We start from the raw sequence: 55,879 nt of genomic DNA on the forward strand, positions 1-55,879 counted from the left end.
ATTCCTGCGGGGGTTCATCACGGAACCGACGGGCATCATCCAGTACCGGTATCGCCGCCCGTTCCTCCGGTGTTAACAAAAACCCATTCCGCGCCAGGGCTTCACCGCTTTGCAACCGGCTAAGCCACACCGTCGTTGGTGCCGCAAGCATCAGCGGTATCGAAACCGGTAATGACCAGAAGAAAAACATAGGGTCCAGGGTCCAGGCAAAGGCCGACCAGGCGCCACCAATTAACAGCCCCGGCAGATGGCGCACACTGGCCTCGCGCCAACCGGTCTCCTCGGTGCGGTTCTGCCCTGCCCAGCTCAACCTGACGTTAAACAGGGCGGAGATCACGGCGTGGCTGTGCGCCAGCATTCGGATGGGAGCCAGCAGTACCGACACAACAATTTCCAGCAGCACGCTGACCAACAGCCTGGCAAAACCACCAAATCCGAGCATCGCCCGATGCACAGCGACATCGGCGATGGCCAGAAACTTGGGCATAAAAAGGAGCGACATGGTGCTCGCCACCAGCGTAATCGCCCATGCAGGGCGCCACTCCGGCCATAGAGGAAAGGGGCTCTCACGGCCATCCGGAAAATAATCAATCGGTGCGATGGTAAGCTGAACCGCGGCAATGGTGGTTAACACCAGAAATAGCAGCCACAACGGCGATGCGGCGTAGGCCATAATGCCATTGAGGAAGGCAAATCGATGGGCAAGGCGCAACCTCGGCGCAAACAGCATGAGCGCCGCATGTTGCAGGTTCCCCTTGGACCAGCGCTGGTCGCGGGCAAGTTCATCATCCAGGGTGGGCGGAGATTCCTCATAGCTGGCGGCCAGTGTAGGCTCCAGCCACACTTCGTACCCTGCCCGCCCCAGAAACGCAGCTTCCACAAAATCGTGGCTCATAATCGGGCCACGCCAGATTCCCACTCCCTTGAGTTTTGGCAGGCCGCAATGGGCCATGAAAGGGGCAATTCGGATAATGGCGTTATGCCCCCAGAAGGCCGCATCCCCCATCTGTATGGCCGCCAACCCGGTGGCAAACAGAGGCGAATAAAGCCGGCTGGCAAACTGCTGAATACGGGCGAACGCGGAACGGCCATTGATAATCGTGGGTGCTGTTTGCAGGATGCCAACCTGGGGCTCCCGGTTCATCACCTGGACCATGGTGCGGATGGTTTCCCCGGCAAGCAGACTGTCGGCATCAAGCACCACCATATACTGATACTGGCTGCCCCAACGCCGCAGAAAATCAGCGACATTACCGCTCTTGAAATTCAGATTAACCCGGCGCCTGCGGTAAAACAGTCGGCCGTGGGCGCCAAGCTCCTCTACCAACCGCCGCCAGATTTGCTGTTCTTCCAGCCAGACGTTCGGGTTCTGGCTATCGGAGAGAATAAAGAAATCAAAATCATCCAGGCGGCCGGATCGCTCCAGGTCGAGATAGATGGCTTTGAGTCCCTTCAGGGTCCAGGCCACTGGTTCGTGGTAGAGGGGCATGACAATCGCGGTTCTCGACAACTCCGTTGCTTCCAGCTCCGCCGGCGAATGGCGTTTAAGCAGAGACTTCCGATCACCGCCCGTAAGCCGAAGCAAAAACCCGTACACCGCAATCCAGAACCCGAATGCAATCCACAGATAAAGCAGGGCAAAAACACCCACAATCAGCCACTCGACGAGATTGCCGCCGTGATACGGCAACACCTGGAGCAGAAACCAGGACGCCAATACCGTCTGGCCTGCCACCAGCAGCGTCAGTACCAGGCGCCGGATCGACGCCCGGAGACGCCAGGGAGAGGAAGGAGCTGGCGAATCAGTCATCGGAGAAGTACCCGATACTGCCCCGCTGTACCGGCGGTGCCACAGGCGGAATGTCTACGGTTGGCACCGGATAGTAATCAGGGATTCGCGATATGAGCATTTCAAACGCAACCCGTTGATCGTCACCCGCGTGCTCATTGGACAGTAACGCCAATGCGTTATCAAAGGCACCGCTATCCGCCCCGGCACCACTCATTTCAAGGTACGCCAGAAGCCGGCCAAGCATTTGGTAAGAAGTCAATGCGTCCATACACACCTCCCTTGATCAGGGTTCTGCCCGTAAACCGGTACCCGGCGGCAAGGCATAGCTCCAGGTTTCCGTGGCCACCTCATCATCTGCCATCAGAAAGCCACGTAGCTGCAGAGTGCGATCCGGGGCTGGCCGGGCCAGTATGGACAAGCGCCAGAGATTCTCTGGCTCCACCCATTCGACGAAGTGTTCCAGAACCTCTACGCCCTCACCGCCAGTCACCTTGCTGACCACCGGAGCATCGGGCCCAAGCTCGGCCAACGATCCACCGGCAAAATCGACCAGAATTCGATAGGCGCCCGCCTGATCACCGCCGCCAATACGATCGCCAGCGCCAACAAAGGTGTTTACTACCCTGGCTCCAGGATGTGGTGCCACGTCGGGCCCACCAAAACGGATGGAGTATTCCAGTTCCCGCGTGGTGCCAGCCGCCACCTGGCCGTCCGGGCTCCAGAAGGCAACGATGTTGTCATTGGTTTCATCATTGGTGGGGATTTCAACCAGTACCACATTGCCTTTTCCCCAGTCTTCCTCTGTACTTGCCCAGGCACTGGGGCGCCGCTCATAGCGAGCTTCAAGGTCTTCGTAATGGCGAAATTCCCGGTCACGCTGGACCAGGCCAAAGCCACCAACACGTTTGACCTGATGAAAACTCGTAGCCAACCGCTCCGGGTTCATCAAAGGTCGCCACAGCCATTCTCCGGTGGCATCGTCGTGAATAAGCAGGCCATCGGAGTCGTGAACCTGGGGCCGCCACTCCCCCAGCGGTCTGGGCGTGTGTTCACCGTAGTAGAACATGGACGTCAGCGGCGCAAGGCCCAGCAATTCAATGGCATCCCGAAAGAACAGCCGGGCTTTCACGTCTACCCTTGTCGGTTCGCCCGGGTAGACCGTGAACTGATAAGCACCGGTGAGACTGGGCCCATCGAGCAGCGCATAGACACGGATGTGGTCGCTGTTTTTGGCCGGGCGCTCCAACCAGAATTCCGTGAAGTCGGGGAACTCCTCCCCGGACGGCAAGCCCGTATCCACGGCAATACCCCGTGCCGAGAGACCAAATGCCGTATCTTTGCTCACCCCCCGGAAATAGCTCGCGCCAGCAAAGACAAGAAACTGGTTGGCAACATCCTTCCCGTCAAAGGGAAACGTCAGCTTGAGTCCAGCATATCCGAGATCCGCCGGAACACGTTTCCGCAACTCCGGGTCTTCCACATTGAAAAGGCCTTTATCAAACGCCTGGGAATGGACGCCTTCACTGTCCACAACATTGATACTGACCGGCCGGGTATAGAACTTTCCTGCCGGAATCAGCATCACCTGGAACCGGGACGATGCTTCTCGCCAAAGGCTTTTGCTCGGGTCAAACCGGATGGACTGATAATCGTCGTAGCTCAGATCCGCCATGAAGTCGGGAATGCGGGCAGGCGCCTCGTATCCCGAGCCTGCTTTCGACTTTGCTTTATCAACAACGTCCTGAAACTGGAATGCCTGAGCATGAAGGGGAAACAACGAGAACAACCCCAGAACCACCAGCCATACTTTCCCTGCGTGCATTGTTCCATCCTCGGTTCGCGGTTTGTCCTTTCAATGTAGCACCGCGCCCGAGGGCTGCGACAAGTGACAAGTTGGTAAGCGAATCGAAAGGCTAGATCTGCATGCTCATGGTAAAGCGAACGTCTGGACGGTCGGGGATCGCAATGGCTTCCGTGGTGGTTGTCAGCACCCGGCCAAGGCTGACATCGGCGCTGAATTGCTGAGCGGTTACCCCCCAGGAAACCTCGCCCGAGGTGACATGGCCGGCCTGATGTTGCTGGAATGATTCATCTGGAACCCAGCCCCGGAGTACGGAAAGGCGAACACTGGACGAAACCCGGGGAAAGAACGGAAGGCCAAACTCCGGGCTGCTGCTGCCCAGGCGCAACCAGCCACCCTCTGCCACACTCAGTGACTGACCGTTGAAACCTGCCGTAAGACCGGCTCCGGCTACCCGAAGATGCTGCGAACCGGGTATATCCTCAGACGCCAGCTGGTACTGCCCGTCCACGTCCCAGTGCCAGGCAAGCAGCTCGCGATCCAGCGATGCCGTGAACACCATGCGCCCGAATTGTTCCTCGCGCTGGTTGCCTTCTGAGCCCGACGAGTTAGCCACTTCGGCTTCAATGCCTGTGACTGCCCGCAAACCGGTGTTCAGACTAAAGCCCCCGTACAGACTGTGGTGTCCATTGGCCTCCAGCCCCAGGCTGGAAATCTGATAGCTGGAGCGGTGCACCTCGTCGCTGTGACGCGTCCAGTATTGGTCCACAGAGGCGTAGTTGGCACGGCCAAGAAACTGATATCCATAGGAGGAGAACAGCGCACGGCGCCCTGTCACGATCAGGTTTCGGGTGCGGCCTTCCTTCTGAAAGCGAGCGCCATCTGCCCGGGACACCGCCTCATAGGCCGTGTTCCTGAGTTCCACATCCAGATGATTGCCCGCCAGCGGCAGACCATAACTGAACCCCAGCACCCGGCGCTCATTACCTACCCGGTAGGTTTTGGCGTCGCTGTATCGAACATCTGCCCGATGATTCGCCCAGAACAGGCCCTTCAACCCCAGGTTCAGGGCACCATCCCGGTGTTCGGCATCACGGTTGGTCCGCCCGGAGAACTGCATTCTGGAGCGCAGCCAGTGCTCCCGGGTCGCCTGCAAGGCATTCTGGGGCAGAAGGGCTTCCCGGGTGGTTTGGCTGGCATTGCCGGCGAGCGTCGACTCAGAGGCTGCCGCCGGCGGACAGTACGCGCCCGCCACGCACAAAAACAGTGCGGACAAGAGCTTCCAGCGGCCAGACGGTTTGGAGATCAGTTGCGGCACCTTGCGAAATCCGGGCAAATGTCAAAATCATGTAAATCCGTTAATGCGGTGCCACTTTAAAAGAATCCGGGTTATTGAACCACCCTGATCATCATAACTTTACAAATTTAATGTTTCGCTAAATCATGTAGTTAAATGCGTTATTGAAACGATTTTCTAGAGATATCAAGCGCTCTTCTTACATCGGAAACAGTCCACAGAATTACCGGAAATCAACACTCGGAAACGAAACCCTCCAACTCGCCATACAACTTGGTTACACTTGGCACGCTTTGTGGGTTACTAAAGCAAATCACCAGATTCCAGATTAAGGACGAACATCATGATCAAAAAGTGCCTCTTCCCGGTTGCCGGATACGGCACCCGCTTTCTTCCGGCCACCAAGGCCATGCCCAAGGAAATTCTGCCGATCGTTAACAAGCCTCTGGTGCAGTACGGGGTGGAGGAAGCCGCCGATGCTGGCATTCATGAGTTCGGCTTTGTCACTGGCCGCGGCAAACGCGCCATCGAGGATCATTTTGATATCAGTTACGAGCTGGAGCACCAGATTGCCGGTACCGGCAAGGAAGGCCTGCTTACCTCCATCCGGGATCTGATCAACAACAACTCTTTTGCCTTTACCCGTCAGAATGAAATGAAGGGGCTGGGCCACGCCATCCTGACTGGCCGCAACCTGGTGGGCGACAACCCGTTTGCGGTCGTGCTGGCAGATGACTTCTGCGTGGGCCCGGAAGATGGTGACGGCGTTCTGACCCAGATGGTCAAGCTGTATAACCAGTTCCGCTGCTCCATTGTGGCCATTGAAGAAGTACCGGAAGACGAAACCCATAAATACGGTGTGATTGCGGGCGAATCCATGAAGGATGGTCTCTACCGCATTACCGACATGGTGGAGAAACCGGCACCGGAAGACGCGCCCAGCAACCTGGCTATTATCGGCCGCTACATTCTTACCCCGGACATTTTCGACATTATCGAGCGCACACCGCCGGGCAAGAATGGTGAGGTTCAGATTACCGATGCCCTGCTGGAGCAGGCGAAGAATGGCTGTGTGCTGGCGTACCAGTTCAAGGGTCAGCGTTTTGACTGCGGCAGCATTGATGGCTTTGTAGAGGCCACCAACTACGTTTACGAGAACATCTACAAGAAAGAGAACTAAAAAAGCGGAATCCGGGGCGCCTAGCGCCCCAGCAACTGCAGAACCATGCGCCGGTTATCGTCTGTTGTCTTGCGGAACCGGCGCAGCAGTTCCGCCTCGCCGTCTGTCAGCTGAACCCGGCTGATTTCCTGCTCCAGCTCCTGCAGCGCTACCGAAAGATCATCACTGTTACTGAAGGCCAGGCCTGGCAGCTCCAGCTGGTCACCGTCTCCGGCCTCTTCCATATCGAGCAGCTGTTCAAGGGGCGTCTCGGTCCTGAGACACAGATCCAGCAATTCAGTAACCCCGGGAAAGCCCCGCTGGCGGCCATCTTCCGCCTCCCAGCTGCGCACCCGCGCCTCGTCTACACCGCAGATTTCAGCAATATCGGCCAAAGACAGCTGCCCCTGCTCCCTTACATGCCGCAGGCGCCTGTTGAACGATTGCAGGTAGCGCATGTCTCAATGCCCCTGAAAATTTGAGAAAAAGTGAATCAATTTGAAAATGTAGCGTACCTACAGCTTTGTACACAATGTTCCTATACTGAAATCACAACAAACATACACGCAGGTAGCCCATGGTCAGGAACGCACTGGACACCGACATCGCATGGCAACTGATTCTCGACGCCGCCAACCGCAGCAACATCACCTTGCCGGCGCCGGGCTCTGATCAACCCGCCCTGAAAATTAACGGTAAAAGCTGGGAGCTGGTACAACCCGCCAGCGAACAGGTGCACAGTCTGTTTTCCTTATTCATGCCCCTGTGCCGGCCACTGGAAGACGCCAGCAGCATCCGGGTGATTGGCCAGTTAGGCCAGAGCCTGGATGGCCGCATCGCCACCGTGACCGGCTGTTCCCGGTTTATCAATGGCGACGACGGCATTACCCACCTGCACCGGATCCGTGCCCTGTGTGACGCGGTTGTAGTGGGCGCAGGTACCGCAAGCACAGACAACCCCCGGCTGACCGTTCGCCGTGCACCCGGCCGGAACCCGGTACGGGTGGTGATCGACCGCCACGAACGGGTACCGGCAAGCCATCACCTGTTTACCGACAAAGCGGCCCCCACCCTGCACCTGGTTGCCGGGCACTATCAGCCGGGCCAGCAGCGCATAGAGCCCGGTGCCGTCACCCGGGTGCCCTGCCTGGGCAGCAGCAGCGACACGCAACCGGTCGACCCCAAGTATATTCTCGAGGTGTTACAGGACCTTGGCTTGCGCAAGATTTTTATCGAAGGCGGCGGCGTGACTGTGTCGTCGTTTCTGCGGGCCGGCCTGCTGGACCGGTTGCATGTGATGGTGGCGCCGATGATTATTGGCAGTGGCCGCCCGGCCTTTTCCCTGCCAGAGATTGACCAGCTTGATGAGGCCCTGCGGCCGGAAGCGCAGCTGGTAAACCTGGGGAGCGATATGTTGTTTGACTTGTCTTTCTACCCGGACCGCAGCTGATCAACGCCCGGAAACCAGTACCAGGGCGCCGGGCAGACTGGCCAGAAACACCATAGCGCCATAACCCACACTCAGAGCCACCCCCTGCTCCGCAGGCAGGCCGGCCAGCGGCCAGAGCAAAGCGGCTGCGCCCTCGCGAACGCCCCAACCGGAAATGGTGACAGGCACCGCCATCGCCAGCAAAAGCAGCACACAGAGCCCGGCCAGCATCCAGGGGGACACGCCCTGCCCCAAGACATCCATATCCGCCGCCAGAAGCAGGAAGACCGCCAGGTAAGTACCCAGCACCAGCAGGGAGGTCAGGCACTGCAAGCAGGCGTTGCGCCAGCCATAGAAAGCCTTCCGGAGATCTGCACCCAGGTTTCGCAAATAACTCCGGAGCCTGCCTCCATTTTTCCGGCGAAGCATGAAGGAGGCACCCACACCCGCCAGCACCAGAGCCACCATGCCTGCACCAGCGCTAAGTGAGGTTCCAGCGTAAGCAGCCTGAAGTTCAAACCGGCCACTCAGCCACAGCGCCGCCATCGCCAGCACTGCCACCGGTAACAGCACCAACTGGCCAGACAAGCGCTCCAGCATCACAGCATGGACAATGGCCCTGGTGGCCCTGGTGGCGTTGCCAGATAGCGGCTCGCCCACCGGGGCCCGGGCATGCCGCCAGGCACGGTTCACATCCCCCATCACGCCGCCCGGAAGTACCTGGTTCAGGAAGCCTGCGAGATAGTATTCACGGATTGCAACCGGATAGCTCAGGGAAACCCCGAGCCGGCGGGCGGTATACCACCAACGCCAGGCCGACAGCGCCACCTGTACCACCGATACCGCCAGCATCAGCACGATAAACGGTACAGAAAGTCTGGCCAGGGACGCTTGCAACGCTCCGGTATCCAACAGCGACAACACCAGCCCAAGCAAGGCCACTGTAACCAGCCATCGAAGGATCAGGCGGGTGGCCATGCCAGCAGGTCCTCGTGTTCGACGGAAATTCGCAGCTCGCCGGCAGCCAGTTGCTGTTTGCGGGTGTGGAGCCAGCGGTTGATTTCTGCCCCTGCCGAAAGCTGTTGTTCGGTCGCTGCCCGGGCCCAGCCCGTCATTAACAAAAGCGCCAGGTCCTGCTCGCCCGAATCCAGCTGCCAGGGGCTGGGCGCTACAGACACCTGGTAGCCAGTGGCCACCAGCAAGGCCCGCAGCCGGCGGGTGGCATCTGGCCCCAGTGCGGCACCGGTGCCCTTCTCGCCATGTTGATGCTGGTTGACCAGCGCCCGGAGCCTGTCGTCTGACGGGTGTTCAGGTGAAAGCTCAAAGCGCCCACTGTAGCTGAGCACAACATGAACAGCCGCATTGCGGGCAACCACGGCACGTACCAAAGCCTGCAACCATTCGTCACTGACCAGGTCAATCAATGCCGAAGCACAGACCAGGTCAGCATCTGCCGGCAGCTCATCCTGCATATTGCCTGCCGACAGGCTTTCTGTCCTTAAGCTTACCGATACGCCGGTACCCTGAACCCGCTCCGCCGCGGTGCCGGCCAGGCTGCCGTCGGGCTCGATAAGGGCCCAGTGCTGCGGCCCGGGCAGGCGGGGCGCAAGGTACACTGGGTTCGACCCCCGGCCAGTACCAACATCCACCAGTTGAAGGGGCCTGACGGTGTCCCGGGTGCGCTGATAACGATACTGGCGAACCTGTAGCCAGGCCGCCAGCTGGCCTGTGAGTTTCGGGTTTCTTGCCCGGTGATCCGCCGGCTCCCTCGCCCGCAGCCAGTGATCATCAAAGCGAGCAGGATCTGCATTTTGTTCGCTCTCAAGGCCAGCCAGGAAGTCCCCGGCGGTGTCTCGCCAGCGCCGTATCCTGGCCCGGCTTTCACGGGCTCCGGCTCTCAGGCGCGCCAGTTCGTCGGGATTCTCAAGCAACCCCGCCAGAGCCTGCCCAAGTGCTGCAACGTCACCCGCCGGATACAGCTGCACACCCGAACGGGCACCGGTTTCCCTCAGTGCGCCACCATCGGAGCTGAGCACTGGCAGGCCGCAGGTCAGGGCCTCATCCACCACCATGCCATAACCTTCATACTCCGAGGGCAGCACAAACAGGTCTGCCTGCTGATAGGCATTCCACAGCCCGGTTTCCGAGACCTCACCGGTCAGGCGAATACAACCGGCCAACCCTGATGCATGTACCTGCGCCTTCACATCCGCCGAATACATCGAATCTCTCTGATCGCTGCCAAGCAGGGTACAAAACCAGGCATCCGTTGCCTGCTCAGCCAGCGCCTGCACCAACTGGTGCTGGGCCTTGCGCCGGGACAAATGCCCCACACACAGGATCTGCACAGGATTTGATGGATCTCGGGCTGGCTCTGAGCATGTCGACAGAGCAAAGAATTCGTCATCCACGGCCGGCAAAGCTGCAGTGACCGAGGCGGCTGGAGCCCCATAATGAGCCAGCCTGCGGGCCGTATAATAGCTGGTGGTGAACACCTTGCAAACGCAGGCGAGAGCGCGCGTCTCGGCATCTTTCAGCCAGGCTTGTTCGGCGGCTGACAGCCCGCTTTCGTCTGCCAGTGGGTGATGTACCAGCGCCATCAGCTTCAAACGCTTCCGGTGGCGCTCCAGCACCTCGGGCATTCCACCCATCGCCAAGCCGTCCAGAACAACGGATGCGCCCTCTGGCAACGCTTTCAAATAGCGGTCCATGGCATTGATGGCTGTGCCATCCGGCCGGGGGAACTCGCCCTCCAGCCCATCAAGGTGAACCTTCAACCCTGTGTCTGCCAGGGCCTCAGCAAGTTTGCGTACATACCGGTAGCCCCCGGTGTTCTGTTGAGGGTCTCCGGGCACCACAAACCAGAGTTCAGATACCGGCATGGTAGCTGGCCCAGGCAATATGGGATTCGCCCAGGGTTACTTTCAGGCTGACCACACCCTTACCGTCTTCGCCCAACCGGCCGGCATGGATGGCTGCGGCCATGCGATCAAACACCACCTTGGCCATGAACTCGGTGGTAGTGTTGCGTCCGGCAAATTCGGGCAAGTCGTCCAGGTTCTTCATGTTAAATTCAGAAAGCACTTCTTTGAGCAGTTCTGAAGCCTGGCCGATGTCGACAATCAGGTCATTGCTGTCGAGCACATGGCGCTCGAAGGTGACGTCTATCACATAGGTGGCACCGTGCAGCCCCTGGGCCGGGCCGAAAATATCTCCGTTAAAGCTGTGGGCGATCATCATGTGATCGCGAACGGTCAAACTGAACATCTGGATTTCCTTTTAGTAAACAATACGATGGCAAAGTGCATCGGCACCGGGCCTGAGTATATCGGCCGCCACCTTTGGAAGCGCTTCAAAACGCGACTCACCGCTGATCAGAACATCCAGCTCCGGGGCAGCCAATAACTCGAGGACCAGCGCCAGCCGCCTGCGATGATCCCAGCGCGGGCGCCGTTCCACGGGCAGCTGGCCAACCTGGCTGGATTTCAGCGTCAGGCGCCCGGGATGGAAGGCCTGCCCCAAGGGTACCTGAACGGGCTGGTCTCCATACCAGCTGAGTTCAATTACCCGTGCTTCTGCCCCCGCCAGGGCCAATGCCGTCGCCAACCCCGCAGGTTGGCCGGACGCGTGAATCACAAGGTCACAGTCGGCAATATCCGGTTCAGTGGAGAAAGCAAAGCCCAGCCGTTCGGCCACTGCCTGCCGTTGCCCGTTCGGGTCGATGGCCAGCAGTTCCACACCGGGAATCCGGCTAACCAACCATGCTACCAGCAGCCCCACCACACCCAAGCCAACCACCGCAATGCGATCCCCGACCGCCGGCTGGGCATCCCAAACGCCGTTGACTGCTGTTTCCATGTTGGCGGCCAGTATCGCCCTGGCCGGTGGCACAGCGGCAGGCAGCGGAATAACAGCCTCGGCCGGCACAGAATAACGCCGCTGATGCGGGTAGAGGCAGAACACCCGTTGGCCTTGCAAATCGGCTGGCCCGTTCAGCACCTCGCCAACACTGGCGTAGCCATACTTCACCGGCCCGGGAAAATCCCCTTCCTGAAACGGCGCCCGCATACGCTGGTGCTCGGTGACCGGCACCCGCTGGTTGTACACCAGAGATTCAGTCCCCCGGCTGATCGCCGAATAAAGGGCCTGAACCACCACCTGCCCGGAGCCTGGTTGAGAGCGCTCCGGCTCCGGAGCCGGCCGGAGTTCCGATGCCTGAAACCCGGTTATCCAGAAGGCTTCGTTCTTATTTAGTTGCATGAAGAGTCCATTTTCTGATTGGCTGCGTACGCAAAAACAGTATCCCCAAACTATAGTTACAAAACGGGGCCTTGCTCACGCCACTTACAGGCTATACGGACGCAACGGTGTATGGATTCCATCAGCACCACAACCACGCCCACATCCACCACAGCGAAAGACCTCGTTGTTGGGGGCTTCACACTTTTTGTGTTGGCATTAGCCCTGCAACTGGCATTCAGCCTGCCCGCCGGCTTTCTTGCTCTCAGTGCTGTGCTGTATGCAGTCCAGGGCGCACTGATTCTTCGTTACTGGCCGGGGCGAAAGCCTTTTGGGTGGGCCAATCGGGCTACCCTCGCCCGTTCGGTTATTGTACTGGCACTGATCGCCTGGGCACCCTATCTCGGCGGGCAGCCGGCTCCGGCGTTGTGGACCTACGCACTGCTCAGCCTGGGAGCCCTGATTCTGGATGGCGTGGATGGCAAAGTCGCCCGCGCCACTGGCAGCCACAGCGAATTCGGTGCCCGTTTTGATATGGAACTCGACGCGCTGTTTATCCTCGGGCTGTGCCTTGCCGTACTGGCACTCGATAAAGCCGGCACCTGGGGGTTGGCCCTCGGCCTTATGCGCTATGCCTTTATCGCCGCCAGCCTTGGCTTTGCCTGGCTCAACGCCAACCTGCCAGACAGTTTTCGCCGCAAAACGGTTTGTGTCTGGCAGGTAGTTACCCTGATGGTCGCTGTTATTCCCATCATTCCACCGGTTTTTGCCAGCCTCACCCTCGGGCTTGCGCTTGTGCTGCTTGCCTGGTCGTTTTTTGTGGACGTTCGCTGGCTCTATCAACGGAGACACAACCATGACTCTGCCAAACCTTAAAGCAATCACCGCCTCTGCCCTTCTGCTCCTGCCGCTGGCCCTGCAAGCGGCGCCCGCTAAATTTGTGGTGGATGAAGAGCATTTCTCCATGAGTTTCGAAATCATGCACGTGGGCTATGCCCCGGTTATGGGCATGTTCCGGGACATTGAAGGAGAGTTTGAATACGACGAGGAAACCGGAGAGCTCAGCTCAGGCAAACTGATGTTCAAAGCCGCCAGCGTGTTCACCAACCACGAAAAACGTGATGACCACGTGCGTAACAAGGATTTCCTGAACGCCGGAGCTCATCCCGAGATCACCTTTGTGGTCACCGGTTTTGAAAAAACCGGAGACAACACCGGCACCGTAACCGGCGACCTGACCCTCCTGGGCCAGACCCGCCCCGTGGATGTAGACGTAACCCTGAACAAATCGGCGGAGTACCCCTTCGGCCATGAGGAGTACACGCTGGGCATCAGCGCCGAAACCGTCATCAAGCGCAGCGACTGGGGTATGACCTACGGCGTCGACAACGGCATGGTGGGCGATGAAGTAACGCTCCGGTTCGGTTTTGAAGCTATTAAAGACGGTGGCTGGTTTTGATCATTGTGCGAATTGCTACCCCTCGGTTTTCGCTGCTTTATTTTTTAGTACCCTAACGATAGATTGATCAACCTTTCCCATACAGCTGGCCTGGTTCGATCATGTCTGACGCCCACAAATCCGATCTGCTGCTTGTTGTCGTTACTCTGTTCGCAGCATTCGGCTGGATGTTCTCCAAAGAAGCGGTGCTGATGATGCCACCGTTAATGTTTATGGCAGCCCGGTTTCTGATAGCAGGCAGTGTGCTGGCCCTTATCGCCCTGCCGTCACTCCTGCGACTGAGCGCAGACCAGCTTGGCCGCGCCGTTGGCGTGGGCGCCGTGTTCGGCATCGCGATGACTTGCTGGATTATGGGCCTGTTCCACGCCGAGAGCATGGGCGAAGGTGCCTTTCTGACCAGCCTGGGTGTGGTGATTGTGCCGGTACTGGCGCGACTGGTATTTGGCGAACCACAACCCATCAGCACCTGGCTGGCCATCCCCATCGCCGTCTCCGGCCTGGCATTGCTTTCCCTGGAAAACGGCTTCCGGCCAGACCCCGGGCAACTCTATTTCGTGGCCGCAGCGTTCATCTTCGCGTTGTATTTCACCCTGAATACCCGGGCCGCCAACCAGCGCACCGTGGTTAACAAGCGCGGCGAAACCATCCAGAAACAAAAGGTACCGGCATTACCGCTAACGGCCATGGCGTTGCTGACCGTGGGATTGGTTACCCTGGCTGAATCCGCCATCAGCGAGCCCTGGGCGCCCACCCTGACCAACCCGCCCCCCATGCTTTATGTATGGGTACTGGCCAGCGCAGTCGTCGCCACTGCGGGGCGCTTTCTGCTGCAAACCTATGCCCAGAGCCTTTCGATACACAGCCACGGAGTGGTGATACTGGTACTGGAACCGGTGTGGGTAGCACTGTTCGCCACCGCCTGGTTTGGCGAAAGCATGACCGCCCTGCAAATGGCCGGTTGCGGCCTGATCTTCGCAGCACTGCTGGTGAACCGCTGGAGCGCCCTGAGCCGCGCCATCAAAGGCCTGCTGAAAGCCAAAAATCAGCCTCAAAGAGGTTGACCAACCCCCGCGAAATCCGTATATTTCGTCTCCGTTGCGAGACAGGACCATAGCTCAGTTGGTTAGAGCGCTACCTTGACATGGTAGAGGTCCGCGGTTCGAATCCGCGTGGTCCTACCAGTCTTGCCTGAAAAGTCAGTCACTTACGATTCCCGTAAGCACTGGCTTTTTTTGTTTCTGCAGCAACTCCCCGGCTTGGTCACCAAAAAGTAAACATCACCCCTTCCTGTGTTCATAGGTGGCATTCAACCTTCCCGCAAGATAGTCCGAACAGGTGATCGGCTCATATTTGGGCGCTTCGTTCGGCTTTACATCCCGGGGGTCCACCACCGCATCCGGGTCCACTTCCAGAAAGAAGGCCACTGAATAGCGTTCCCGCTCTGGCGCCTTCACCCTGTGTGGTGTCGAAAGATAGGTATCGTTGGTCCAGCGCATCAGGCAATCACCAATGTTACAGACAAACGCGCCTGGAACATGGGGAGCATCCAGCCACTGCCCTTGCCGGCTGCGCACCTGAAGACCCGCTACACCGTCCGTCGCCAGAATGGTGATGTTGCCATAATCGGTGTGGGTGCCTGCCCCCGCATCTTCCCGCGCGTTCGCATCCGTACAGGGCGGATAGCGCAGCATTCTCAGGGTTGCAATTGGCTGCTTCAGGTGGGGTTGGAAAAAGTCTTCGGGCAGGCCGAGATCCAGGCTGAAACCGCGATGGATTAATCGGCCAAGCTCCAGACATTCCGCAAAGTAATCCAGTGCCCCGGCCCTCCAGCCCTCAATCGGTGGCCAGAAATTAACACCCCGGAACGGCTTTCCTACCAGTACATCCGGGTGATCTTCAGGGAAATCAGTGCCTATATTAAAGGCCTCTTTCCGGTCTGCGCCGGCTTGCGGGTTCAATCTTTCATCCGCCAGCGCCACATAGCCGCGATTGTGTGGCGACCGCTTGATCGACATCTGCTGCTTCTGCTCGGCTGGCAACTGGAATAACTGCCTGGCCAGATCAAATACGCCCTCACAGACCTCCGCCGGGATGCCGTGGTCACTGACGTAAAAAAAGCCGATATCCCTGCAGGCCCGCCCCAATTCCGCCGCCGTTGCCTGGCGCTCATCCAGATCAGGGCTGCGCAAACCTTGTAGTGAAATCACAGGTAACTCATTCATGAACCTTCCTCAGGCAAAACCGGTTGTATGGGGGTGTTCAGCAGCACTTCGTCGCAGTTAACGCCCGGGCCGGCGCGATCCACCACCAGGTAATCGGAGTCAGCCGCCAGCGGCAGTAGCGGCGCGTGCCAGGTGCCCGGCCGGTAGTTCACGCCTTGCCCGCCCCTGGCCCAAAAAGCCCGAACCTCCGTTTCATTAAAGTCGCCGGGGGGCGCCACCACCGCCAGGAAATCTCCACCGTTCATTGGCACAAATGCCTGGCTCCCGAGGGGGTGTCGTTCCATCATGTGGATTTCCAGCGGTAAAAGCGGCTGGCCCCGGAAAATGGAGAGAATGGCCCGGGCGCCATGGCCCAGGCACTCTATACCCGCCAGCCGATGGAAACGCTCGGTGCGCCCCTGATTGATCAACAAAGGTGCCGGGCCGTGAGTGTCAATGACATCACCGAAGGGCTCAAAAGCTTCGCGGGTGAGCCGCTCAACCGCTATTCGTCGTAACACGCTCACAAAACCGGCTTCCCGAATAACCTCACCCGACTCACCCCGCCATCAGGAATCATGTTGAAGCGGATGTGGGTAATGGCTCCAAGTTCCTTGAGGTCCGTGAATTTAAGTATGGCGTCGGCCTCAAGGGGTTGGGGCTCCAGCAAGGTCGGCCAGAACATGCTCTGGGTGATCAGCGACGCCGCCGTGCCCTCCCCGGCTTCCACACAGGCTGCCTGTACCGAGCAGGCGGCCGGAAAGTTGCCTTTGAAGTGAGCTGTATCTACCTCGAGGCTTTCCGCAATGCCTTTGTGGCCGAGGGCCAGAATGCACCAGTCGTTGCCTGGCTCTCTCCTACGCCGTGTTTCCCAGCCGTCGCCCATATTGATGCCCCGCCCGGGGCGCAGCAGCTTTCGGGGTTCACCATAGTGGGCGTCGCTCCAGGCCACCTGGTCAGCACCGCATTCCAGCGCCAGCAAGTTGATGGATTGGTTGGGGGCTGCCCGGCGCCAGTCCATCCAGGGCCTGCCATAAACCCGCAGGCGCGCAAGCCCACCATCCGGGTAGATGTGCAAACGCACGTGGGTCCAGGGCTGGTCAGAAGTGATGGCGCAGAACCGATGATCGTTGCCGGCAAGCTCGGTAGCCGGCACCAGGGGAATCCACTCGCTGTTGCCATCAGGCACAGCTGCAGGGCTGTAACAGGCTTCCAGTGATGCCGCCGGTGGGAAGTTGCCGGTAAAGAAACTGGTATCAAAGTCCACGCCGGTCAGTACCCCCGGCATGGCCAGCCGCACAATGCACCAGTCATGGCCGGTGGTCCGGCGCCGGCGGGTTTCCCAGCCGTCCATCCACTTGCCGTGGTCATCGTAGCGATCGGGGTAGAAAGCGGCCGGCCCAGGTGCCAGCATTCGCGCCCGGGGTGCAAAAAACTCGTCGGTGACTTCCAGAACTTCGGCCCCCAGAGAACTGTCCGCCAGGTTCAGGCCCTGCCGGGCAAACTCCGGGCCTTCCGGTACCGGGGCAATCACTATATCAGTCATGGCAGATACTCTTGGTGGGTTGAAACTCAAAGGGATGGTGCGCGCGCCAGTGCCGGGCGATGTCGACCCGGCGGCACACCCACACCCGGTCGTGTTGTTCGAGGTAATCCAGAAATCGCTGCAAGGCGCGGAATTTTCCCGGCCGCCCGATTAACCGGCAATGCAGCCCCACCGACAGCATTTTCGGTGTTTCCAGCCCTTCGGCGTACAGCACATCGAAACTGTCTTTTAAATACTGGAAGAACTGCTCGCCGGTATTGAAGCCCTGGGGCGAGGCAAAGCGCATATCATTGGCTTCAAGGGTGTAGGGAACCACCAGGTGAGGCTGCTGTGTGCCGGCAGAGTCGATCACCTGTGTCCAGAAAGGCAGGTCATCGCCGTAATAATCGCTGTCGTACAGGAAACCGCCCGCCTCGACCACCAGCCGCCGGGTATTGGGGCTGTCACGGCCGGTATACCAGCCTGACGGGCGCTCGCCGGTGAGTGCCTGATGCTGCTCTATGGCCAGTTGCATATAGCACCGCTCTTCGGACTCACTCATCTCCTGATAGTGAATCCAGCGCATGCCATGGCAGGCGATTTCGTGGCCGTCTTCAATAAACGCTCTGACCACTTCCGGATTTCGGGCCATGGCCATGGTCACACCGAATACGGTCAGCGGCAGCCCGCGGCGCCGAAACTCCCGCAATACCCGCCAGACACCGGCCCGGGAGCCGTACTCATAGAGCGATTCCATGCTCAGGTGCCGGTCACGATAGGGAGCGGCGCCGATGATATCGGACAGAAAGGTTTCCGAGTGCTCGTCGCCGTGCAGCACGCAGTTCTCACCGCCTTCTTCGTAATTCAACACAAACTGCACCGCGATACGGGCGTTACCGGGCCACTGCGCGTGGGGCGGATGTTCACCGTAACCGCGCATATCCCTTGGGTAGGTTTTACCTTCATTCATCCAGGTCGCTCCAGGCCACAGCCTCTGAGAATAACGTCAACAAGAAAATCCGCGGCATGCTCGAAGTCCCTTGGCTCGTACTCTGCCTTGTTTTCCACCATCAGGATTTGCACCTGAAAATCGGCATAATGCTGGGTCGACGACCAGATCAGGAAAATCAGCTGTACCGGATCCACCGGCGCCATCCTGCCCTCATCAATCCAGTGCTGGATTACCGACGCCCTGCCCCGCACCCACTCGCGCATGTTGGTGCGCAGGTGGTCGAGCAAGAAGGGCGCGCCCTGAATGATTTCCATGGCAAACAATCGTGACGCTAGCGGGTATTGCTGCGACATGTTCACCTTGGTGCGAATAAAGGTTTCCAGTGCAGTAGCCGGATCGTCGTCCGGTTTTATTTCCGAGAATACTTTGTTCCAGCGCAGCAGAATGTCGTCGAACATGGCGCTGTACATGCGTTTTTTGTTGCTGAAGTAATAAAGCACGTTGGACTTCGGCAAGCCGGCCCGTTCAGCAATATTCTGGATGGTGGTGCCCTTGTAGCCGTGCAGGGCAAACTCCTGCTCGGCCGCCTGCAGAATGGCTTCCCGGTTCCGCTCCCGGATCCGGCCAGGCCGGTAGCTCCGGCCCGCTTCAGATGTGTTCTGCTGCACTGACAGTGATCTGGTCATGGTTCACTCACTTGTTGTCCGGTGATTCAGGAGTCCACCCTTTCCATTCCGATGGACTCCTGAAATGGATCAAAAGTGGAATTTCACCAGTGCGCTGACTGAACTCTGGGTGTCTACCAGCGTCTCGTTCAGGCCAAACTTGTTGTTCCAGTACTGGTACTCAATACCGGCGTAGAGCACGCCCGGGTTGCCCATGAAGTTACCCACGTCCAGCTTGATCTGGGGCGTGAACTGGAACTCGGACTCGTGATCACTGGCCGAGGTGGACCAGTCGATGTAACCATCCACCAGGAATTTCGCCGCACCCACATCAAACGGCAGGCCCCAGGTGACCGTCATCTGCCAGTCATCACTGATCTCGCTGTTATCAACGTAGTAGAAAGATGTAGTGAAGTAACGGAACGCAGGCACGTCCCACGCCAGGCCGAAACCGTACATGTAGTTGTTTGCCTCGGTACCGCCGCCAAATTCATACTGCCCGGCCAGGGTGATGTCTTTCACCGGCCCGAACGACAAGTCCTGGCCTGTCAGCCAGCTGCCGCTGATATTGGGCGCGAATTCGCCGTAAACGTTGTCGGTACCTTCAAGGTCTCCCTGAGGCTGGTCCCGGTCGATAAAGAAGAAGGTGCCGCCCCAGTTGTGAGCGGTCACGTTCTCGAACGTAAAGTAGGTCGCCTCGTATTCCATTCCCCCGTTACCACCGGCGTCGAACTGAACGCCCTGGTAATCGGCACTGTGCAGGATGGAGATACTGGAGCCACCGAAGAACTTCTCGGCGTGGGCAGCAGGCGCAAAACAGGCTGCAGCAACGCAGCTTGCGATCAGGGTTTTCCGAAGTGCTTTCATGGCATAGCCTCTCTGGTTACTTTTTTGGGTCATCGGTTGTTAGCAGTACATCGTTTTAGTTAATGTCCCGGCCGGTAGGGCTGGCCAAGAGACAGCGGGGTGTTCAACCGGGTGCGTACCGGGTCGAACGACAAAAGAATCAGCATCAGGATGGTAACCACGTAGGGCAGCATCGCCAGCAACTCAGTGGGGCTGCGCCAGCCCAGCCCCTGGAGCACCAGGTGAAGAATGGAGGCCGCCCCGAACAGGTAAGCACCCAACAGCAAGCGCCCGGGGCGCCAGCTGGCAAACACCACCAGCGCCAGCGCTATCCAGCCCCGGCCTGAGGTCATGTTCTCGGTCCACATTGGGGTGTAGGCCAGCGACAGATAGGCACCGGCAAGGCCGGCCATGGCCCCGCCAAAGGCCACCGCAAGGTAACGCACGGTGAGTACCCGCAAGCCATTGGCGTTGGCCGCACCTGGCGACTCCCCAACGGCCCTCAGAACCAGGCCGCCGCGGCTGAAGCGCAGGAACAGAGCAACACCTGCAAACACCAGCCAGGAAAAATACACCAGCAAATCCTGGGTGAAGAGCGCCCGACCCAGCACTGGAAGATCACTCAACAGGGGGATCGCAATTTTTTCAAAACCCTCGATGGACTGGCCGACAAAGCCGGCACCCACGAAGGCGCTCAGGCCCGTGCCGAAGATGGTTAACGCCAGCCCGGCGGCGTACTGGTTGGCGGAGAGGGTCACTGCCATAACGGCGAACAACATCGACATCGCCAGCCCGGTCAGCATGGCGACAACAACCCCGGCGGCCAGGCTGCCGGTAGACAAGGTCGCGATGAACCCGGCCACCGCGCCCATCAGCATCATGCCCTCCTGCCCCAGGTTGAGAACGCCGGAGCGCTCACAGATCAGTTCGCCCAGGGCCACCAGCAGCAGCGGGGTGCCGGCCACCACCGTGGCGGCAAGAATGTTGGTCAACAGGTCCATATCAGAGCTCCTGGCCGGCCGGGGCGGCGGGTTGGGACAGGCCTGCCGGTAAAGGCCGGCGAAAACGAATCCGGTAGTGAATAAAGGCATCGCAGGTGAGCAGGTAGAACAGCAGCATTCCCTGGAACATGGCGGTCACCGCCTTGGGCATGTTCATGGCAATCTGCAACATCTCGCCGCCAATAAAGGTCAGAGCCAGCAAGGCACTGGCGGCAATAATGCCCAGGGCATGCATCCGGCCCAGAAACACCACGATGATCGCGGTGTAGCCATAGCCCGGCGACACCTGGGGCACCAGCTGCCCGATCGGCCCGGTCACTTCCGCGGCGCCAGCCAGCCCCGCAGTTGCACCACCAACCAGCAGCGCGAACCAGGTCAGCCGTCTGGCGCTAAATCCGGCAAACGCAGCCGCCCGATGATCCTCACCCACCACGTTCAACTGGTAGCCGATGAAGCTGCGGGCAAACAGCACCCATACTGCGACAGCCGCCAGCAACCCGAAGGCCAGGCCGATGTGCAGCCGCGTGCCGTTAATCAACGCTGGCAACAAAGCCGCATCGGCAAACATCACCGACTGGGGAAAACCAAACCCGTAGGGATCTTTCAGGGGCCCGTGCACCGCATAGAGCAGCAGGTTCAGGGCGATGTAATTGAGCATGATGGTGGTGAGGATTTCGTTGCAATTCAGGTGGGTCTTGAGAAACGCGGCAATCGACGCCCATGCCATACCACCGGCGATGCCCGCCAGCAGAACCGCCGGCAAAACCAGGAATCCACCGGCATCCCCCACCGAAACCGCAACAGCACTGGCAGCCACCGCGCCAATCAGGAAATGGCCCTCGGCACCGATATTCCAGATTCTGGCCCGGAAGCAGACCGTCAGCCCGGCGGCACACAGCAACAAAGGCGCGGTTTTCAGGCCCAGCTCGGCAAGTCCGGTGAGGTCACTGATCGGCGTGATAAAGAAGAAGGTCAGGGCCTGGATCGGGTCTTTGCCCATGCCGAGGAATAACAGGAAGCCGGTTGCGACCGTCAGGGCCAGGGCCAGCAGAGGCGATAACCAGCGCAGGGTGGTAGAGGCTTCAGGGCGGCGCTCAAGCTGCAGCATCAGCAAGCTCCTCCACCTCGAAGTTTCCTGCCATCCACTGCCCCAACTGATTGATGCTCAACTCAGAGGCCGGGGCCAGTGGTGACAGACGGCCATTACAGATCGCGCCCATCCGGTGGCAGAGCTGGTAGAGCTCATCCAGGTCTTCTGAAATCAGCAGGATGGCGGCGCCCTCATCGCGCAGTTTTACCAGCGCCTGATGAATAGCCACCGCCGAGCCCACATCCACACCCCAGGTTGGGTGGGAGGCCACCAGAAGCCTTGGTGACTGACAGGCTTCGCGGCCGAGGATGTATTTCTGCAGGTTGCCGCCGGATAAGCTCGAGGCGCTGCTTTGCTCGCCAGAGCAGCGCACGCCAAAGCGTGAAATGACGTCTCTGGCAAACTCCCGAACCCGTTGCCGCCGAATCACACCACGCCGCACCAGGCCCTGCCCTGCAGCGGTCAGCAACGCATTGTCGGCCAGCGACATCACCGGCACTGCACCCCGGCCCAGCCGCTCCTCGGGCACCACAGCCAGCCCCCGGGCTCGCCGTGCCCCGGGAGGCAGGCGGTCAATCGCCTCGCCGGTGAAACGAATGGCCTCGCCCTTGAGGGTGATCTCTCCGGACAAAACCTTGAGCAGTTCCTCCTGGCCGTTTCCGGCCACCCCGGCAATGCCGACGATCTCGCCAGCGCGCAAGGAAAAACCGATGTTCTTCAGGCTGGTGCCGAAAGGGTCACCCGTTTGCCAGCTCAGCTCCTGCACCTGCAGCAGGGTGTCACCGGGTTGGGCAGCGCTGACCTGGGTTGCAATCGGGGTATCGTCGCCCACCATCAGGCGGGCGATGTCTGAGGCAGATAAGTCTTTCGGCTGGCAATGTCCGCTCACCCGGCCCTGGCGCAACACCGTGGCCTGATCGCACAGGCTCCTGACTTCCTCCAGCTTGTGACTGATAAACAGAATGCTGCAGCCGTCCCTTGCCAGTTTGCGCAACGTTTTGAACAGTGTGGCCACTTCCTGGGGGGTGAGTACCGAGGTGGGTTCGTCCAGAATCAGCAGGGTACTTTCCTGAACCAGGCAGCGGACAATCTCCACCCGTTGCCGCTCCCCCATAGACAAGGTGCTGACAAAGCGCCGGGGGTCCAGGGCCATCCCATAGTGTTCGGACACCTCCCGGATACGCTGCTCCAGTGCGCCCCGGTCGCGAACCTCGTCTGCCGGCAGGCCCAGCGCAATGTTTTCCGCCACAGTCAGGGTTTCAAACAGAGAGAAGTGCTGAAAGACCATGCCTATGCCCAGTTGCCGGGCTCGGGCCGGGTTCTCCACTGTCACCGGGTGGCCATTCCAGACAATACGACCGGCATCCGGCTGAACCACGCCATAGATGATTTTCATCAGCGTGCTTTTGCCCGCGCCATTCTCCCCCAGCAGGGCGTGGATCTCGCCGGCGCCCACAGTAAGGTCTACGCCGTCGTTAGCCCGACACCCCGGGTAATCTTTCACGATCCCCTGCAGCTTTAACCTCTGAGCAGAAACTGCCATTCCCGGTCTCCTCGTAGTCTGGGTCAGGTCCGGCCATAAAGAATCTGACCAACCAATCAACATTTGGTAGCTGAGCAATAACCTTGCCAAAAATGAATTGGTGCTCGATTTGAGCAGAGCTAACCAGTTGGTCAGCTTTTTGCAGAAGCTCTGGAAAAGAACCTGATCCGGGCGCCCGCCTTATAAGTGCAAGGCCCCGGAATCCCCTTTCCAGACAGCAGAAGCGGAGACCAAGGTGATCGAATTTGTTCTCAACGGCCGTGCCGAAAAAATTGACCAGGCCGACCCAAACCAGAGCATTCTGGAGTGGCTACGCACCAAAAAGCGGCTTACCGGCACCAAGGAAGGTTGCGGCTCCGGAGATTGCGGCGCCTGCACCGTGATTACCGGGGCGCCAGACAATAACGGTCAAATTCGCTATGAAGCCATTAACAGTTGCATCACCCTGATTGGCAGCCTGCAGGGCAAACACCTGCTGACCATTGAAGCCTTTCGGGAACAGCCGGCACACCCGGTTCAGCAGAGCCTGATGGACTGCCACGGTGCACAGTGCGGTTTTTGCACCCCCGGCATTGTCATGTCATTGATTGCCCTGCACAGCGAATCTGCACCGGGCGACGCCGACGACCACAAACTGATGGAGGCCCTGGCCGGAAACCTGTGTCGCTGTACCGGCTACCGGCCGATCATGGAAGCCGGCCGGCAGGCGCTGGTGCAAAGCTGGCAACCAGGGTCCGATAACCACCCTGCCCGGTATCTGGCCAGGGCCGATCAAGCGGATGGGCTCGCTACGGCTGACGACACCTCGATGACCAGTCTGGAAGCCCGGAACGGCAATCAATACTACGCCCCGGCAACCCTGCCTCAGCTCAAACGCCTGTTGCGCGCTCACCCGGATGCCCGGCTGATTGCCGGAGGTACGGACCTTGTGCTGGAGATCACCCAACAGCTGAAAACCCTGCCCAAGCTGATCAGCCTGGAGCGGGTGCGGGAACTGAATGGCTGCCAGCTGGAAGAAAACCACCTGGTGGTCGGTGCAGCCACCCCCTACCGGCAGTTCCACAGCCAGCTGTCCGGGCTCTGGCCGGCCTTTGACCATCTGCTGGAACGGCTGGGCTCATTGCAGGTGCGCAACCGGGGCACCCTCGGCGGCAACATTGCCAACGCCTCCCCCATTGGCGATATGCCGCCCGCCTTGATAGCGCTCGATGCCACCCTGGAACTGGAAGGCCCGGAGGGGGCCAGGGAACTCCCGGCAGAACAGTTCTTCAAGGGCTACCGGCAAACCGACCTGCAGCCCGGCGAGTTTATCCATTCCATCCACATCCCCGTTCCCGAGCCCAACCAGCGCCTGTTCATCTATAAGGTTTCAAAACGGCTCGATGACGATATCTCCGCGGTGCTCGGAGCTTTCCGGCTGACCCTTCGGAACGGTGTGGTTCAGGATTGCCGGCTCGCCTACGGCGGTATGGCCGCAACCCCTGCCCGCGCACGCCTTACAGAAGCCGCGCTGCTGGGCAAACCCTGGAATCAGCGTTCGGTTGAGCAGGCTATAACAGCGCTGAGCGACGACTTCTCGCCGTTGACCGACGTGCGGGCTTCTTCCGCTTACCGGTTACAGGTCGCGGGCAATCTGCTTTACAGGGCACTACTCGAAAACTCCGACCTGCATCACCTGGATACCCCGCTCATGGTGACCGACTATGCGTAAACTTCCGCTCAATACCCCCACCCCAGCCCACAGCGCTCTGGGCGTAGTGGGCACCGGCGTCGAACACGACAGTGCCTGGCTGCATACCAGTGGCCAGGCCCGGTATATCGATGACCTGCCAGCACCGGAAGGCCTGTTGCACGCGGCCGTGGGCCATAGCGAACAGGCCCATGCCTGGATTCTGGAGCTGGACCTGTCCCGGGTTCATGCGTCCCCTGGCGTTGTCGCCGTGATTACCGCAGCCGATGTACCCGGCCACCTGGATATCGGCCCGGTGTTCCCCGGCGATCCGGTGCTGGCCCAGGACACGGTTGAACACATTGGCCAACCCCTGTTCGCCGTTGCCGCCACCAGTCACGAGGCGGCTCGCAAAGCGGCCCGCAAAGCCATCGTGAAGTATCAGCCACTGGAAGCCGTCATCACCGTTCAGGATGCTCTGGAGCAGCAGCTGTTTGTGCGGCCGGGCCGGCGCCAGCAACGGGGCGACCCGGACCAGGCCATCGCCGGCGCCTGCCACCAGCTTAAAGGCCAGCAACACATCGGCGGTCAGGAGCACTTTTATCTGGAGAGCCAGGCCTGCCTGGTGGAGCCCACCGAAGATGGCGGCATGTTCGTCCATACCTCCAGCCAGCACCCCAGTGAGGTGCAGAAGCTGGTGGCTGAAGTGCTGGGCCTGCCCATCCATTGCGTGCAGGCCGAAGTACGCCGCATGGGGGGCGGCTTTGGTGGCAAGGAAACCCAGGCAGCACCGCTGGCCTGTGTGGCCGCACTGCTGGCCCGGGTGACGGGCTGCCCGGTCAAATACCGCTTGTCGCGCTCAGACGACATGGTGCAAACCGGCAAACGCCATGATTTCTTCAACACCTACCACATCGGTTTTGACGACTCGGGGCTGATCAAAGGCGCGGACCTCATGGTGGCCGGGCGCTGCGGTTATTCTCCGGACCTTTCAGATGCCATTGTCGACCGGGCCATGTTCCATGCCTGCAACGCCTACTACCTGGACCAGGCCCGGGTGGTTGGCCACCGGTGCAAGACCCACACGGTATCGAACACCGCGTTCCGGGGCTTTGGTGGCCCCCAGGGCATGATGATCATCGAACAGGCCATGGACGACATTGCCCGCCATCTGGGCAAAGACCCCCTGGATATCCGCAAACTCAACCTGTTCGGCCCCGGCCGCGATGTCAGCCACTATGGCCAGACCATCGAACAACAGGTGCTCCCGGAACTGATCGCACAACTGGAACGCAGCTCCGCTTACCGCCAGCGGCGCCAGGAAATCATTGCCCTGAATGCCCGCAACCCGGTGCTGAAACGCGGGCTGGCGCTGACCCCGGTGCAGTTCGGCATCTCCTTTACCGCAAAACACCTGAACCAGGCCGGTGCACTGGTGCACATCTACACCGATGGCAGCATTCAGGTAAATCACGGTGGTACCGAGATGGGCCAGGGCCTGTACATCAAGGTAGCGCAGGTGGTCGCAACCGCCTTTCAGGTGGACGTGGCGCGGGTCAAGGTTTCCGCTACCCGCACCGATAAGGTACCGAACACCTCCCCCACGGCGGCCTCTTCCGGTTCCGACCTCAATGGCATGGCTGCGCTTGATGCCTGCGAAAAGATACTGGGTGGCCTGACCGCCTTTGCTTCATCCCACTGGAATGTGCCGGAAGAGCACGTGCGGTTCCATGCTAACCAGGTTCATATCGGAGACCACTGCCTGAGTTGGGAAGACTTTATCCAGACCGCCTACATGCACCGGATATCCCTGTCCTCCAGCGGCTTCTATGCCACACCGAAGATCCACTATGACCACGACGCCGGTCAGGGCCGGCCGTTTCTGTACTACACCAACAGTGCCGCCTGCTCCGAGGTCGTAGTCGACACCTTGACTGGTGAATACCGGGTGCTGCGTACCGACATTCTGCACGATGCCGGGCGCTCCCTGAACCCGGCCATCGACATGGGTCAGATTGAAGGCGGCTTCATTCAGGGCATGGGCTGGCTCACCACGGAAGAGCTGGTGTACAGCGCCGAAGGCCGGTTACTGACCACCGGCCCAGCCACCTACAAAATTCCCGCCGTTTCCGATTGCCCGCCAGACCTGCGGGTAGCGCTGCTGAAAGACAGCCCCAACCACGAAGCCACGGTATTCCACTCCAAAGCCGTGGGCGAACCCCCGTTCATGCTTGGCATTTCAGTGTGGAGCGCGCTTCGCGACGCGGTATCCAGCCTCAGCGACTACCGCTTCAGCCCGCCACTGGACACGCCGGCCACACCGGAACGTGTACTGAATGCCGTTACCGAAACCCGGCGCTGGGTAAACCAACAGGAGAACGGACAATGATGGCAACGCCCCTTAACTGGCACCAGGCGGTCGCCCTCTGTGAGCAGCGTGGTGAGCCCTATGCCCTGGTGACCGTGCTGGGTGTGACCGGCTCGGTACCGCGGGAGCCCGCCACCAAAATGGTGATCACCGGAGAACACTGTTACGACACCATTGGCGGCGGCCATCTGGAGCACCGCATCTGCCAGCAGGCCCGGGAGCGTCTGGCCAAGGGGCTTTACCAGAGCGAACTGGCGCATTTTCCCCTGGGCGCAAGCCTTGGCCAGTGCTGCGGCGGCAGTGTGTCGGTGCTTCTGGAAACCCATCCGGGCAGCCAGCAACAACTGGTGATCTTTGGCGCCGGCCACGTGGCCAGGGCCCTGGTGACCATCCTGGCGGAACTGCCCTGGCGCGTTACCTGGGTTGACCCGCGACCAGAACAGTTTCCAGCCGGACCACCGGCCAATGTCCGGATTCACCACACCGATGACCCCGCCGGCGATGCGCCTGAACTGTGCAACCAGCAACAGGTGTTGATTGTCACCCACAATCACCACCTGGATTTCGAGCTTTGCCGGGCTCTGCTCACGGCCGGTACCCCCGCCGGTATCGGCCTGATCGGCTCTGCCACCAAGGCCGAACGTTTTCGTCAGCGCCTGGCCCATCGCGGCTTTTCGGATACCGACATTGCCCGCATCCGCTGTCCTGTGGGGCGGTCCGACGTGCCGGGCAAACGCCCTATGGAAGTAGCAGTTTCCATCATGGCTGAACTGCTCACCCTGACAGCACAGCCCGATAACCCTGCGTCCAAACGGGGCATTTCCTGGCAACAACTCAAAGGCCTGCTGCCCGAAAAAGAAACCGGAGACCTCCCTTCATGAACCTTGGTGATTTCAATCAACTGCCAGCAGCCGAGGCGGAACCACTGCTGCGGAACTGCTGCGCAGCAGAGACCTGGGTACAAGGCATGCTTAACGCCCGCCCTTTCATGGATCGCAACAGCCTCTACGCCGCGTGCCGGCAACTCTGGCCGATATTGACGGAAGCCGACTGGCTGCAAGCGTTCGAGGCCCATCCCAGAATCGGCAATCTTGACAGCCTTCGGAAAAAATACGCCAGCACCCGAAACCTGGCCGGCGACGAGCAGGCCGGCACCCGGCAGGCGGATGAAGACACCCTGCAAAGACTGAGCACCGGCAACCAGGCTTACCTGGACAAGTTCGGGTTCATTTTCATTGTCTGTGCCACCGGCAAAAGCGCCCCGGACATGCTGGAACTGCTGGAACAGCGCCTGTGCAACACCCGGGGCGAGGAGCTGCAGAACGCGGCACAGGAGCAGGCAAAAATAACCGAATTACGACTGGAGAAACTGTTATGAGCCCGATCACCACACACGTCCTCGATATCGGTAGCGGCAAACCGGCCGCAGGTGTTCGGGTTGTGCTGGAACGGATCACCGAAGGCGGCCCCGAACTCATGGCCGAAGGCGCTACCGACCAGGACGGCCGGATAACATCCTGGCTGCCTGGTCCGGTTGACTCCGGTCATTACCGGCTGCGCTTTGCCACCGGCGACTGGTACCAAAAGCGCAAGCTGGACTGCTTCTACCCGGAAGTGACCATCGACTTCACCGTTGCCGACACCGATAGCCACTACCACGTGCCCCTGCTGTTGAACCAGTGGGGCTATTCCACTTACCGGGGGAGCTGATAGACGTGGACCCATTACTTGCGTTTCCGGCGGGATGCCAGGCTTACCGGGGCAACATCCTCCATTTTCTCAACGACCCGGGCAACGCCCCCGAGCCCGAACCTGACAGTTACGAGTACTACCCGGACGGCCTGCTGGTCGTTCACCAGGGCCGGGTACTGGCCACGGGGCCGGCCCCCGAACTCATATCACGCCTGCCCGGCGGAACCGATATCCGGCACTGGCCCGAGGGCCTGATTATGCCGGGCTTTATCGACACCCATGTGCATATGCCGCAACTGGCGGTGATGGCCAGTTATGGCACCCAGCTTCTGGACTGGCTGGAGACCTATACCTTCCCCCATGAGGCCCGGTTCTGCCAGGCCGACTGGGCCCGGGCCGAAGCCAGCCAGTTTCTGGATTTGCTGTTGTGCCATGGCACCACCTCTGCCCTGGTATTCTGCACCTCGCACCCGGCCTCGGTTAATGCGGTGTTTGAGGGCGCACAAAGCCGGGGCATGGCCCTGACTGCCGGCAAGGTCATGATGGACCGGAACGCGCCGGCGAACCTGACCGACACAGCCCGGGAAAGTTATCGGGACAGCTGCGAACTGGCCAAACGCTGGCACAACCGCGGTCGCCTTCGCTACGCCATCACCCCCAGATTTGCCATTACCTCAAGCCCGGCACAACTGCAGCTGGCTGGTGAACTGGCACAGGCATTCCCGGACGCCCTGATCCAGACCCACTGGGCTGAGAATACCGGTGAAATCGAGCTCACCCGGCAACTGTTCCCGGAGCGCCACAGCTACCTGGATGTGTACGACCACTATGGTTTGCTGGGCCGGAATACGGTGCTTGCCCACGGCATCCACATTGGCGACCAGGACCGCCACCGGCTGGCGCAAACCGGCGCGTCTATCGCTTTCTGCCCCACCTCTAACACCTTTCTGGGCAGCGGCCTGTTCGATCTGGGCGCCGCCCGCGCTGCCGGTGTCCAGGTCGGGCTGGCGTCAGACGTCGGCGGCGGCACCAGCCTGTCCATGCTGGCCACCATGGCAGAGGCCTACAAGGTGTGCCGGCTCAGGGGCCAGACACTGACACCCTGGCTGGCCTTCTATCTGGCCACATTGGGCAATGCCAGGGTTCTGCAGCAGGAAGACCAGACCGGTAATTTCCGCCCCGGTAACCAGGCCGATTTTGTGGTTCTGGACCCGCTTGGCGCACCCATCACGGCGATGAAACACCGTGCAGGCCAAAGTCTGCAGGAATTGCTCTTTGACCTGATGATTCTGGGCGATGACCGGGCCATTGCCGCAACTGCCGTCGCCGGCCAGCTTCTCTGGCAGCGCCCTGACGCAGACGAACAACCTGCCCCCCTTTCTTTGACGGCAACAGGAGCCTGACCCTATGGAGGCGTATCTCACCGAATGGCTTGGGCTGATTATTCGCTGGTTTCATGTGATTGCCGGCGTCGCCTGGATTGGCGCATCTTTCTATTTTATCTGGCTGGACAACCACCTTCGGGAGCCGCCGGAATGGAAGCAAGCTAAGGGCATCAAGGGTGACCTTTGGGCCATACACGGTGGTGGCTTTTATGAAGTGGCCAAATACCATCTGGGCCCGGAGCAGATGCCCAGGGAACTGCACTGGTTCAAGTGGGAAGCCTACAGCACCTGGCTCAGCGGCATGGCCCTGCTGCTGTTGGTTTACTATCTGGGCACACCCGGCTACCTGCTGGACCCGGCCAAAGCCGATCTCGGTGCCGGCACCGGCGCCGCCATCGGGCTGGCCAGTATTGCCGCGATGCTTGGCATTTATGAGCTGATGATCCGCAGCCGGCTGGCCGGCAATGGCAAGCTGTTCGGTGCCCTGCTCTACGCACTCCTGGTGTTTGCTGCCTGGGGCCTGTTTCAGCTCTTCAGTGGCCGGGGCGCGTTCATTCATATCGGAGCGATGATCGGCACCCTGATGGTGGCCAATGTGTTTCTGGGGATCATGCCCTCACAACGCGCCCTGGTGAGCGCGGTTCGCGAGGGCAAAACACCGGGGCCGGAGGTTGCCCGGCTGGCAGGCCTCGCCAAGCTGCGTTCCACCCACAACAATTACCTGACCCTGCCGGTGCTGTTCATCATGATCAGCAACCACTACCCCATGTTGTATGGCCACCCCGAAGGCTGGGCCATTCTGGCGGCCATCGGTTTTATCACCGCCTTTGCCCGGCACTATTTCAACCTGAAACACCGGGGCATCCATAAGCCCGGAATACTGGTGTTTTCGGCCTTCCTGACCCTGGCTCTGGTATGGGTTCTCGCCCCTGACAACCGAAATTCTGACGCCGCTGTTGAACGTGTTGTGGCTACCGATACCGAGGTTTCCGGTCTGCTCCGCCAGCACTGTACCGCCTGCCATGCCCGAGAGCCGGCGCATCCGGCCTTTCAGGCACCGCCTGCCGGCATAGTACTGGAACAGCTGGCTGACCTGCTGGCCCATTCCGCCCGGGTGCAGCAGGCAGCCGTCCGCACCCATTACATGCCCCTGGGCAATACCAGCGGCATGACCGAGCAGGAGCGTACCGCACTGGGGGGCTGGCTGGATAACGCTGGCCAATAACGCCCTGGCGGCACCGGTTTGGTCCACAGGGCCAGGCCGGAGCGCCATTTCAGGGCACTCTCTTAACACCCGGTGGAGCCCGGAAGCCAACAAAATAGACCATGTGGTCAGGTTTTACGGCACTCGGGCCGGTGTTCCGGGACTCTGGTACGGCAATTGCACTTTCCCTGTGAGTACGCAAAACCTCTATTCCAAACACAGCGAGGAACACCTCCATGAAAGCAAAACAGCAAAAGCCCGGCCTGCTCAGGGGGCTGTCAAAAGCCGTCACTCTGGCAGGCGCCTTGGCCGCGAGCACCTTCGCCCAGGCTGATACCGACATTCGGTTTACCCTGGACTGGCGTTTCGAAGGGCCCTCTGCGCCTTTCCTGATGGCACTCGAAAAAGGCTACTTCAAGAGTGAGGGGCTCAACGTCACCATTGATGCCGGTAACGGCTCGGCAGGCGCGGTTACCCGCGTAGCCACCAATGCCTACGACATGGGCTTTGCCGACTTCAGCGCGCTGACAGAAACCACCTCAAAGAACCCGGAAACCGGCGTAACCGCTGTTTATATGGTCTACAACACCATGCCTGCGGCGGTGTTTGCCCTGAAAGACTCCGGTATTGAAAAACCCGAAGACCTGGCAGGCAAGACTCTGGGCGCCCCCGTGTTCGATGGCGGCCGCAAAGCCTGGCCGTCGTTTGCCCGGCATAACAACCTGGCCGTGGACTCCGTTGAGTGGCAATCGGCCGATCCTGCCATCCGGGAAACCCTGCTGGCCCGGGGTGAGGTAGACGCCATTACCGGTTTCTACTTCACCAGCCTGCTGAACCTCGAAGCCCGCGGCGTTGCGCCGGACAACATCGTGGCGCTGAAATACCCGGATTACGGAGTGGAGTTCTACGGCAACACCATCATTGCCCAGGATGCCTTGCTCGAACAGAACCCGGAGGCGGTCAAAGGTTTTCTGAGAGCCTTCAACAAAGCCCTGAAAGAAACCATCGCAGATCCTGAAACCGCGATTACCTATGTAAAAAAACGGGATGGCCTGATCAAACAGGACCTGGAACTGCGCCGCCTTAAACTGGCCATGGACAACCACGTGATCACCGAAGAAACCCGCGCGGAAGGTCTGGGCGCCATCACCGAAGCGCGCATGGAGCGGGCCATGGCGGACATGGTGGCCTCCTACAACCTGGAACCGTCAGACCAACTCACGCAGTTGTTCGACAGCAGCTACCTGCCATCAAAGGCAGAGCGCTCGATCGATTGACGCACCTGTGCCCGGGTGCGGCGCGCCCGGGCTCCCTGGCCTACCGGAGTTCCAGATGGACCTTGTCGAGTTTGAGAATGTAAGCATGCGCTATGGAGAGGATGGCCCGCTGGCGATCGAAAACATCTCCCTGAGCGTGAAAGAAAATGAGTTTGTGGCGGTAGTCGGCCCTTCGGGCTGTGGCAAGTCCACCCTGATGAAGCTGGTCACCGGGCTTGCGCCACCGAGCGATGGCTATGTCTATCTGGGGGGCAAGCAAGTGGCGGGCCCGCAGAAGGGTGTTGGCATGGCGTTTCAGGCCTCCAACCTGCTGCCGTGGCGCACGACCCTTGAAAACGTGCTTCTGCCACTTGAGATAGTGGCGGAGTACCGCCATAAGTTCCGCCGGGAAAAAACACAGTTCGAAGAACTGGGGCGCGCCCTGCTCAAGCGGGTTGGCCTTGCCGGCTGCGAACACAAATACCCCTGGGAGCTGTCCGGCGGCATGCAGCAGCGGGCGTCAATCTGCCGCGCACTGATCCACCGCCCCTCCCTGCTGATGCTGGACGAACCGTTTGGCGCACTGGATGCCTTCACCCGTGAGGAACTCTGGTGCATGGTCCGGGATTTATGGCAGGAAGAGCCCTTTACCGTGGTTCTGGTAACCCACGACCTTCGCGAAGCGGTTTTTCTGGCCGATACCGTATACGTCATGAGCAAGGGCCCGGGCCGGATACTGGTTCGCAAGCCGGTAAACCTGCCCCGGCCCAGAGAGCTTTCCGTCACCTACACCGATCCCTTTGCCGACCTGGTGTTCGAATTACGTGACCACATTGGCCGAATCCGGGAGGGATCCTGATGACCCTGGCTCAGCGCAAACGCCTGTTGATGAAAGCCTCGCCCTGGCTATTGCTCCTGTTTCTGGGGCTGTTCTGGGAGCTGGTGTGCTTCGCTTTCCAGATTCCCGACTACCTGTTTCCCGCCCCCACCGATATCTGGCGCTCCTGGCTGGAATACCGGCCACAAATCATTGAGCATGCCACCCAGACACTGTTCACCACCGTTGTCGGATTCGCCCTTGCCGTGGTATTCGGGCTGGTTCTGGGCATGCTGGTGGGTTCCTCACCGGTAATCTACAAGGCCGTCTATCCGTTGATGGTGGGCTTCAACAGCATCCCGAAAGTGGCTTTCGTGCCAGTGCTGGTAGTCTGGTTTGGCATTGGCACAGTGCCCGCCATACTCACCGCATTTCTGATCTCGTTCTTCCCGGTGGTGGTGAATATGGCCACCGGCCTGGCGACGCTGGAGCCAGAGCTGCAGGACGTTATGCGTTCGCTCGGCGCCAGCCGCATCGATATCCTGAAGAAAGTCGCCCTGCCCCGCTCCATGCCATACTTCTTCGCTTCACTCAAGGTTGCTATCACTCTGGCCTTTGTCGGTTCGGTCATCTCTGAAACCGTAGCGTCCAACGTTGGCATCGGGTACCTGATGCTGTCAGCAAGCTCGACGATGGATATGGGGCTGGTGTTTGCAGGCCTGGTGGTGATCGGCGTCATGGGCGTGGTGATGTACGAACTCTTCGCACTGGTCGAGCGACGGATGACCGGCTGGGCCACGCGCGGTTCCGACCCCGCTTTCTGAAACACACCCGCTAGTCAGCCAAAAAAGAGCCCCATTGATCGGGGCTCTTTTGTCAGTGTCTGATCAGAATCGTTACTGCGGCAGTGTTGCCCCGACGCCTTCCACGAACCAGTTCATACCCGCCAGTTCCTGCTCGGTCATGGTCACCCCGTCTGCCACTTTCAGCTCGCCGGCCTGGTCTTTCAAAGGACCGGTAAACGGATGCAACTCACCGGCGCCAATAGCCTCAATCACCTGGTTCACGGCCGCCGACTGCTCCTCGCTCAGGCGGTCGCTCAGGCCGATAATCTGGATCATATCCTCGTCAATGCCACCCCAGTGATCCTCTGGCACCCAGCTGTCATCCATGACCTTCTGAACCTGCTCAACGTAATAAGGCCCCCAGTTATTGGCGACGGATAACAGGTGGGCCTCCTTACCAAACTCCCGCATATCAGATGCCTGCCCGACACCCCAGTTGCCCCGGCGCAAGGCGGACATCAGAGGCGCAGGGCTGTCGGTGTGCTGAATCACCACATCGGCCCCCTGATCCATCATGGCGTTGGCAGCATCGGCCTCTTTGGCCGGATCAAACCAGGTGTTGGCCCACACCACCTTGATCTCGATATCGGGGTTCACCGACTTAGCCCCCAGATACACCGCGTTGATATCGCGAATGACTTCCGGAATCGGGAACGAGGCAATGTAACCCAGCACATTCGACTCGGTCACCAACCCGGCCGCCACTCCCGTTACATAACGCCCCTCGTAGGTCTTGGACAGATAGGTACCCACGTTATCCGCCTGCTTATAGCCGGTGGCATGCATGAAGGTGATATCAGGGAACTGTTCGGCAACCCGGATGGTGGGGTTCATAAAACCGAACGACGTGGTGAAGATAACGTCGTTGCCGGCCTGGGCCAGCATGCGGATGGTGCGCTCGGCGTCGGCACCTTCGGCCACGTTTTCCACATAGGTGGTTTGAACCTGGTCACCGAAGTGCGCCTCAACGGCTTTGCGGCCCAGATCGTGCTGGTAACTCCAGCCGTGATCCCCGATGGGGCCAACGTAGACAAATCCGATTTTCATCGGGTCTTCTGCCATTACGGAAGAAGATAAAGTCAGGGCAATGGCCGCTGCCAGACTGCGTTTCATGCTCATGCATCGTTCTCCTGAACCATTCTGAAGTTGTGTTGCACCGCCCTAAGCGGGTAACAACTTCAGATGGAGCAAAAAGCTGGCCAATTGTTCAGGTTTTTCAATGCATTGTTTTTAATGCATTTTCCATTGTCGCTTTGCCAGAATTTAAAAGGCCTGCACTACACCGGTGCGCAACGCCACACCGACAGGCAAGCCCCGGGGCAATAATCACCAGCGATCCCTTTCCTCCTCGTCTGCCTTCTCCTGCTCCGCCTTACGCTCCCGAATCTTCTCCAGCTTTTCCTTGGGAATCTTCATATTGGCGCTATCACGCAAAAACAGCAGGCTGCCGACAACCAATGCGAATGCAGCGAAAAGAAATAGCCAGCCAATGAGCGGCATAATACGGTCTCCTTGAATATCGGCCTTTACGAACAGTAGCACAGCCGGTAAAGGCGTGCTCCCGAACCCGTTTCCGCTATAATGCCCGGCCTGCTTACCTGAAACCGGAGTGCTCAACCCAACCATGCGCCAGACCATCGACCTGACTGTTGAAAGCTCCCGGCTTGCGGTAGATGCACTGGCGGAAGCCTCTGGCCTGCCCAAGCAGCGCATCAAGGATGCCATGGCCAAGGGCGCCTGCTGGTGGACACAGAAAGGCAAGCAGGTGCGGTTGCGGAAGGCCAAGCGGGAGCTGAAACCGGGCACTCGCATCCAGTTGTTCTATGATGACCAGGTTCTGGCGCGCCAACCGGAAGAACCTGAATTGCTGGAGAACAAAGGCCGTTACACTGTCTGGTTCAAGCCGCACGGGTTGCTGTCCCAGGGTTCGCAGTGGGGTGACCACTGCAGCCTGCTGCGTCTGGCTGAAACCGAACTGAACAAACCCTGTTTTCTGGTGCACCGGCTGGATGGGGATGCTGCGGGCATCATGTTGATCGCCCACGATGGTAAAGCCGCGGCAGCGCTGTCCCAACTTTTCTCCGGACGAACCATGACCAAGATCTACCGGGCCCGGGTAACCGGCAACCTGGTTGCCGACGACCTGCGGATCGACACGCCCCTGGACGGCAAAGCCTCGGTCAGTCGCGTGACTACCCTCACCTATGACGAAGATTCCGATACCACCGCGTTGGAAATCCGCATCGATACTGGCCGAAAACACCAGATACGGCGACACCTGTCCGGTATTGGCCACCCGATTGTCGGAGACAAACTTTACGGAACAGCAGATTCTGCCGGGCTGCAACTGACCGCAGTTGAACTGGCCTTCCACTGCCCGGTCACCGGCAGACCGGTATCTTTTGCGCTAACCAACCAGGTCTCATAAACAAAGAAGGCCAGCAACGATGCTGGCCTTCTTTCTGTGCAGTGGCGATCAGACCTTGTAGAAATCCCGGTACCAGTCCACAAAGTTGGCTATGCCCTCTTCCACGGTGGTCGACGGCTTGTAGTCCACATCGTTGATCAGGTCGTCCACATTGGCGTAGGTCGCCGGCACGTCACCGGGCTGCATGGGCAGCAGGTTCTTCTCGGCCTTTTTGCCGACCCGCTCTTCGATGATCTCGATAAACCGGGACAGCTCCACCGGGTTATTGCTGCCAATGTTGTAGATGCGGTACGGCCCCTTGCTGGTGCCCGGGTCCGGCTGGGCACCGCTCCAGTCTTCGTTGGGCTGGGCGACGTTGTCCAGCGTACGGATGACACCCTCTACGATATCGTCGATGTAGGTGAAGTCCCGCTTATGATGGCCGTGGTTGAACACATCAATCGGTTCGCCCGCCAGGATCTTCTTGGTGAAGATAAACAGCGCCATATCCGGCCGGCCCCAGGGACCGTATACGGTAAAGAACCGCAGGCCGGTGGTGGGCAGGTTGTACAGGTGGCTGTAGGTGTGGGCCATCAGCTCATTGGCCTTCTTGGAGGCCGCGTACAGGCTCAGGGGGTGATCTACGTTGTCATGCACGGAGAACGGCATGGTTTCGTTAGCGCCGTATACCGAGCTGCTGGAGGCGTACACCAGGTGCTTCACGTCGTTATGGCGGCAGCCTTCTAGGATGTTCATAAAGCCAACCAGGTTGGCCTCTACGTAGGCGTGGGGGTTCTCCAGGGAATAGCGTACGCCGGCCTGGGCGGCCAGGTGCACCACCCGCTCGGGTTTGTGTTCCCGGAACAGGGCTTCCATGGCGGCCCGGTCCGCTACGTCCTGGCGCACTTCGGTGAACCCCGCCTTGCCGGTTAGCCGGGCCAGGCGAGCCTCTTTCAGGTTGACATCGTAATAGTCGTTTACGTTGTCCACGCCGATGACTTCATCACCGCGATCCAGCAGTCGATGGGCCAGGTGTGAGCCGATAAAGCCGGCGGTTCCCGTAACGAGGATTTTCAAGATCTGTTCTCCATGAAAAATGGCGCCCGGAGGCGCCTTTTAATGCTTGCTCAGAAGGTGAAGCCGACGCTGGCGAAGGGGCCGGAGAGCTCCACGTCCAGCTGGTCGTCGTCATCTTCGTAGTCAATCGCCATTTCGCGGTAGCCTGCACGCAGCTGCAGCATGGCAATCTCGAACTGGCCATACACGTTCACATCGTGCAGGGAGTCGCCGCTGTAGCTTACAAAGTTACCGTCAGCGCCAACAGACACGCCGGTGAACGGCAGGTCGAAACGGGCGGCCAGGTAGCCCATGGGTACCACGGCATCGACGGTGGTTTTACTGACGTTGGCGGTGTTGGTCTGGTCCCGAACGATCAGCTCGCCATCAAACTTGCGAGCCGTCAGGCCCAGATCCAGGTTTACCCAGTTATCCAGCACTTCGTAGTAGAAGGTGGCGTCCAGCTGGTCGAGATCCAGATCCGACGACACAGGTGCACCAGCGTCGATAACATCAAAATCTTCAAGCCCGATTTCACCGCTACCACTCTGGGAAATACTGGTGTAGTTCACCCGCACGTTCGGCAGTACCGGCACCGGATGCTCGAAATAGGCCGTGAAATTGGCGTTGCTGTCGCTATCCAGGTTCAGGTCGTTCTCGATATCCACGGCGGAGTCTTTGTTCACCACCTCACCTGAGAAAGCGGAATCCCAGTAGCTTACGTTTGCGCCCACACCCAGAATGTCGGCATTGGCCAACGGGGCCGCCATCACCAGCGAACCGCCTACAGCAATCATCAACTTACGCATACATCACCTTTTTGCTTGTTGTGCTTTTGCTTTGTGTGCTCTGTTCAGTCGAAGTTGATGCCAAGGCGGCGACCAACTTCCTCATAGGTTTCGATGACATCACCAAGCCCTTGACGGAAACGGTCCTTGTCCATCTTCTTGCGGGTTTCCTTGTCCCAGATACGGCAGCCGTCGGGGCTGAACTCGTCACCCAGTACAATCTCACCGCCGCTGCGGCCGAACTCCAGCTTGTAGTCCACCAGCAGCATGCCGGCGTCATCAAACAGGGCCTTCAGTACGTCGTTCACCTTGTAGGTGAGCTCTTTCATCCTGGCCAGTTCCTGCTCGCCGGCCCAGCCGAAGCTGACAGCCAGGGATTCGTTCACCATCGGATCGTGCAGGGCATCGTTCTTCAGGAACAGTTCGAACGTGGGCGGATTCAGCTCCTGGCCTTCTTCTACACCCAGGCGACGGCACAGGCTGCCGGCGGAAATATTGCGAACCACACACTCCACCGGAATCATGTCCAGCTTCTTGACCAGTGATTCGGTGTCCGACAGCAGGCCCTCGAAGTGAGTCGGTACACCGGCTGCTTCCAGCTTTTCCATGATGAAGGCGTTGAACTTGTTGTTCACCATGCCTTTGCGGTTCAGCTGTTCTTTCTTCTCGCCGTCAAAGGCCGAGGTGTCATCCCGGAATACCAGAACAAAACGCTCGGGGTCGTCAGTGCGATATACGGATTTTGCCTTGCCGGCGTAGAGTTCTTCACGCTTTTCCATTGGGGTCTCCAAACGCGGGCGACCTGTCAGCCGCCCCGTTGATCAATACAGTTGTTCAAACAAACGGGTGAGCAAGTCAGATGCGCTGTACTCACCCGTGTAGTTGTCCTGCTGCTCGGCCGTTACAAACACGGCGTCGTCTTGCTGCTCAACCCGCACAGTATGGGTGTGAGTGGGTTCGTCTTTACTGCTGAACCAGGAGAACCAGCCGGGCGAGCGCTCGTCTTCGGTGCGGAAATCCACCTGGAACCAACCGGCACTGCGGTTAAGGTCCATTACCTCAGCGTCGATCTCGGCCAGGGAACGGTTTACCTCAGCCCAGGTCCGGCCGTAATCTAGCTCTACCCTCACCGCAGTGGCAACGTCGCCTTCCGACAACAGCCGCACCAGGGGCTCGGCTACCATGCCGGATGCTGCCCGGGAGAAAGACTTGTTGTCTTCACGGGCTTTCAGGAACTCGCCCAGTTCACCCAGCAGGGCTTTCTGGCGCTCCAGGGCCGATTCAGAGCCGGCAGCACCGTCATCCCAGCTGACCAGGCCCTCAGGGTTCTCTGCAAGTTCAACCGTGCGGATACGGATCTCGGTGGTCTTGCGGCGGATGCCCGGGGCCAGGCGGGTCTGTACCAGCATGCGCGGCTCGTCGGCGGCCGGGGTGTTATCCAGGCCGAGAAGCTCACGGCTGCGCTTGCTGAAGTTAGCCAGCTCACTCTGCATAACGCCCAGCTGGGGGCTGTCGTAGGCCATGCCCAGGCCAGACTGATTCATCCAGGCGCTGACCACCGGCCACAGCCGGCCCGGCACTTCGTTCACCAGCAGCCAGGCCCGACCATCCAGCTCTTCGATCACATAGTTCTGATCGAGAATCTCGGAGGTCATGTCCGGGGGTTTGGGAATCGACGACGGATACATCCGGCGGGAATCATCGGTATTGATGCTCCGTACCGGCATGATTTCAGAAAAACGGGACTGGTCTGCGCTCTCCGGGATTTCAATGGGCTGCCCTTCGGGCGCATCCACGTAGCGCTGGGAACGGTCTTCCAGCAAGCTGCAACCAGCCAGGCTGGTTACAAGCAGAATCCCGGCCACTGGCCGGGACATCTGCGGGGTTTTACTGCGGGCTCGTGCAAGAAACTGCATCGGCAACTCCGGTTAGCGGGTGGTTCTTACGGCTTCAGAGAACACCAGCGGCTCTGAGGGCGTCTTCCACCTCGCCGTGGAACTTCTCGCTGAGCGGAGTCAGCGGCAAACGGATGCCTTCACCAATCATGCCCATGCGCTGCAAGGCCCATTTCACCGGAATCGGATTGGCTTCCAGGAACAGCTTGCGGTTCAGCGGCATCAGCAACTCGTTAAGGCGAGCGGTTTCGCTCTGATCACCGGCAACTGCCGCTTCACACAGCTGGGACATGGCTTTCGGAGCGACGTTCGCGGTTACCGAAACGTTACCCTTGGCGCCGGCCAGCATCAGGTCTGCTGCGGTAGCGTCGTCACCGGAGTAAACCGCCAGGCGGCCTTTAACGGCCTCGATCAGTTCGCTGCCGCGGGGAATGTTACCGGTGGCGTCTTTAATACCGACAATATTGGGAATATCAGCCAGGCGCTCAACGGTTTCGTTCAACATGTCACAGGCGGTACGGCCCGGCACGTTGTACAGAATCTGGCTCATGCCCGGTACAGCTTCAGCGATGGTCTTGAAGTGCTGGTACAGGCCTTCCTGGGTCGGCTTGTTGTAGTATGGCACCACAAGCAGACAGGCATCGGCACCCAGTTTGTGGGCTTCAGTGGTCAGTTCGATCGCTTCGCGCGTACTGTTACCACCGGTACCGGCAATCACAGGAATCCGGCCGGCCACCCGTTTTATGATATGCCCGATAACCCGACAATGCTCTTTCGGGTCCAGGGTTGCGGATTCGCCGGTGGTACCCACAGCAACAATACCGTGAGTGCCGTTTTCGATGTGAAAGTCCACCAGTTTGTCCAGATCCTCCCAGTGAATCTCACCGTCTGGATGCATGGGCGTGACCAGTGCGACAAGGCTACCCGTAATCATAAAAGCTCCGTCCGAATAAAACCGATATGGTAATGTTGGGCTCGTAACGACACAAGGGAATTCAAGGAGAACTCATGTCATCTGTAGCATTGAACCAACCCATCCCTGATTTTGAAGCCGAGGCCACCGGTGAACAGGTCATCCGGCCAGCCGACCTCAAGGGCAAAAACATCGTTATCTATTTCTACCCGAAAGACAATACACCCGGCTGCACCACCGAGGGCCAGGACTTCCGCGATCGCATGTCACAGTTCGCGGAGCTGGACACCGAAATCTTCGGTGTTTCCCGGGATGGCCTGAAGGCTCACGAGAACTTCCGGGCGAAATACGATTTCCCCTTTCACCTGATCTCAGACAAAGATGAAACCCTGTGCAAGCTGTTTGACGTCATCAAACTGAAAAAGCTCTATGGCAAGGAGCATCTTGGCATCGAACGCAGCACCTTCCTGTTCGACAAGAAAGGTGTGCTGCGCCAGGAGTGGCGGGGCGTAAAAGTGCCCGGCCACGTTGACGAAGTGCTCGAGGCCGTCAAGGCGCTCTGAATCAGGCTTCCTGTGCCGGTGCGGGTATGTCCTCCTGCACCGGCCACGCGGCAAACACGGCTTTCAGCATGGTTGCCAGCGGAATCGCAAAGAACACACCCCACAAGCCCCAGATACCTCCGAAGAACAGTACCGCCACGATAATGACCACCGGGTGCAGGTTGTTAACCTCTGAAAACAGTACCGGAACAAGCACGTTGCCATCCAGCGCCTGGATAATGCCGTAAACCACCATGATCCAGATAAACTGGCTGCTCCAGCCAAAGGCGAACAAGCCGATAACGGCGACCGGCACGGTCACCACGGCGGCACCGATGTAGGGAATCACCACGCTCAGCCCCACCAGCAAAGAGAGCAGCGCAGCATAGGGCATGCCCAGCAACTTGAACGCCACGTAGGTGGTCCCGCCAACGATCAGGATTTCCACGGCTTTACCGCGCACATAGTTGGCACATTGCAGGTTAACTTCGTGCCAGATACGAACCATCATCGGGCGTTGCGGCGGCAGCAGGCGGCCAATGGAATTGACGATGAGCTCCCGGTCTTTCAGGAAGAAAAACACCAGGATCGGCACCAGCACCATATAAATCAGCAAGGCCACCAGGTCCGGAATACTGGAAAGCGAGAAAGACACCAGCCACTGGGTTGCGTGCCCTACTTCCGCAGAGATTTCCGCGTAAATCAGGTTCACCGCCTCTTCAGAGACCAGGTGAGGATATTCCTGCGGCAACAGTGAAAGATACGACTGCAGCTCCCGGATAATCCGGGGCGCTTCGCCGGCCAGGGTGCTCACCTGCGTCCAGATAAGCGGCAGCAGGCCGAAGATAAACCCGATCAGCACACCCATAAACACCAGGAACACCGAAATAACCGCAACCGTCTGGGGAACCCCCATGCGATTCAGCTTGGACACCAGCCCTTGCAGGATAAAAGCGACAATCAGTGATGCAATGGCCGGGGCCAGCATGGCACCGAACCAGATGACGAAAATTGTTCCGGTCACCAGCAGCAAAAACAGGATGACCGCTTCTTCGTCCGAGAAATACTTGTGGGCCAGGCCCCGTAAAATTCTGACCATGAAAATCTCCGGAAATTAACCGCCGCACTCTATCATGAAACGATAGACGCCATTACTCTCCGATTGGCTGACAAGCCGGTGGGGCGACATGGCAACATAGGCGGGAATGTCCCGGTTAGAGCCGGCATCGGTAGCCAGCACTTCCAGCTGCTCACCCGGCGACATGCTGTTGAGCTCAAGCTTGGTCTTCAGTAACGGCATCGGGCAGCGCAGGCCGCTTGCGTCCAGACTTCGGTCAGCCATAAGAAAAAGTTACCATTAACATTCAGTCAGTATTCAGGCACGCATTATGCCGGTGGTGTTACCCTATTGCACCTCAAGAGTTGGTAATCCAAACCAGAACTTCGAAGAGCACCACTGGTCTAACGGCCATCTGAAACCGGGGCAGTATCGGAATCCATGACGCACTCCAAAAATCGCCGAAGCAGATCGCGTTTAAGCCTGGCCCTGTCCCTGGCCGCCAGCCTGCTGACCACACCGGCTGCGCTGACCGCCAATAACTCCACACTGCCCAGCATTGGCGGCAGCGGTGGCCTGATTTCCGGCCAGCAGGAGGCCGACATCGGCCAGCAGGTGATGACCTCCATCCGGCGCTCGGCCCCGCAGATCCAGGATCCGCTGGTTTACGACTATCTCAGTTCAATGATTTACCGGCTGGTGCCCTCGGCTCCGCTGGATGATCGCAATCTCAGCCTGGCGCTGATCGACAGCCCTGCCCTGAACGCCTTTGCCGTGCCCGGCGGTATCGTTGGCGTGAATGGCGGGCTGTTTTTGAACGCCGCCACCGAGCAACAGTTTGCTTCGGTACTGGCCCACGAACTGGCGCACCTGAGCCAGCGTCACTTTGCCCGGCGCATGCAGCAGCAGGAAACCAGCGCACCGCTGACCCTTGCCGGTATGATTGCCGGCATTGTGTTATCGGCAGTGACCCAGTCCGACATCGGCATTGCCGCCATTGCCGGCACCCAGGCCATCTCCATGCAGAACATGCTGGCCTACAGTCGATCCCACGAACAGGAAGCTGACCGTGTGGGCCTGGACATCCTGGCCAGCGCCGGCATGGATCCGCGGGGCATGCCGGAAATGTTCGAGATCATGATGCGCCAGAACCGCCTGCAAGGTAATCGGCTGCCGGAATACCTTTCCACGCACCCGCTCACCCAGAGCCGGGTAGCCGACACCCGTAACCGGGCCGAGCAATACCCTGACGAACGAGTGCGGGATGGCCAGGAATACCATCTTGTCCGCAGCCGGCTGCAGGTGCACTACGCCCAATCCCCGGAGATTGCGATCGAAACCTTCGAGGCCTACCTGAACCGGGACGACGCCCAGCGCAACGATGCCATCCGCTATGGCCTGGCCGTGGCCTATCACGAAGCCAGGCAGTACCAGAAGGCAGAAAACATCCTGAGGGAACTGCTGGAAGACAATCCGGGGCGCATCACGTTTCAGGTCTCCCTGGCCGAAACACAGATCAGCCAGCAGCGCTTTGCCGAGGCCCGGAATCTGTTGCAGGGTGCGCTGTCACGCAATCCGGGCAACTACCCGATCAGTATGATGCTGGCCAGCGCCGAAATCGGTGACGGTAACGGCTCTGCAGCAGCGTCTGTACTCAGGGATATGAGCCGACAATATCCGCACCAGGAACAGGTCTGGCTGCGACTGGCAGAAGCGGAAGGTATGGCCCGCAATATTGTGGGCGTGCATCGGGCACGGGCAGAGTATGAGGTATTGATGGGAGACTGGCGTGCGGCCCAGCGCCAGTTGCGCCAGGCCCAGGAACTGCTGCCGGCCGGGTCTACCGAACGGCAGGTGATCAACCAGCGCCTGGGCGAAATTGCCAGCCGCCTGCAGGAAGCCCGCCAGTAATAACGGGCAAGGCTGAAATCAGGCGTTGCCTGCGGCCTTCAGGTTCATATTGGCGGTAAAGTCCAGCATACGGCGCAGGGGGCGCAGGGCATCCTCACGCAATGCATCGTCTACCAGCACTTCCTGGTCACCGGTTTCCAGCACATGCAGCAGGTTTTCGAGCCCGTTCATGGCCATCCAGGGGCAATGGGCACAGCTGCGGCAGGTAGCGCCGTTTCCGGCAGTCGGGGCTTCAATCAAAGTCTTGTTCGGCGCCAGCTGCTGCATCTTGTAGAAGATGCCGTTGTCGGTGGCGACAATGAACTCTTCATTCGGCAGGGTCTGCACCGCGTTAATCAGCTGGGACGTTGAACCCACCACATCCGCCATCTGCACCACGGCATCCGGTGATTCCGGGTGCACCAGCACGGCGGCATCCGGGTACAGGGCCTTGAGGTCTTCCAGGCCGCGGAACTTGAATTCCTCGTGCACAATGCAGGAGCCGTCCCACAGCAGCACATCGGCGCCCGTGGTCTTCTGCACGTAGTGGCCCAGGTGTTTGTCTGGCGCCCACAGGATTTTCTCGCCCCGGGCATCCAGGTGCTCAACAATAGCCTGGGCACAGCTGGAGGTAACCACCCAGTCTGCCCTCGCCTTCACGGCCGCCGAAGTATTGGCGTAGACCACCACGGTGCGGTCCGGATGCTGGTCGCAGAACTCGGAGAACTCGTCCGCGGGGCAGCCCACGTCCAGCGAGCAGGTCGCTTCCAGGGTGGGCATAAGCACACGCTTTTCCGGATTAAGGATCTTGGCGGTCTCACCCATGAAGCGGACGCCTGCCACCACAACCGTAGACGCGGGATGCTGGTTGCCAAAGCGGGCCATTTCCAGCGAGTCTGCCACACAACCACCGGTTTCCTCAGCCAGTCGCTGGATGTCCGGGTCTGTGTAGTAATGCGCAACCAGCACGGCATCCTTCTCCTTGAGGGCATCTTTGATGCGCGCCTCGAGGTCGGCCTTTTCACTGTCGCTCAAAGGCTTGGGCTCGGCCTGGTGGGCCAGGTGTTCCTGAACAAGGATACGGTCTTGCGCTCGTGTCATCGCTGGATCTCTGAAATACGTTTACCGCCAGAGTATATCACTTCCCCACCGCATTTCATCGGCCTGCAATATACCCGTGATAAAGCCCTGAGTGGCTGCCTGGGCTGATTCAAAGATGGTGGCCCGACAGGCAAAAAAAAAGAGCCCGAAGGCTCTTTTTTTCAACCGAATTGCCCTGAGGCACTCCGGTTTGTTGGTGGGTCGTGAAGGATTCGAACCTTCGACCAATTGGTTAAAAGCCAACTGCTCTACCAACTGAGCTAACGACCCGTAACTGTTTTGCCGGCTTTTCATCCGGCGAACACCCGCGTTGGTTTCGGGCATTCTGTGTTTGGTGGGTCGTGAAGGATTCGAACCTTCGACCAATTGGTTAAAAGCCAACTGCTCTACCAACTGAGCTAACGACCCAAACGAGGCGCACATATTACTGAATTTTTTTTGGTGATCAACCCCTTTTTTCGGGAATCTTTATATTTTTTTCCTGACTGATCACCCGACAACCAGATCGTTCAATGTGCGATCAACTTCCTGCACTGTCCAGGTATTTTTTAGCCAGGTCTGCGGCAGACGACTGCGGATAACGATCGACCACGCTCTGCATCCGGCGCACGGCTTCGTCTTTCTCGCCCAGCCGATCCAGCGCGACACCCAGCTTGTAGACCGCATCTGGCGCTTTGCGGTGATCACTGTAGCGGGTTGCCACAATCGTGAACGCCTGCTTTGCCTGCTCGGGCTGCGGCTTTGCCAGATAAACCTCACCCAGCCAGTAATAGGCATTCACGGTAAGGTCGCCTTCGGGATACTTGTCGACAAAGTCATACAGCCGTGAAATGGCGGTGTCGTAATCCTTGTCGTTACGGATCAGGCTGATGATCTCGTCGTAGGCCTGCTTTTCATCCGCTTCCGGAGACCGGTAAACCTTCTCCGGCTGTACCGGCTGCGAGCCACTGCCCCCTGAAGCGTCCGCTGCCCCGCCTGAACTTGCGGCAGCAGGCTCCGGACGCGCTTCGATCGCCTTGGAGAGATCCAGGATACGCTGGTCCAGGTCGACATACCGATCCCGGCCCTGCTGTTGCAACCGGCTGATTTCGTGCTGCTGCTCTTCAACCCTGCCCTGCAGGCGGCGAACATCGCCCTGCAACTGCTGGATCATGTAGAACAGTTCGGCACTGCTCTGGGAGGAGACATTCGACGACTGTGCCTGAACGACTCCCGCCAGGCCAAGGCCCAGCGGGATCAGCACGGTCGCCATGAGCTGTTTTCTCATGGGCCCGTCCGGTTAATCAGAAGGTTTACTGGAAAATCAGCTCTACGCGACGGTTCTGCGCCCGGGCGCTGTCGGAAGTGCCACGTACAGCCGGCTTCTCTTCTCCGTAGCTTACGGTTTCCATCTGGCCACGGGAAGCCCCGTTCACAATCAGGAAACGCTGGATAGCATTGGCACGGCGTTCACCCAGGGCCAGGTTGTACTCCTTGGTGCCGCGATCATCGGCGTGGCCTTCCAGGCGAACCTGCTGGCGCGGATTGTCTGCCAGGTAGCGAGCGTGGGCAACCAGCACGTCACGGGCTTCCTGCTTGATTTCGGAAGTATCGAAATCGAAGTAGAAGGTTGTGATATCACGCAGGGCCTGCTGCTCGGCCTGCTCACGGGCAGCCTGACGCTCTTCGTCGCTCAGAACACCGGAGGAAACGCCATCGCCATCGTCGCCACCATATACCGTAGAGCCGTCATCACCGCCGATAGCCTGGACGTCAGAACCGTAGGCTTCGTCTTCCATGTTTTCGCCGGTGGAGCTACAGCCTGCTACCAGTCCGGCAGAAAGTACCATAGCGAACACTTTTGTTGAGAATGACAGTTTCATACTTCCTTTCCCTCTTTTTGAGTTTGCTTAAACCAGTTTTTCTGCCCGCGCTAACAGCCTCAGCGGGTGATCGGCCCCCAGGCCGGTTCTCTTACATCGCCATCGGCCGCAGGCAGGCTGTAGGCCGCACCGCCGTCGGCAGAAACAACGGTCAACACGCTGGCTCCGTTCTGGCCGGTGGCATAGATCAGCAGTCGGCCATTGGGCGACACACTGGGTGATTCATCCGATTCGGTGCGGGTGATAATGCTTTCGTCACCGGTTTTCAGGTTGGTGCGGGCAATGTGGAATGCCCGGTCCCGCTGGTGCACGTAATACACGTACTCACCCTTGTTATCCGGCCGAGGCCGTGCGTTGTAACGACTGCCGAAGGTGATCCGGCGCGGCTCGGCACCCGGGCGCTCCATGAAGTAGATCTGCGGGCCACCGGAACGGTCCGAGGTAAAGTAAATGCCCTTGTTGGCATAGTCCCAGGCCGGCTCGGTGTCGATGGCCCAGTGGTTGGTCAGCTTGGTGGTTTTCCGGCTGGCCAGGTCCATCTGGTAGATTTCCGCATTGCCGTCACGGGACAGGGTCATCAACAGGGACTGACCGTCTTCCGACCAGGCCGGGGCCGAGTTCAGGCCGGAGAAATCCGCTACCTTGTCCCGCTGTCCGGAAGACAGCTCGTGCACGTAGATGGCTGGCTTGCCAGTTTCGAACGACACATAGGCCAGCTTCTTGCCGTCCGGCGACCAGGCCGGGGACAGAATCGGCTCACGGCTTTCCAGCCGGATTTTTGCCCGCTTGCCGTCCACGTCACTGACCTGGAGCCGGTAACGCATCTGGTCGCCCTCACCGCTCACCGTCACATAGGCGAGCTTGGTGGAGAACACGCCCGGCTCTCCGGTAATGGCTTCGTAAATGCGGTCGCTGATGTGATGCGCCAGGGTGCGGACGCTGCCAACACCGGCAGCTGCGGTCTCACCCAGGATCCGCTTCTCCTGGTTTACATCAAACAGTTCATAGCGGGCATGAACCCTGTCGCCACTGCGGGTCAGTTCGCCTACCAGCACATAGCGCTGGCCGAGCATGCGCCAGTCCCGGAAGTACACATCCGAACCCTTCGATGGCAGGCTCAGCATTTTCGAGGGCTCAAGCGTGCGGAACTCACCGCTCATGGTGAGGTCGCCCTGCACGATGCTGCTCACCTTGTCGCCCGGCGGCATGGCGCCGCTTTCGGCAAACGGCACAACCGACACCGGAATGGCCGAGTTCGCTCCTTCGGTTATCCGGATCAGCAGCTCGGCGCTGGCGTTACCTGCCGACAGCATCATCGCTGCCAGCCAGCCGGTCAGGAGCATTTTCACGGTTGTTTTATGGCAACTCGTTTTTTGTGTCATATCAGTCCCTGGCCTCACCGCAGGCGTTGCGGATTGAATTCAATCGTAAACTGGCGGAAGTACCGCTCGAAAGTATCCCTGTCGTCCGGTACCGGGTAGCGGTTAAGTGAGCGGGCCGCACCCAGCGCCGAGTTATCGAATGCTGTATTGCCACTACTGCTGACCAGCCGCACATTGGCGAGTTCCCCGGTCGGCAACAGGGTAATCTGTAGCCTGGCCACCATGTTCTCTGTGGCGGAAGACGGCGGATACCAGGCCTGGCTCAGACGGTCCCGAATCAGGGCCTGGTATTTTTCGCTGTCACTGAGCATCTGGGCTTCCCGGGCTCGTGCCGCTGCCGCCTCCTGCTGGCGCCGTGCTTCTGCCTCCCGCTCCTGGCGGGCCTGCTCAGCCAGCGCTTCCAGCTGCTGTTCTTTCAGGCGGCGCTCGGCTTCTTTGCGCTTACGCTCCGCCTCTTCCCGGGCTTGCTGTTCCTGGCGCTGGCGTTCGGCCTCCTCACGGCGGCGCTGCTCTTCTTCCGCCTTACGCTTAGCCTCTTCGCGGGCACGCTGCTCCTGCTCGGCTTTCTGGCGAGCACGCTCCTTCGCCTCGGCTTCCGCTTTCTGGCGGGCGGCTTCTTTCTCGCGAGCCTGTTGCTCGGCCAGCTCCCGGGCTTTCGCCTCCTGCTGTTTGCGCTCCTGCTCTCGCTTGCGAGCCTGCTCTTCGGCCTCTTTGCGCCTGGCTTCTTCCTGTTGCCGTTTGCGCTCGGCTTCCGCTTGCTGCCGCTCTTTCTCTTCCTGCAAGCGACGCTCTTCTTCCTTGTCGCGCTGATCCTGCTCGTCGACCACCGGGCTGGGCTTGGGCTCGGGGCTTACCAGCCTTGCCGAGATACTGCGGGGCTCCGGTTCCTGTACAGGATTGGTCCACGACCAGCCAGCCAGGGCAATCACCAGAAGCAGCACATGCAGCGCCACCGATAACACAACCGGCGACTTCCACGGCGGCGTATCGGTACTGATCGTTTCCCGTTCGTGACCTGTCACAACTCGTTCGCCACCTTGTTACGGGTTAGTGTCGGGCATGTCTGTGATAAGTCCAACGCCGCTGGCGCCGGCCGCCTGCAATGCTGCCATCAGGCGCACCACAACACCGTAATCCACAAACTCGTCCCCGCGTACCATGATTTCACTGTTGGCCCGCTGGGAAAGAATCTTCGCCACCTGGTCGGTCACTTCGTCCAGCGACATCGGATCGCCGCCACGATCACCTACTTCCAGGTAATAGGCGCCATTGGCATCCACAGACACGGTAATGGATTCCACGTCTTTGTCCTGCTGGATGGGGTCAGACGTGGTCTCCGGCAAATCCACCTTCACCCCCTGGGTGAGCATGGGCGCCGTCACCATAAAGATCACCAGCAGCACCAGCATTACGTCAATGTAGGGCACCACGTTGATTTCCGACATCGGCCTGCGCCGCTGCTGGGGCATCATTCCCATGCCTTTCATACCGTTTCTCCCATTTGCCCGGTGTCAGCCATCAGCCTGCGGCCTGGTCGTTGTTGTGAACCCGGCGATGCAGGATGCTGGAGAATTCCTCCGCGAAGGTCTCGTAGTTCTTCAGCAAGGCATCAGACATAGCGGCGAACCGGTTGTAGGCAATAACCGCCGGAATCGCGGCAAACAGACCCATGGCGGTGGCGATCAGGGCTTCGGAAATGCCCGGCGCAACCGTAGCCAGGGTTGCCTGCTGAACCTGCGCCAGGCCCCGGAAGGAGTTCATGATGCCCCAAACGGTACCGAACAGGCCCACGTAGGGACTGGTGGAACCCACCGTGGCCAGGAACGGCAAATGGGTTTCGAGCCGCTCCTGCTCCCGGGAGAAAGCCACCCGCATGGCGCGCTGGGCACCTTCCATGACCGCATCTGCGTCCCGGCTTTGCTGGCGCAGGCGGGAAAATTCCTTGAAACCTGACCGGAACACCGCCTCCATGCCGGAGTACGGCGTGGGATCTGAGCTTACTTCCTTGTACAGCTGGCCCAGGTCCATCCCAGACCAGAACCTTTCTTCAAAGGCCAGCTGCGCACGCTTGGCCTTGCGAAACACCTGCAGGCGCTGAAAGATTAAAGCCCAGGACATAACCGAGGCTGCCACCAGCAACAACATAACCAGTTGCACCAGTACCCCGGCGTTCGCAATCAGATGCCAGACTGAAAGTTCCGCTTCCACTATCTACTCCCGACCAAGTTTATATTTTTCAATTCTTTACGCGGAGTTCTTAAGAATCTCCAACATGTTTTCCGGCAAGCGGCGGGGCTTGCCGGTATCCAGTGCAATGCACGCCACCCGCACTTCTGCCTCACACAATAACTCCCGACTCTCTGCCTTCAGTACCTGCTGGCGAAAGCTCATCCATACCCGGGACGATGCCACCGGCTCGGCAGTGACCAGCAGCTGGTCATCCAGCTTTGCCGGCGTCCGGTAATGGATGTTCATGCGCTGCACTACGTAGCTGATGTTGTCCTCAAGGCCAGCCCGAAGGCCCACACCCCGGCTGCGAACCCATTCGGTTCGTGCCCGCTCCATGTAGTGCAGGTACTTGGCGTGGAAAACAATACCACCGGCATCCGTATCTTCTATATACACCCTGATGGGTAGTTCGAAGATATTCGGGCTGTTCTCAGTCAAAACGATCTTCCTCCCTACCGGATTTCGGCGGCACCACACCGAAATGCTGGTAGGCGTTGGAGGTCACCATACGCCCCCGGGGAGTGCGCACCATGTAGCCTTGCTGGATCAGGAACGGTTCCAGCACATCCTCGATGGTGCCCCGCTCCTCGCTGATTGCCGCCGCCAGGCTCTCTACGCCCACCGGGCCACCATCAAACTTTTCGATCATCGCCAGTAACAGGCGGCGGTCCATGTGATCAAAGCCCTGGCTGTCCACTTTCAGCATATTCAGGGCCTGGTCGGCGATATCGGCAGTGATACGACCGTCTGAACGCACTTCCGCGAAGTCCCGCACCCGGCGCAGCAGCCGATTGGCAATCCGCGGTGTGCCCCGGGAGCGACGGGCAATCTCGAAGGCACCGGATTCGTCAATTTTCACCGACGACAGGCGGGCCGAACGGATGATGATGTGGGTAAGGTCCTGGGTGTTGTAAAACTCAAGCCGCTGCACGATACCGAAGCGGTCCCGAAGGGGCGACGTAAGCAATCCCGCCCGGGTGGTGGCGCCCACCAGCGTGAACGGTGGCAAGTCCAGCTTGATGGAGCGGGCGGCCGGCCCTTCTCCGATCATAATATCCAGCTGGTAGTCTTCCATGGCCGGATACAGCACTTCTTCAACCGCAGCGCTCAGGCGATGAATCTCGTCGATAAACAGGACATCGCCTTCTTCCAGATTGGTGAGCATGGCGGCCAGGTCGCCGGCTTTCTCGAGCACCGGTCCGGAGGTGGTCTTGATAGAAACGCCCATCTCGTTGGCAATGATGTTGGCCAGCGTGGTTTTACCCAGCCCCGGCGGGCCGAAGATCAACACGTGGTCCAGGGCTTCCTGCCGGGCACGGGCGGCAGAAATGAAGATCTCCATCTGTTCACGGACACTGGGCTGGCCAACATACTCGGATAGCAGTGTAGGCCGGATGGCCCGGTCCTGCACTTCTTCGTAGTCTCCGGCTGTCGCCGATATCAGTCGGTCCGATTCAATCATGGCATTATCCGCTTGCTGGGAATAAACAACGTGCCCATTGGTTGCCCCTGAATTCCAGGTTGCACCAATTGTACAAAGGGCTTGGTTCGAGTCACGTTACGCTCTCTACACAATAGTGTCATGGAGCGACACAAAAAAGCCGGGACTTCACCCGGCCGGTATCATGTTCTTCAGGGCAAGCCGGATCAGCATTTCGCTGGTCATCTCCGGCTCGGCCACCTTGCTGATGGCCTTTGCCGCTTCCTGGGGTTTGTAGCCCAGGGCAATCAGGGCCGCTTCCGCTTCGTCCCGCGGGTCCGGGCCTGTTGGCGGTTGATTACCAGGGCCCCCGGATGCAGCCGGGGTGTCCGGTATCGTCGGCACAAACTGCCCTTCCAGCTGTCCGATACGGTCCGCCATCTCGATCAGCAGTCGCTCCGCCGTCTTTTTGCCGACGCCGGGCAGTTTCACCAGGGCGTTGACGTCTTTCACTTCCACGCAGCGGATAAACTGCTGCGCATCCAGGCCGGAGAGTATGCCTACCGCCAGCTTGGGGCCTACACCGTTGACCTTGATCAGCAGGCGGAACAAATCACGGTCGAGCCGTGAGGCAAAGCCGAACAAGCTCTGGGCATCTTCCCGCACCGCAAAATGGGTGTGCAGGGTGACTTCCTGGCCCGCATCCGGAAGATGAAAAAAGGTGGTGTAGGGAATGTCGATTTCGTAACCCAGGCCGGAGCATTCCACCAGAACGTGCCCCGGCGCCTTCTCCAGCAATATTCCTCGAATACGACCAATCAAAGCAGGACTCCTGTAGCTGTTGCCAGCCGGTTATTGTTGTCGCACACGCCCGCTACGCACCTTGCCACCAGACCGTGCCAGCTTCATGACACTCTGGTTCATATGGGCATGGCAAAGGGCAATGGCCAGGGCATCGGCAGCATCGGCCTGAGGCTTGCGGGACAACCCCAGCAGCGCCTGTACCATATGCTGCACCTGGGACTTGTCTGCACCACCGGTACCCACCACCGCCTGCTTGACCTGCCGGGCCGAGTACTCGTGTACCGCCAGGCCGCTGTTGGCAGCACTGACAATGGCCGCTCCCCTGGCCTGCCCCAGTTTCAGGGCGGAATCCGGGTTGCGGGCCATGAACACCTGCTCGATGGCAAATTCTTCAGGGCGATACTCGCCAATGAGAAGCGCAAGGCTTTGGAAGATGGTTTGCAGACGCTCGGCCATGGGCTTTTCCCCCACCCGGATGCAGCCGCTATCGATGTACTCGATGGTGCGACCTTCCACGCGGATGATGCCATAACCGGTAATTCGGGAACCGGGGTCTACCCCCAGGATGATTGCCATCCGTCTGCCCTCGGAAGTGGGAGAGTTTGGCCAGGCCGGAGGTGGCGCACCACCTCCGGCATTGTGCCCTTACTCTTTGTCTTCTGCCTTGTTGCCTTCAACGGCCTTGGCAGAGCGGCGCAGGCGAATGTGCAGTTCTTTCAGCTGTTTTTCATCAACCTCGCCCGGCGCCTGGGTCATCAGACAGGTGGCGCTCTGGGTTTTCGGGAAGGCGATTACATCGCGGATAGACGAAGAACCGGTCATCAGCATCACCAGGCGATCCAGGCCAAAGGCCAGGCCACCGTGCGGCGGGCAACCGAACTTCAGGGCATCCAGCAGGAAGCCGAACTTGGCACGGGCTTCTTCCTCACCAATGCCGAGGATGCGGAATACGGCTTCCTGCATTTTCTCGTCGTGGATACGGATGGAACCACCACCCAGCTCGGTACCGTTCAGAACCATATCATAGGCACGGGACAAGGCGTTCGCCGGGTCTGCGGCCAGGTCTTCCGGGCTGCAGGACGGTGCGGTGAACGGGTGGTGGATAGCCGTCAGGCCGCCATCCGGCAGTTCTTCGAACATCGGAAAGTCTACAACCCACATCGGCGCCCACTCGCAGGTGAGCATGTTCAGGTCGTGGCCAACCTTGATGCGCAGGGCACCCAGGGCTTCGTTCACCACGGTAGCCTTGTCGGCACCGAAGAACACGATGTCGCCGTCTTCTGCGCCCACGCGCTCCATGATCGCCAGGGCAACGTCATCACCCAGGAACTTCACGATCGGAGATTGCAGGCCTTCAGCGCCCTTGGCCAGCTCGTTGACCTTGATGTAGGCCAGGCCTTTCGCGCCATAGATACCGACAAACTTGGTGTAGTCGTCAATCTGCTTACGGGTCAGCTCGGCACCCTTGGGCACGCGCAGGGCGGCAACACGGCCTTTCGGATCCTTGGCGGGGCCGGCAAATACCTTGAAATCCACGCTTTCAACCAGGTCGCCCACGTCTTGCAGCTCGAGCGGGATACGCAGGTCCGGCTTGTCGCTGCCGTAGCGCTGCATGGCCTCGGAATACGGCATGCGCGGGAATTCCGGCAGGTCGACATCGAGCACGTCTTTGAACAGTGCACGGATCATGTCTTCGTTCAGCTTCATCAGGGCCTCTTCATCAATGAAAGAGGCCTCGATGTCTACCTGGGTGAATTCCGGCTGACGATCGGCCCGCAGGTCTTCGTCACGGAAGCACTTGGCAATCTGGTAGTAACGATCAACGCCGGACACCATCAGCATCTGTTTGAACAGCTGCGGAGACTGGGGCAGCGCGAAGAAGGAGCCTTCGTGGGTACGGCTCGGCACCAGGTAGTCGCGGGCACCTTCCGGTGTGGCACGGGTCAGGATGGGGGTTTCCACATCCATGAAGCCGCGGCTGTCCAGGAAGTTACGGATGTAGCTGGTGACCCGCGAACGGAAACGCAGGCGGTTGATCATTTCAGGACGGCGCAGGTCGATAAAGCGGTAGCGCAGGCGAACGTCTTCACCAACGTCTACATGCTCATCCAGCGGGAACGGAGGCGTGGCGGCGGCGTTCAGGATGGTGACTTCCTTGCCCAGCAGCTCCACCTGGCCGGTCGGCATGTTGTTGTTTTCGGTACCTGCCGGGCGACGACGCACGCGGCCGGTTACTTTGACAACAAATTCGCTGCGAACTTTCTCTGCCAGGGCAAAGCTTTCCGGGGTGTCCGGGTC

The 55,879-nt window shown here is 59.5% G+C and carries 57 protein-coding genes and 3 tRNA genes (2 of these 60 cut by a window edge); 19 read left to right on the forward strand and 41 right to left on the reverse strand.

What is annotated here, in order from left to right:
- The 4 genes from mdoH to B9Q17_RS03485 form a co-directional block, all read right to left on the reverse strand.
- Positions 1–1,810 carry the 5' portion of a glucans biosynthesis glucosyltransferase MdoH gene (gene mdoH / locus B9Q17_RS03470; RefSeq protein ID WP_094624125.1) on the reverse strand. The gene continues 296 nt to the left of window position 1, outside the view, so 1,810 of the gene's 2,106 nt are visible here — the first part of the coding sequence; it begins with the start codon at positions 1,808–1,810; the stop codon falls past the left edge of the window.
- The gene (locus B9Q17_RS03475; protein WP_094624126.1) at positions 1,803–2,060 is read right to left on the reverse strand and encodes a hypothetical protein; all 258 of its coding nucleotides are present in this window, start codon (positions 2,058–2,060) and stop codon (positions 1,803–1,805) included. The genes mdoH and B9Q17_RS03475 overlap by 8 nt, the downstream gene beginning before the upstream one ends.
- Positions 2,061–2,075: 15 nt before the next feature.
- Positions 2,076–3,614: a glucan biosynthesis protein G gene (locus B9Q17_RS03480; protein ID WP_094624127.1), complete on the reverse strand. Its 1,539-nt coding sequence runs from the start codon at positions 3,612–3,614 to the stop codon at positions 2,076–2,078.
- A 91-nt stretch (positions 3,615–3,705) separates the two neighbouring features.
- Positions 3,706–4,911: a ShlB/FhaC/HecB family hemolysin secretion/activation protein gene (locus tag B9Q17_RS03485; RefSeq protein ID WP_094624128.1), complete on the reverse strand. Its 1,206-nt coding sequence runs from the start codon at positions 4,909–4,911 to the stop codon at positions 3,706–3,708.
- 322 nt (positions 4,912–5,233) lie between these two features.
- On the opposite strand from B9Q17_RS03485, the gene galU reads away from it, so the two are divergent.
- Entirely contained in the window at positions 5,234–6,070 is an 837-nt protein-coding gene (gene galU / locus B9Q17_RS03490) for a UTP--glucose-1-phosphate uridylyltransferase GalU (RefSeq protein ID WP_094624129.1), read from the forward strand.
- 20 nt (positions 6,071–6,090) lie between these two features.
- On the opposite strand, the gene B9Q17_RS03495 is transcribed toward galU, so the two are convergent.
- Complete coding sequence (locus B9Q17_RS03495) at positions 6,091–6,507, reverse strand: helix-turn-helix domain-containing protein (protein ID WP_094624130.1); 417 nt, start codon at positions 6,505–6,507, stop codon at positions 6,091–6,093.
- A gap of 119 nt (positions 6,508–6,626) precedes the next feature.
- On the opposite strand from B9Q17_RS03495, the gene B9Q17_RS03500 reads away from it, so the two are divergent.
- Positions 6,627–7,499, forward strand: coding sequence for a RibD family protein (locus B9Q17_RS03500; RefSeq protein ID WP_094624131.1), 873 nt, complete (start codon positions 6,627–6,629; stop codon positions 7,497–7,499).
- On the opposite strand, the gene B9Q17_RS03505 is transcribed toward B9Q17_RS03500, so the two are convergent.
- From B9Q17_RS03505 to B9Q17_RS03520, 4 genes are read right to left on the reverse strand one after another with little or no spacing between them, the layout of a single operon-like run.
- Positions 7,500–8,456 (reverse strand): lysylphosphatidylglycerol synthase transmembrane domain-containing protein, encoded by a 957-nt coding sequence (locus B9Q17_RS03505; protein WP_094624132.1) that lies wholly within the window; start codon positions 8,454–8,456, stop codon positions 7,500–7,502.
- The gene (locus tag B9Q17_RS03510; protein ID WP_094624133.1) at positions 8,441–10,360 is read right to left on the reverse strand and encodes a glycosyltransferase family 4 protein; all 1,920 of its coding nucleotides are present in this window, start codon (positions 10,358–10,360) and stop codon (positions 8,441–8,443) included. Before B9Q17_RS03510 ends, B9Q17_RS03505 begins: the two co-directional genes overlap by 16 nt.
- Positions 10,347–10,745, reverse strand: a complete 399-nt coding sequence (locus tag B9Q17_RS03515) for a 6-pyruvoyl trahydropterin synthase family protein (protein WP_094624134.1) — start codon at positions 10,743–10,745, stop codon at positions 10,347–10,349. The genes B9Q17_RS03510 and B9Q17_RS03515 overlap by 14 nt, the downstream gene beginning before the upstream one ends.
- 12 nt (positions 10,746–10,757) lie before the next feature.
- Positions 10,758–11,738: a zinc-dependent alcohol dehydrogenase gene (locus B9Q17_RS03520; RefSeq protein WP_094624135.1), complete on the reverse strand. Its 981-nt coding sequence runs from the start codon at positions 11,736–11,738 to the stop codon at positions 10,758–10,760.
- 111 nt (positions 11,739–11,849) lie between these two features.
- Between B9Q17_RS03520 and B9Q17_RS03525 the strand changes: the two genes are divergently transcribed.
- The 4 genes from B9Q17_RS03525 (at position 11,850) to B9Q17_RS03540 (ending at position 14,357) form a co-directional block, all read left to right on the forward strand.
- Positions 11,850–12,593 (forward strand): CDP-alcohol phosphatidyltransferase family protein, encoded by a 744-nt coding sequence (locus B9Q17_RS03525; RefSeq protein ID WP_094624136.1) that lies wholly within the window; start codon positions 11,850–11,852, stop codon positions 12,591–12,593.
- Positions 12,574–13,176: a YceI family protein gene (locus B9Q17_RS03530; protein ID WP_094624137.1), complete on the forward strand. Its 603-nt coding sequence runs from the start codon at positions 12,574–12,576 to the stop codon at positions 13,174–13,176. Before B9Q17_RS03525 ends, B9Q17_RS03530 begins: the two co-directional genes overlap by 20 nt.
- Positions 13,177–13,277: 101 nt before the next feature.
- Positions 13,278–14,237, forward strand: a complete 960-nt coding sequence (locus B9Q17_RS03535; RefSeq protein WP_094624138.1) for a DMT family transporter — start codon at positions 13,278–13,280, stop codon at positions 14,235–14,237.
- 43 nt (positions 14,238–14,280) lie between these two features.
- Positions 14,281–14,357: transfer RNA gene (locus B9Q17_RS03540), tRNA-Val, on the forward strand.
- A gap of 96 nt (positions 14,358–14,453) precedes the next feature.
- Here the strand turns inward: B9Q17_RS03540 and B9Q17_RS03545 are convergent.
- The 9 genes from B9Q17_RS03545 to B9Q17_RS03585 form a co-directional block, all read right to left on the reverse strand.
- Complete coding sequence (locus B9Q17_RS03545; protein WP_094624139.1) at positions 14,454–15,398, reverse strand: isopenicillin N synthase family dioxygenase; 945 nt, start codon at positions 15,396–15,398, stop codon at positions 14,454–14,456.
- Complete coding sequence (locus tag B9Q17_RS03550) at positions 15,395–15,904, reverse strand: ureidoglycolate lyase (protein WP_036219469.1); 510 nt, start codon at positions 15,902–15,904, stop codon at positions 15,395–15,397. Before B9Q17_RS03550 ends, B9Q17_RS03545 begins: the two co-directional genes overlap by 4 nt.
- Positions 15,901–16,923 (reverse strand): allantoicase, encoded by a 1,023-nt coding sequence (gene alc, locus B9Q17_RS03555; RefSeq protein ID WP_022989071.1) that lies wholly within the window; start codon positions 16,921–16,923, stop codon positions 15,901–15,903. Before alc ends, B9Q17_RS03550 begins: the two co-directional genes overlap by 4 nt.
- Entirely contained in the window at positions 16,916–17,872 is a 957-nt protein-coding gene (gene puuE / locus B9Q17_RS03560; RefSeq protein WP_022989072.1) for an allantoinase PuuE, read from the reverse strand. The genes alc and puuE overlap by 8 nt, the downstream gene beginning before the upstream one ends.
- The gene (locus B9Q17_RS03565; RefSeq protein WP_022989073.1) at positions 17,869–18,540 is read right to left on the reverse strand and encodes a TetR/AcrR family transcriptional regulator; all 672 of its coding nucleotides are present in this window, start codon (positions 18,538–18,540) and stop codon (positions 17,869–17,871) included. Before B9Q17_RS03565 ends, puuE begins: the two co-directional genes overlap by 4 nt.
- A 69-nt stretch (positions 18,541–18,609) precedes the next feature.
- Positions 18,610–19,386, reverse strand: coding sequence for an outer membrane protein OmpK (locus B9Q17_RS03570; RefSeq protein WP_036219507.1), 777 nt, complete (start codon positions 19,384–19,386; stop codon positions 18,610–18,612).
- A 59-nt stretch (positions 19,387–19,445) separates the two neighbouring features.
- The gene (locus B9Q17_RS03575; RefSeq protein WP_022989075.1) at positions 19,446–20,366 is read right to left on the reverse strand and encodes an ABC transporter permease; all 921 of its coding nucleotides are present in this window, start codon (positions 20,364–20,366) and stop codon (positions 19,446–19,448) included.
- 1 nt (position 20,367) lies between these two features.
- The gene (locus tag B9Q17_RS03580; RefSeq protein WP_036219510.1) at positions 20,368–21,477 is read right to left on the reverse strand and encodes an ABC transporter permease; all 1,110 of its coding nucleotides are present in this window, start codon (positions 21,475–21,477) and stop codon (positions 20,368–20,370) included.
- Positions 21,461–22,999 carry an ABC transporter ATP-binding protein gene (locus tag B9Q17_RS03585; RefSeq protein ID WP_094624140.1) on the reverse strand — a complete coding sequence of 513 codons (1,539 nt, stop codon included), beginning with the start codon at positions 22,997–22,999 and terminating at the stop codon, positions 21,461–21,463. The genes B9Q17_RS03580 and B9Q17_RS03585 overlap by 17 nt, the downstream gene beginning before the upstream one ends.
- A gap of 235 nt (positions 23,000–23,234) precedes the next feature.
- On the opposite strand from B9Q17_RS03585, the gene xdhA reads away from it, so the two are divergent.
- The 10 genes from xdhA to B9Q17_RS03635 all read left to right on the forward strand — a co-directional run bounded on the left by xdhA (position 23,235) and on the right by B9Q17_RS03635 (position 34,214).
- Complete coding sequence (gene xdhA, locus B9Q17_RS03590; protein ID WP_094624141.1) at positions 23,235–24,710, forward strand: xanthine dehydrogenase small subunit; 1,476 nt, start codon at positions 23,235–23,237, stop codon at positions 24,708–24,710.
- Positions 24,703–27,057: a xanthine dehydrogenase molybdopterin binding subunit gene (gene xdhB / locus B9Q17_RS03595; RefSeq protein ID WP_094624142.1), complete on the forward strand. Its 2,355-nt coding sequence runs from the start codon at positions 24,703–24,705 to the stop codon at positions 27,055–27,057. The genes xdhA and xdhB overlap by 8 nt, the downstream gene beginning before the upstream one ends.
- Positions 27,054–27,917, forward strand: a complete 864-nt coding sequence (xdhC, locus tag B9Q17_RS03600) for a xanthine dehydrogenase accessory protein XdhC (RefSeq protein ID WP_232902245.1) — start codon at positions 27,054–27,056, stop codon at positions 27,915–27,917. Before xdhB ends, xdhC begins: the two co-directional genes overlap by 4 nt.
- Positions 27,914–28,414: a 2-oxo-4-hydroxy-4-carboxy-5-ureidoimidazoline decarboxylase gene (gene uraD / locus B9Q17_RS03605; protein WP_094624143.1), complete on the forward strand. Its 501-nt coding sequence runs from the start codon at positions 27,914–27,916 to the stop codon at positions 28,412–28,414. Before xdhC ends, uraD begins: the two co-directional genes overlap by 4 nt.
- Entirely contained in the window at positions 28,411–28,746 is a 336-nt protein-coding gene (gene uraH, locus B9Q17_RS03610) for a hydroxyisourate hydrolase (RefSeq protein WP_094624144.1), read from the forward strand. The genes uraD and uraH overlap by 4 nt, the downstream gene beginning before the upstream one ends.
- Positions 28,747–28,751: 5 nt before the next feature.
- The gene (guaD, locus tag B9Q17_RS03615; protein ID WP_094624145.1) at positions 28,752–30,131 is read left to right on the forward strand and encodes a guanine deaminase; all 1,380 of its coding nucleotides are present in this window, start codon (positions 28,752–28,754) and stop codon (positions 30,129–30,131) included.
- Between the two features lie 4 nt (positions 30,132–30,135).
- On the forward strand, positions 30,136–31,338 hold the full coding sequence (locus B9Q17_RS03620; RefSeq protein ID WP_094624146.1) for a urate hydroxylase PuuD: 1,203 nt from the start codon (positions 30,136–30,138) through the stop codon (positions 31,336–31,338).
- Between the two features lie 215 nt (positions 31,339–31,553).
- Positions 31,554–32,594 (forward strand): ABC transporter substrate-binding protein, encoded by a 1,041-nt coding sequence (locus tag B9Q17_RS03625; RefSeq protein ID WP_094624147.1) that lies wholly within the window; start codon positions 31,554–31,556, stop codon positions 32,592–32,594.
- A 55-nt stretch (positions 32,595–32,649) separates the two neighbouring features.
- On the forward strand, positions 32,650–33,432 hold the full coding sequence (locus B9Q17_RS03630; RefSeq protein ID WP_022989086.1) for an ABC transporter ATP-binding protein: 783 nt from the start codon (positions 32,650–32,652) through the stop codon (positions 33,430–33,432).
- Entirely contained in the window at positions 33,432–34,214 is a 783-nt protein-coding gene (locus tag B9Q17_RS03635) for an ABC transporter permease (protein ID WP_094624148.1), read from the forward strand. The genes B9Q17_RS03630 and B9Q17_RS03635 overlap by 1 nt, the downstream gene beginning before the upstream one ends.
- Positions 34,215–34,286: 72 nt before the next feature.
- Here B9Q17_RS03635 and B9Q17_RS03640 read toward each other — a convergent pair whose 3' ends face one another.
- Positions 34,287–35,354, reverse strand: a complete 1,068-nt coding sequence (locus B9Q17_RS03640) for a BMP family ABC transporter substrate-binding protein (RefSeq protein WP_022989088.1) — start codon at positions 35,352–35,354, stop codon at positions 34,287–34,289.
- A gap of 207 nt (positions 35,355–35,561) precedes the next feature.
- On the reverse strand, positions 35,562–35,735 hold the full coding sequence (locus B9Q17_RS03645) for a DUF2897 family protein (protein ID WP_022989089.1): 174 nt from the start codon (positions 35,733–35,735) through the stop codon (positions 35,562–35,564).
- 124 nt (positions 35,736–35,859) lie between these two features.
- Between B9Q17_RS03645 and B9Q17_RS03650 the strand changes: the two genes are divergently transcribed.
- Complete coding sequence (locus B9Q17_RS03650) at positions 35,860–36,663, forward strand: RluA family pseudouridine synthase (protein ID WP_094624149.1); 804 nt, start codon at positions 35,860–35,862, stop codon at positions 36,661–36,663.
- Between the two features lie 48 nt (positions 36,664–36,711).
- Here the strand turns inward: B9Q17_RS03650 and B9Q17_RS03655 are convergent, their stop codons facing one another.
- Genes B9Q17_RS03655 through dapA form a run of 5 tightly spaced genes read right to left on the reverse strand, consistent with a single transcriptional unit; the run spans position 36,712 to position 41,315 of the window.
- Complete coding sequence (locus B9Q17_RS03655) at positions 36,712–37,719, reverse strand: NAD-dependent epimerase (protein ID WP_094624150.1); 1,008 nt, start codon at positions 37,717–37,719, stop codon at positions 36,712–36,714.
- Positions 37,720–37,769: 50 nt separating this feature from the next.
- The gene (locus tag B9Q17_RS03660) at positions 37,770–38,507 is read right to left on the reverse strand and encodes a TIGR04219 family outer membrane beta-barrel protein (RefSeq protein ID WP_094624151.1); all 738 of its coding nucleotides are present in this window, start codon (positions 38,505–38,507) and stop codon (positions 37,770–37,772) included.
- Between the two features lie 44 nt (positions 38,508–38,551).
- The gene (purC, locus tag B9Q17_RS03665) at positions 38,552–39,265 is read right to left on the reverse strand and encodes a phosphoribosylaminoimidazolesuccinocarboxamide synthase (protein WP_058340734.1); all 714 of its coding nucleotides are present in this window, start codon (positions 39,263–39,265) and stop codon (positions 38,552–38,554) included.
- A gap of 42 nt (positions 39,266–39,307) precedes the next feature.
- Positions 39,308–40,402 carry an NlpB/DapX family lipoprotein gene (gene bamC / locus B9Q17_RS03670; protein WP_094624152.1) on the reverse strand — a complete coding sequence of 365 codons (1,095 nt, stop codon included), beginning with the start codon at positions 40,400–40,402 and terminating at the stop codon, positions 39,308–39,310.
- A gap of 34 nt (positions 40,403–40,436) precedes the next feature.
- Positions 40,437–41,315, reverse strand: coding sequence for a 4-hydroxy-tetrahydrodipicolinate synthase (gene dapA / locus B9Q17_RS03675; RefSeq protein ID WP_094624153.1), 879 nt, complete (start codon positions 41,313–41,315; stop codon positions 40,437–40,439).
- Between the two features lie 74 nt (positions 41,316–41,389).
- On the opposite strand from dapA, the gene B9Q17_RS03680 reads away from it, so the two are divergent.
- Positions 41,390–41,857 (forward strand): peroxiredoxin, encoded by a 468-nt coding sequence (locus tag B9Q17_RS03680; protein WP_022989096.1) that lies wholly within the window; start codon positions 41,390–41,392, stop codon positions 41,855–41,857.
- A gap of 1 nt (position 41,858) precedes the next feature.
- Here B9Q17_RS03680 and B9Q17_RS03685 read toward each other — a convergent pair whose 3' ends face one another.
- Both B9Q17_RS03685 and B9Q17_RS03690 read right to left on the reverse strand, forming a co-directional pair.
- A complete protein-coding gene (locus B9Q17_RS03685; RefSeq protein ID WP_094624154.1) occupies positions 41,859–42,935 on the reverse strand; it encodes an AI-2E family transporter in 1,077 nt (358 codons plus the stop codon).
- A 15-nt stretch (positions 42,936–42,950) separates the two neighbouring features.
- On the reverse strand, positions 42,951–43,178 hold the full coding sequence (locus tag B9Q17_RS03690; protein WP_022989098.1) for a sulfurtransferase TusA family protein: 228 nt from the start codon (positions 43,176–43,178) through the stop codon (positions 42,951–42,953).
- A 156-nt stretch (positions 43,179–43,334) separates the two neighbouring features.
- Between B9Q17_RS03690 and B9Q17_RS03695 the strand changes: the two genes are divergently transcribed.
- Complete coding sequence (locus tag B9Q17_RS03695) at positions 43,335–44,804, forward strand: M48 family metalloprotease (RefSeq protein ID WP_094624155.1); 1,470 nt, start codon at positions 43,335–43,337, stop codon at positions 44,802–44,804.
- 18 nt (positions 44,805–44,822) lie between these two features.
- Here the strand turns inward: B9Q17_RS03695 and nadA are convergent, their stop codons facing one another.
- From nadA to aspS, 14 genes are all read right to left on the reverse strand, one after another.
- Positions 44,823–45,884 (reverse strand): quinolinate synthase NadA, encoded by a 1,062-nt coding sequence (gene nadA / locus B9Q17_RS03700; protein ID WP_094624156.1) that lies wholly within the window; start codon positions 45,882–45,884, stop codon positions 44,823–44,825.
- A gap of 194 nt (positions 45,885–46,078) precedes the next feature.
- Positions 46,079–46,154 (reverse strand) — tRNA-Lys (locus B9Q17_RS03705).
- A gap of 62 nt (positions 46,155–46,216) precedes the next feature.
- Positions 46,217–46,292: transfer RNA gene (locus B9Q17_RS03710), tRNA-Lys, on the reverse strand.
- A gap of 112 nt (positions 46,293–46,404) precedes the next feature.
- Complete coding sequence (ybgF, locus tag B9Q17_RS03715) at positions 46,405–47,151, reverse strand: tol-pal system protein YbgF (RefSeq protein ID WP_094624157.1); 747 nt, start codon at positions 47,149–47,151, stop codon at positions 46,405–46,407.
- Positions 47,152–47,176: 25 nt separating this feature from the next.
- Positions 47,177–47,746, reverse strand: coding sequence for a peptidoglycan-associated lipoprotein Pal (pal, locus tag B9Q17_RS03720; RefSeq protein WP_058340725.1), 570 nt, complete (start codon positions 47,744–47,746; stop codon positions 47,177–47,179).
- 59 nt (positions 47,747–47,805) lie between these two features.
- Positions 47,806–49,089: a Tol-Pal system beta propeller repeat protein TolB gene (tolB, locus tag B9Q17_RS03725; protein ID WP_244177310.1), complete on the reverse strand. Its 1,284-nt coding sequence runs from the start codon at positions 49,087–49,089 to the stop codon at positions 47,806–47,808.
- A 53-nt stretch (positions 49,090–49,142) separates the two neighbouring features.
- The gene (gene tolA, locus B9Q17_RS03730; protein WP_094624159.1) at positions 49,143–50,150 is read right to left on the reverse strand and encodes a cell envelope integrity protein TolA; all 1,008 of its coding nucleotides are present in this window, start codon (positions 50,148–50,150) and stop codon (positions 49,143–49,145) included.
- Positions 50,151–50,168: 18 nt separating this feature from the next.
- Complete coding sequence (gene tolR / locus B9Q17_RS03735) at positions 50,169–50,615, reverse strand: protein TolR (protein WP_022989105.1); 447 nt, start codon at positions 50,613–50,615, stop codon at positions 50,169–50,171.
- A 31-nt stretch (positions 50,616–50,646) separates the two neighbouring features.
- Positions 50,647–51,336, reverse strand: a complete 690-nt coding sequence (gene tolQ / locus B9Q17_RS03740; RefSeq protein WP_022989106.1) for a protein TolQ — start codon at positions 51,334–51,336, stop codon at positions 50,647–50,649.
- Between the two features lie 36 nt (positions 51,337–51,372).
- Positions 51,373–51,795: a tol-pal system-associated acyl-CoA thioesterase gene (ybgC, locus tag B9Q17_RS03745; protein WP_094624160.1), complete on the reverse strand. Its 423-nt coding sequence runs from the start codon at positions 51,793–51,795 to the stop codon at positions 51,373–51,375.
- Positions 51,788–52,819 carry a Holliday junction branch migration DNA helicase RuvB gene (gene ruvB / locus B9Q17_RS03750; protein WP_094624161.1) on the reverse strand — a complete coding sequence of 344 codons (1,032 nt, stop codon included), beginning with the start codon at positions 52,817–52,819 and terminating at the stop codon, positions 51,788–51,790. The genes ybgC and ruvB overlap by 8 nt, the downstream gene beginning before the upstream one ends.
- A 147-nt stretch (positions 52,820–52,966) precedes the next feature.
- Positions 52,967–53,599 carry a Holliday junction branch migration protein RuvA gene (ruvA, locus tag B9Q17_RS03755; protein ID WP_094624162.1) on the reverse strand — a complete coding sequence of 211 codons (633 nt, stop codon included), beginning with the start codon at positions 53,597–53,599 and terminating at the stop codon, positions 52,967–52,969.
- A 30-nt stretch (positions 53,600–53,629) separates the two neighbouring features.
- Positions 53,630–54,157, reverse strand: a complete 528-nt coding sequence (gene ruvC / locus B9Q17_RS03760) for a crossover junction endodeoxyribonuclease RuvC (RefSeq protein WP_022989110.1) — start codon at positions 54,155–54,157, stop codon at positions 53,630–53,632.
- A 69-nt stretch (positions 54,158–54,226) separates the two neighbouring features.
- A protein-coding gene (gene aspS, locus B9Q17_RS03765) for an aspartate--tRNA ligase (protein ID WP_094624163.1) crosses the window boundary here: on the reverse strand, positions 54,227–55,879 show its 3' portion. It continues 147 nt past the right edge of the window; only the last 1,653 of its 1,800 coding nucleotides appear in the window; the start codon falls outside the window, past its right edge; its stop codon occupies positions 54,227–54,229.

The organism is Marinobacter vinifirmus (genome assembly GCF_002258215.1).
GTDB lineage: Bacteria > Pseudomonadota > Gammaproteobacteria > Pseudomonadales > Oleiphilaceae > Marinobacter > Marinobacter vinifirmus.

Bases quoted from the DNA above. Each gene is read 5' to 3' on its own strand.
- B9Q17_RS03475 (WP_094624126.1), bottom strand. From the start codon at position 2,060: ATGGACGCATTGACTTCTTACCAAATGCTTGGCCGGCTTCTGGCGTAC.
- B9Q17_RS03480 (WP_094624127.1), bottom strand. From the start codon at position 3,614: ATGCACGCAGGGAAAGTATGGCTGGTGGTTCTGGGGTTGTTCTCGTTG.
- galU (WP_094624129.1), top strand. From the start codon at position 5,234: ATGATCAAAAAGTGCCTCTTCCCGGTTGCCGGATACGGCACCCGCTTT.
- B9Q17_RS03495 (WP_094624130.1), bottom strand. From the start codon at position 6,507: ATGCGCTACCTGCAATCGTTCAACAGGCGCCTGCGGCATGTAAGGGAG.
- B9Q17_RS03500 (WP_094624131.1), top strand. From the start codon at position 6,627: ATGGTCAGGAACGCACTGGACACCGACATCGCATGGCAACTGATTCTC.
- B9Q17_RS03505 (WP_094624132.1), bottom strand. From the start codon at position 8,456: ATGGCCACCCGCCTGATCCTTCGATGGCTGGTTACAGTGGCCTTGCTT.
- B9Q17_RS03510 (WP_094624133.1), bottom strand. From the start codon at position 10,360: ATGCCGGTATCTGAACTCTGGTTTGTGGTGCCCGGAGACCCTCAACAG.
- B9Q17_RS03515 (WP_094624134.1), bottom strand. From the start codon at position 10,745: ATGTTCAGTTTGACCGTTCGCGATCACATGATGATCGCCCACAGCTTT.
- B9Q17_RS03520 (WP_094624135.1), bottom strand. From the start codon at position 11,738: ATGCAACTAAATAAGAACGAAGCCTTCTGGATAACCGGGTTTCAGGCA.
- B9Q17_RS03525 (WP_094624136.1), top strand. From the start codon at position 11,850: ATGGATTCCATCAGCACCACAACCACGCCCACATCCACCACAGCGAAA.
- B9Q17_RS03530 (WP_094624137.1), top strand. From the start codon at position 12,574: ATGACTCTGCCAAACCTTAAAGCAATCACCGCCTCTGCCCTTCTGCTC.
- B9Q17_RS03535 (WP_094624138.1), top strand. From the start codon at position 13,278: ATGTCTGACGCCCACAAATCCGATCTGCTGCTTGTTGTCGTTACTCTG.
- B9Q17_RS03545 (WP_094624139.1), bottom strand. From the start codon at position 15,398: ATGAATGAGTTACCTGTGATTTCACTACAAGGTTTGCGCAGCCCTGAT.
- alc (WP_022989071.1), bottom strand. From the start codon at position 16,923: ATGACTGATATAGTGATTGCCCCGGTACCGGAAGGCCCGGAGTTTGCC.
- puuE (WP_022989072.1), bottom strand. From the start codon at position 17,872: ATGAATGAAGGTAAAACCTACCCAAGGGATATGCGCGGTTACGGTGAA.
- B9Q17_RS03565 (WP_022989073.1), bottom strand. From the start codon at position 18,540: ATGACCAGATCACTGTCAGTGCAGCAGAACACATCTGAAGCGGGCCGG.
- B9Q17_RS03570 (WP_036219507.1), bottom strand. From the start codon at position 19,386: ATGAAAGCACTTCGGAAAACCCTGATCGCAAGCTGCGTTGCTGCAGCC.
- B9Q17_RS03575 (WP_022989075.1), bottom strand. From the start codon at position 20,366: ATGGACCTGTTGACCAACATTCTTGCCGCCACGGTGGTGGCCGGCACC.
- B9Q17_RS03585 (WP_094624140.1), bottom strand. From the start codon at position 22,999: ATGGCAGTTTCTGCTCAGAGGTTAAAGCTGCAGGGGATCGTGAAAGAT.
- xdhB (WP_094624142.1), top strand. From the start codon at position 24,703: ATGCGTAAACTTCCGCTCAATACCCCCACCCCAGCCCACAGCGCTCTG.
- xdhC (WP_232902245.1), top strand. From the start codon at position 27,054: ATGATGGCAACGCCCCTTAACTGGCACCAGGCGGTCGCCCTCTGTGAG.
- uraD (WP_094624143.1), top strand. From the start codon at position 27,914: ATGAACCTTGGTGATTTCAATCAACTGCCAGCAGCCGAGGCGGAACCA.
- uraH (WP_094624144.1), top strand. From the start codon at position 28,411: ATGAGCCCGATCACCACACACGTCCTCGATATCGGTAGCGGCAAACCG.
- B9Q17_RS03620 (WP_094624146.1), top strand. From the start codon at position 30,136: ATGGAGGCGTATCTCACCGAATGGCTTGGGCTGATTATTCGCTGGTTT.
- B9Q17_RS03625 (WP_094624147.1), top strand. From the start codon at position 31,554: ATGAAAGCAAAACAGCAAAAGCCCGGCCTGCTCAGGGGGCTGTCAAAA.
- B9Q17_RS03630 (WP_022989086.1), top strand. From the start codon at position 32,650: ATGGACCTTGTCGAGTTTGAGAATGTAAGCATGCGCTATGGAGAGGAT.
- B9Q17_RS03635 (WP_094624148.1), top strand. From the start codon at position 33,432: ATGACCCTGGCTCAGCGCAAACGCCTGTTGATGAAAGCCTCGCCCTGG.
- B9Q17_RS03640 (WP_022989088.1), bottom strand. From the start codon at position 35,354: ATGAGCATGAAACGCAGTCTGGCAGCGGCCATTGCCCTGACTTTATCT.
- B9Q17_RS03645 (WP_022989089.1), bottom strand. From the start codon at position 35,735: ATGCCGCTCATTGGCTGGCTATTTCTTTTCGCTGCATTCGCATTGGTT.
- B9Q17_RS03650 (WP_094624149.1), top strand. From the start codon at position 35,860: ATGCGCCAGACCATCGACCTGACTGTTGAAAGCTCCCGGCTTGCGGTA.
- B9Q17_RS03660 (WP_094624151.1), bottom strand. From the start codon at position 38,507: ATGCGTAAGTTGATGATTGCTGTAGGCGGTTCGCTGGTGATGGCGGCC.
- purC (WP_058340734.1), bottom strand. From the start codon at position 39,265: ATGGAAAAGCGTGAAGAACTCTACGCCGGCAAGGCAAAATCCGTATAT.
- bamC (WP_094624152.1), bottom strand. From the start codon at position 40,402: ATGCAGTTTCTTGCACGAGCCCGCAGTAAAACCCCGCAGATGTCCCGG.
- dapA (WP_094624153.1), bottom strand. From the start codon at position 41,315: ATGATTACGGGTAGCCTTGTCGCACTGGTCACGCCCATGCATCCAGAC.
- B9Q17_RS03680 (WP_022989096.1), top strand. From the start codon at position 41,390: ATGTCATCTGTAGCATTGAACCAACCCATCCCTGATTTTGAAGCCGAG.
- B9Q17_RS03685 (WP_094624154.1), bottom strand. From the start codon at position 42,935: ATGGTCAGAATTTTACGGGGCCTGGCCCACAAGTATTTCTCGGACGAA.
- B9Q17_RS03690 (WP_022989098.1), bottom strand. From the start codon at position 43,178: ATGGCTGACCGAAGTCTGGACGCAAGCGGCCTGCGCTGCCCGATGCCG.
- B9Q17_RS03695 (WP_094624155.1), top strand. From the start codon at position 43,335: ATGACGCACTCCAAAAATCGCCGAAGCAGATCGCGTTTAAGCCTGGCC.
- nadA (WP_094624156.1), bottom strand. From the start codon at position 45,884: ATGACACGAGCGCAAGACCGTATCCTTGTTCAGGAACACCTGGCCCAC.
- ybgF (WP_094624157.1), bottom strand. From the start codon at position 47,151: ATGAGAAAACAGCTCATGGCGACCGTGCTGATCCCGCTGGGCCTTGGC.
- pal (WP_058340725.1), bottom strand. From the start codon at position 47,746: ATGAAACTGTCATTCTCAACAAAAGTGTTCGCTATGGTACTTTCTGCC.
- tolB (WP_244177310.1), bottom strand. From the start codon at position 49,089: ATGCTCCTGACCGGCTGGCTGGCAGCGATGATGCTGTCGGCAGGTAAC.
- tolR (WP_022989105.1), bottom strand. From the start codon at position 50,615: ATGAAAGGCATGGGAATGATGCCCCAGCAGCGGCGCAGGCCGATGTCG.
- ruvB (WP_094624161.1), bottom strand. From the start codon at position 52,819: ATGATTGAATCGGACCGACTGATATCGGCGACAGCCGGAGACTACGAA.
- ruvC (WP_022989110.1), bottom strand. From the start codon at position 54,157: ATGGCAATCATCCTGGGGGTAGACCCCGGTTCCCGAATTACCGGTTAT.